This is a genomic window from Pseudomonas sp. BN607 (assembly GCF_029871175.1).
Taxonomy (GTDB): Bacteria; Pseudomonadota; Gammaproteobacteria; order Pseudomonadales; family Pseudomonadaceae; genus Aquipseudomonas.
This window is the reverse complement of record NZ_SSOE01000063.1, coordinates 189,427-238,756: the sequence shown is the minus strand read 5'-3', so window position 1 is coordinate 238,756 and position 49,330 is coordinate 189,427. Positions and strand designations below refer to the sequence as shown.

Genomic DNA, 49,330 nt, shown 5'->3' with positions numbered 1-49,330 from the left:
TTGAAAGCGCTGTCAACCATCATCTCAACCGCTGGCGATCATTAGATCGTAGCCCTTACAGCACCTTCCGAATCGCCTAACTCATTGAATCTCAAGGAGTTTGTCGTTCCGTTGTCGCTGGAAGTGGGGCGCATTATAAGGGGATTCGAAAGGCCGTCAACCTTTAATTTCATTTATTTGAAATATTCCAGGGGGAAGACCGTATCAAGGCTACCAGGTGGTCGCCACAACACATTCAGCGCCTGTGAGACCGAGCGCCGCCCGCGCGGCGCTCGATCTTACAGACGCCAGAGAAACAAAGGCGGGCACCCTCTACAGCCATTGCTATCTCAAGACAGGACCTTGGCAGCCCCACCCCAGTCTCAAACCGCCCTACCCTGCTTCCTGGCAGCCCTGGGAAGAGCCCGCGTTACAGCAGGTATCCGCAATACCATCAACACAACCCCAATAGACGCATAGATCGCCCATTCCCGAAGGTCCGAACGCACGATCCACAGGAAATGCAGCAAGCCCAACCCAAGCACTGCATACACCAGCCTGTGCAGCTTCTTCCACCGCGCACCCAGCCGCCGTTGGCTGTAACGGTTCGAGGTGACCGCCAACACCAGCAAACCCAGGAACCCCAGCGCCCCCACAATAATGTAGGGGCGCTTGCGCAGCTCCACCGCCAACTGCCCCCAATCCAACCCTAGAATGAAAAACAGATAAGCCAGAATGTGCAGCACTATATAGGCGAACACCCATAACCCCAGCTGCCGGCGAACCACGATCCAGCCAGACCAACCCGTCAGCTTCTGCAGCGGCGTCATGCTCAAGGTCACCAACAGGAAGGTAAGCGCCCCAAGCCCAAGGCGATCCATCACGATCTTCCCGGGATCAGGCCCCAGCAAGTTCATCGCCGCTTCATATAGCCACCACACCGGGAACAGGCAGCCGACAATGAAGATGGCCAGGCGAAACCAGGGATAACGCATCAATAGTTCTTCCGCAGATCAAGCCCCGTATACAGCGACGCCACTTCATCGGCGTAGCCATTGAACATCTGTGTTTCCCGCACATTCGGACTGAACAACCCGCTTGGCAAGCGCCGCTCGCGCGCCTGGCTCCAGCGTGGGTGGTCGACGGTCGGGTTCACGTTGGCATAGAAGCCATACTCATCCGGCGCCAGGCCTTCCCAGGTAGTACCAGGCTGCTCGGCCACCAGACTGATGCGCACGATCGACTTGATGCTCTTGAAGCCGTACTTCCATGGCACCACCAAGCGCAGCGGCGCGCCATTCTGATTAGGCAGTTCCCGGCCATACATACCCACAGCAAGAATAGCCAACGGATGCATCGCCTCATCCAGACGCAGCCCTTCTCTATAAGGCCAATCGATCAGAGCAAACCCAGAGCGTTGCCCTGGCATATGTTCGGGGTCTTTCAAGGTTTCGAAACGCACATATCGCGCCTTGGCAGTCGGCTCGACCTGCTTGAGCACGTGTGCCAAGGGAAACCCTAGCCACGGAATGACCATCGACCACGCTTCGACGCAACGCAACCGATAGATACGCTCTTCAAGCTGATAAGGTTTGACGAAGTCTTCAAGCGCATAGCGCCCAGGCTTGCCTACTTCACCGTCCACAACAATCGACCACGGCTCGGTTTTCAGGCTGTCGCCATTGGCAGCCGGGTCGCCCTTGTCGGGCCCAAACTCATAGAAGTTGTTGTAATGAGTGGCATCCTTGAACGGCGTGATCGCCTCGCCCTTCACTGTTACTGCCTGCCACTGGGTGGCTGCCAGCTTTTCGCTGAACCAGCCAGGCGCCTTGCCAGCCTCGACATCGGCATAACGGCTGGCTTCGGCCGCACGCCCGACACCGGGCAAAGCGCCCAGAGCCAGACCGGCGAACGAACCACCCAGCAGAGTACGACGGGAAAGATAGACGCCTTCGGGGGTGATCTCCGATGCCTTGCACTCGGAGGATCTGGGAAGCTTGATGAGCATGGGCGGCTCCACAGCACTGGATAACGGATGTACCAGTATGACTATGGAGCCGGAAGGTTATTCCAGCGTTAAGCGATTTTCACGCTTTGCGCCGGCGCGCCTTGAGCAGGAACTGGATCGGCCCCGATGCGGCGTAGGCAAGGAAGATCAGCAACAGGATGCGCGGCGGGTCGCTGAACACCACGGCAAACACCAGCACCACGGCCAGGATCGCCACGAACGGCACGCGGCCTTTCAGGTCCAGCTCCTTGAAGCTGTTGTACTTGATGTTGCTGACCATCAGCATGCCAGCAGCAGCTACCAGCAGCGCGACCAGGAACGACAGCTTGGAACCCTGGATACCGTAGTCGCTGAACGCCCAGACGGTACCTGCCACCACACCCGCGGCAGCCGGGCTGGCCAGGCCGATGAAGTAGCGCTTGTCGGCGGTGCCGACCTGGGTATTGAAGCGTGCCAGGCGCAAGGCCGCACCGGCTACATAGATGAAGGCGACCATCCAGCCGACCTTGCCCATGTCGCCCAGCGCCCAGCCGAAGGCCAGCAAGGCCGGGGCCACGCCGAAGGCGACCATGTCCGACAGCGAGTCGTACTCGGCACCGAACGCGCTCTGGGTGTTCGTCATACGCGCGACGCGGCCGTCCAGGCCATCGAGCACCATGGCCACAAAGATGGCGATCGCGGCAAAGGCGAAGTACTTGCTCGCCTCGCGCGGGTCACCGGCACTCAGGGCGCTCTGCGCGCTCATGGAGCTGATGATGGAATAAAAGCCGGCAAACAGGTTGGCGGTGGTAAACAGGTTGGGCAGCAGGTAAATGCCGCGATGGCGCACCTTGCGGCCTTCAGCGTCATGCCCTTCTTCAACGTGCTCATCAATAGGTAGCAGGCTTTCGGCGTCGGAGGGCTTGTTCGGCTCTTCGGGACGTTCGCTCATGGAGGGTACCTTGCAACAGGATGGAAAATGTTCGACACGGGCCCGCGAAACAGGTTCTAACGGCAGGCCACTGGTCTGCTTTATACCAGAAGCTGGCTGCCAGAACGAAAAAACGCGGCCGAAGCCGCGTTTTTCATGTTGCGATACTACTTAGTTCTTGGCTTTGTCGACGATCTTGTTCGCCGAGATCCAAGGCATCATCGAGCGCAGTTGCTCACCGATGATCTCGATGCCGTGCGAAGCGTTGTTACGACGCTTGGCGGTCATCGATGGGTAGTTGGTAGCACCTTCGGAGATGAACATCTTCGCGTACTCGCCGTCCTGGATGCGCTTCAGAGCGTTGCGCATGGCCTTGCGGGATTCTTCGTTGATGACTTCCGGACCGGTGACGTACTCACCGTACTCGGCGTTGTTGGAGATCGAGTAGTTCATGTTGGCGATACCGCCTTCGTACATGAGGTCAACGATCAGCTTCAGCTCGTGCAGGCACTCGAAGTAGGCCATTTCCGGCGCGTAGCCAGCTTCAACCAGGGTCTCGAAACCGGCTTTGACCAGCTCGACGGTACCGCCGCACAGAACGGCCTGCTCACCGAACAGGTCGGTTTCGGTCTCGTCCTTGAAGGTAGTTTCGATGATGCCGGTACGGCCGCCACCCACGCCAGCAGCGTAGGACAGCGCAACGTTCTTGGCGTTGCCCGAAGCGTCCTGGTAGATGGCGATCAGGTCAGGGATGCCGCCGCCTTTGACGAACTCGGAGCGAACGGTGTGGCCCGGGGCTTTCGGCGCGATCATGATCACGTCGAGGTCGGCACGCGGAACAACCTGGTTGTAGTGGATCGAGAAGCCGTGGGAGAAGGCCAGGGTAGCGCCCTTCTTGATGTTCGGCTCGATTTCGTTCTTGTACAGCGCGCCCTGGAACTCGTCCGGGGTCAGGATCATCACCAGGTCAGCCGCAGCGACAGCGGTAGCAACATCGGCAACTTTCAGGCCGTGGGCTTCAGCCTTGGCAACGGTAGCCGAACCTTTACGCAGACCGACGGTAACGTCTACACCGGAGTCTTTCAGGTTGCACGCTTGAGCGTGGCCCTGGGAGCCGTAACCGATGATGGCGACTTTCTTGCCCTGGATGATGGAAAGGTCGCAGTCTTTATCGTAGAAAACTTTCATGAAAATACCCCTGGTTATATCTCGGCCCCCTGCGGAGCCATCGCTAATTTTTGAATTTAGATGCTGAGCACTTTGTCGCCACGGGCAATGCCGGTAACGCCGCTGCGCACGGTTTCGAGAATCGATGCAGTGCCGATCGCCTGGATGAAGCTGTCCAGTTTGTCGCTGGTGCCGCTCAGCTGTACGGTGTACACGCTGGCGGTAACATCGACGATCTGGCCACGGAAGATATCCGTGGTGCGCTTGATCTCGGCGCGCTGGGCACCGGTGGCCTTGACCTTGACCAGCATCAGTTCACGCTCGATGTGAGCGCTTTCCGACAGGTCGACAAGCTTGACCACTTCGACCAGCTTGTTCAGGTTCTTGGTGATCTGTTCGATCACTTCATCATGGCCAACGGTGGTCAGCGTCAGACGCGACAGGGTCGGGTCTTCGGTCGGCGCCACAGTCAGGCTTTCAATGTTGTAGTTGCGCTGGGAGAACAGGCCGACCACACGGGACAGAGCACCGGGTTCGTTTTCCAGCAGCAGGGAAATGATATGCCGCATATCAGGTACGCTCCGTCTTGCTCAGCCACATGTCACGCATCGAGCCATCCTTGATCTGCATCGGATAGACGTGCTCACTGCGGTCAACCGCGATGTCGATGAATACCAAGCGGTCTTTCATCGCAAACGCTTCTTCCAGCTTCGGCTTGAGGTCCTTCAGGCTGGTGATGCGGATACCCACATGGCCATAGGCCTCCGCCAGCTTGATGAAGTCAGGCAACGACTCGACGTACGAGTGCGAGTGACGACCGTTGTAGGCCATGTCCTGCCACTGGCGGACCATACCCAACACACCGTTGTTGAGGTTGACGATTTTCACCGGCAGGCCGTACTGCATGCAGGTGGACAGCTCCTGGATGTTCATCTGGATGCTGCCTTCGCCAGTCACACAGGCCACGTCCTGGTCCGGGAAGTTGAGCTTGACGCCCATCGCCGCCGGGAAGCCGAAGCCCATGGTGCCCAGGCCACCGGAGTTGATCCAGCGGTTCGGCTTGTTGAAGCGGTAGTACTGCGCCGCGAACATCTGGTGCTGGCCGACGTCGGAGGTGACGAAGGCGTCGCCATTGGTCACTTCGCACAGGGTCTCGATGACTTTCTGCGGTTTGATGACGTTGCCGTCGCCCTTGTCGTAAGGGAACAGTTCGCCATTGCCGCGCCATTCGTCGATCTGCTTCCACCAGGCATCCAGCGCCGCCTTGTCAGGCTGCTCGCCGATTTCCTTGAGAATGCCGAGCATTTCGCTGAGCACGCTGTCGACCGGGCCGACGATCGGCACGTCGGCCTTGATCATCTTGGAGATCGACGCGGGGTCGATGTCGACGTGGATGATCTTGGCGTTCGGGCAGAACTTGGCCGGGCCGTTGACCACACGGTCGTCAAAGCGCGCACCGACGGCGAAGATCACGTCGGCATTGTGCATGGCCATGTTGGCGGTGTAGCTGCCATGCATGCCGAGCATGCCAACGAACTGGCGATCGGTACCCGGGAAGCAACCCAGCCCCATCAGGGTGTTGGTGACGGGCAGGTTCAGCGACTTGGCGATTTCGGTCAGGGCTTCGGAGCCACCGCCGAGGATCACGCCACCACCGGCATAAACGATCGGGCGCTTGGCAGCCAGAAGCATCTCGGCAGCTTTGCGGATCTGGCCGGAGTGGCCACGGACCGCTGGGCTGTAGGAGCGCAGCTTGACCTTTTTCGGGTAGACGTATTCGAACTTCTCAGCCGGGTTGGTCATGTCTTTTGGAATGTCGACCACGACTGGACCTGGGCGACCGGATTGCGCCAGGTAGAAAGCTTTTTTCAGAACTTCAGGGATCTCGGTGGGGTTCTTGATCATGAAGCTGTGCTTCACGATCGGCCGCGAGATACCGATCATGTCGGTTTCCTGGAAGGCATCGGTACCTACCATGGTGCTAGGCACCTGGCCGGACAGGATGACCATCGGAATCGAGTCCATGTAGGCAGTGGCAATGCCGGTAATGGCATTGGTCGCGCCTGGGCCGGAGGTTACCAGCACCACACCGGCCTTGCCGGTGGCGCGGGCGTAGCCGTCCGCCATATGGGTTGCCGCCTGCTCGTGACGAACCAGGATGTGTTCCACTTCCGGTTCTTTGAACAGGGCGTCGTAAACATGCAGGAGAGCACCACCAGGGTACCCGTAGATGTGCTTAACGCCTTCGTCACGCAAGAAGCGGACGACCATCTCAGCGCCAGATAAAAGCTCCACGTTGTTCACCTCTAAAACGCCAGAATACCGCCCTCACTAGGCGGGTCTTAATAGGTTTACTGCCAAGCAGAGCATGAGCGAACGTCAGCACTGACTGAGCAAGTATTGGGAGCACCCCTGAGTGTTGCGGGGTTTTCCCACCCAGCGCGAGGTAACGCGTTGCGGGGTGTAACAGGTCGGCGCGGGTGTGCGCCTCATGATCTGCCTAGCGGGTCTGCTTCTGGCAGTCCCTCTAAAGCGGAAGTTGGATTCTTGTGATTCGGCGCCAACAAGTCAAGAAAAATTATTGCCAATTTTTCCCCAAGATGAATTCCCGCCACCACTAAAAATCGCTTCAGCAGCAGAATTAATAAGATTTCCATAAAAAAGGGCCACAATCTGCGGCCCTTGAAGGAAAAACTGAAGAAATCAGGCGGAAGGAGCGATCAATTGGTCAAAAGCTGCCAACAGGCGGCGTAGCTCACGACTTTGCTCCGGCCGGTCGGCAAACACCGTTTCAGCCATGACCAGGATGCTGGAGGCGTTGGGCAGCGGCTGACCGAGTTCGATGATGATCTTCATGCGCTGCAGGAAGATCCATTGCAGCCATTGCTCGAACCGCAGGGTATCAACGGCGAACGGAATGGTACTGGCCAGCGCTTCGTCGCTTGGCGGCTCGGCATCCCACCAGCCTTGCACCTGCAACTCACGCTCGATCAGCAGCAGGTGGTCGGCAATATCAAGAATACGTTGCTCGATCATCACGAATTGACCCGCGCCTTTTGGCGGGCCAGTGCGGCGCCAGCGCTGTCACCCTGCTTTTCGCGGGCCTGGGCGATGGTATTCCACAGCTCGGCCTGCAGGCTCGGGCGACCGTTGGCATACGTCAGCGCACGGCGCGCCAGCTGCTCGGCCTGCGGCGCATCCCCTTGCGACAGGCGCACCTGGGCCAGGCGGTACAGCACCTGCGGTTCGCGCGGAGCGATACGCTGGGCACGCTCCAGGCTGGAAGCGGCACCGTTGAAGTCACCGCTGCCCTGCTGGGTTTGCGCGGTGGTCAGCAGTGCCAGCACCGGGCCGTCGAGTTGCTCATCAGCCGACAGCCCCCCGGCAGCAGTGCCACTGCGCGGAATACCGGTTGGCGCGCTGCTGCTTGGCGAAGAGCCATTCATCGCGGCGATGTCGAACGGTTCATCGGAAACGGGGTTCGGGTCGGTGGTCATCGGCGCCGAAGTTGCCGGGCCCGGGGTAATCGGGCCTGGAGTGATCGGCGACGTACTGATCGGTGCCGCGCCATTGGCTGCCGGGAAGGTCTGGATGCCTGCAGCGCCAGCGCCCTGCGGAATCATCACGGTGACACCGGAATCTTCTGGCAGGGACTGCGCCTGGGCGGTGCCGTTATTCATGCCGGCGACTGGGGCACGGGCCTGGACACGCTCGCTATTGGACACGCGGGTGCTCGAATCGACCACCGGAATATTGCCGCGCGGGACGCTGGAGCACCCCTGGAGCACAGCCAGCGCCGTCACGGCAGGAAACAGCCACTTGTTCACTTCACACCTCATCAATGCAGCCTGTGCTTAATTCATCCAGCCCTTGACCCAGTCCATGACCGATTCGGCTGGATTCTGCTCGCCGCCACAGGTGGCGCCGGCGGGCGGTTCACTGCCGCGAATATACGGCATCTGCACCGCTCCCGGACAGCTACCGTCAGACCCATGGCCACTGTAGGGGTCGATCCAGGCCTGCACCACGTTGTCCGGCTGCGGCATGTCCAGCGGCAGCGGGTCGGCTTTCTTCATGAAGCTGGTCCACACCTGCAAGGCACCGGTGGCACCGGTAAACGGCGTCTTGCCGTTATCGTCACGGCCCATCCACACCACCGCCAGCAGGTCCTGGCTGAAGCCGGAGAACCAGCTGTCGCGGGAGTCGTTACTGGTGCCGGTCTTACCCGCCAAGGTCAGCGAGCGCGGCAAAGTGTTGTACACCGAGCGCCCGGTACCCTCGCGCATCACCCGCTGCATGGCGTTCTGCACCAGGTAGATGGCGCCCGGGTCGAAGGTTTGCTGGATCTGGAACGGGTAGCGCTTGAGCGGCTCACCTTCGGCAGTCAGGACACTGCGAATACCGCGCATTGGCGTATTGAAGCCGCCATTGGCGATGGTCTGGTACATGGTCGCGACCTGCATCGGCGACATGCCGCCGGCACCCAGCAGCATGGCCGGGAAGGCTGGCCAGTCGACATTCACCCCCAGCCGGCCGATGGTCTTGATGACGTTAGGCACGCCCACTTCCAGGCCGATCTTGGCGGTCGACAGGTTGTAGGAGTTGGCCAGCCCTTGGTACAGGTAGATGGTGCCATGCGGGCGGCGGTCATAGTTTTGCGGGCGCCACACCTGGCCATCGCCACCTTTGACCGAGAACGGCTCATCCTGCACCCAGCTGGTCAGGGTGTACTTGCTCGGCTGCTCCAGCGCGGTCAAATACACGGCCGGCTTGACCAGCGAGCCAATCGGCCGCGACGCGTCGATGGCCCGGTTGAAGCCTGCAAAGCCCGCCTGGCGGCTACCGATCAGCGCCTGAACCTCGCCGGTTTCCGGGTTGGTCACGACCATTGCCGATTCCACCTCGTCAGCGCCCTTGCGACCTGCCAGGCGCTTGAAGGTCTCGCTCATCGAGGTTTCGGCCTTCATCTGCAGGATCGGGTCGAAGCTGGTGAAGATGCGCAGGCCTTCTTCGGTCAAGTCTTCATCGCGGTAGTCCTGGCGCAGCTGACGCTTGACCAGGTCGAGGAAGGCCGGGAACGAACTGTCGGCCAGGCTGCCGCGCTTGGTCACGCCCAGCGGCATCTTCTTCGCCGCATCGACTTCGGCCTGGCTGGCCACACCCTGCTCGGCCACCAGGTCGAGTACCAGGTTGCGGCGCGCCAGGGCGCGATCAGGGTAACGCCGAGGGTTGTAGTAGGACGGGCCTTTGACCATGCCCACCAGCAGGGCGATCTGGTGCAGTTTCAGCTCCGATAGTGGCTGGCTGAAGAAGAACTGGCTGGCCAGGCCGAAACCGTGCACGGCACGCTGGCCGTCCTGACCGACGAACACCTCGTTGAGGTAGGCCTCAAGGATTTCGCGCTTGTCGTAATGCAGCTCGAGCAGCATCGCCATCATGGCCTCGGTCAGCTTGCGGCTGAGGCTGCGCTCGCTGCTGAGGTAGAAGTTCTTCACCAACTGCTGGGTGAGGGTACTGCCGCCCTGGCGCATCGAGCCCGATGAGGTGTTGACCCACATGGCGCGGGCGATGGACTTGGGCGACACGCCGTGGTGGCTGTAGAAGTCACGGTCTTCCGTGGCCACCAGGGTTTCGAGCAGGTACTTGGGCACCTGGTCGATCTTGATCAGAATGCGGTCTTCAAGGTTTTTCGGGTAAATGCCGCCGATCATCAGCGGCTCCAGGCGCACCACGTCGAGCGCCTTGCCGTTGGCCCCGGAAAGGCCGGCCACGTAATCGCCAGAGAACCGCACTCGCACGAACTGCGCCGGTTCCATGCCCTCGTAGAACTGGAAGCCACGGGTATTGAGGTCGACGGTATTGCCGTTGATCGATGCAGCACCCGGGCCGTTGGCCGCGCTTTCGCGGCGGTAACCGAGCGCATCGAGTTCGGTGAGGAAGTCGTTCTTGCTCAGCTTCTGGCCGGTGAACAGCTCCAGCGGCCGGGCATACACCTTGGCGGGGATGGTCCAGCGCTTGCCGGAGAACTTCTCCTGCACGACAGCATCGAGGTAAACCGCGAAGCCGGCAACGATCACCAAGCCTACCAGGCTGAGCTTCAAAGCCCAGCCCAGCCAGGCGCGGGAGCGGCCGGTCGGGCGTTTCTGAGGAGTACGGGAATTTCGGGTTCGGGTCATGGCGGCGGATTATACGCACTTTATAAAGGCTGGGCAGACGGCCCGGCGGTAGGCAGGGACGGCACCATTGACCATAATGGCGCATTCGAATTCCCTGCCCCCGGAAGGATTTGCCGTGAGCCAAGCTCTTATCACTGCGTTGCAGAACCCAGCCCTGTACCCCCACCCCGTGGATGGGTTCCAGCTCATCGAGACGCATATCTCCTGGGTCCTGCTCACTGGCGAGTACGCCTACAAGATCAAGAAACCGATGAACTTCGGCTTCCTCGACTTCACCGAACTGGGCCAGCGCCAGCATTTCTGTAACGAAGAGTTGCGCCTGAACCAGCGCCTGACCGAAGGCCTGTACCTGGACGTATTGCCGATCACCGGTAGCGCCGACACGCCGCAGCTGGGTGGCGAAGGCGAAGCCATCGAATATGCATTGAAGATGCGCCAGTTCCCGCAGGGGCAGATGCTCAGCACCCTGCAGGCCAATGGCGAGTTGAATGCCACGCACATCGACCAGATGGCCCGGCAGATCGCCGAGTTCCACCTGCAAACCCCCAAGGTATCTGCCGAGCAGCCCTATGGCTCGCCTGAAAGCGTCATGGCCCCGGTCGAGCAGAACTTCGAGCAGATCCGCCCATTCCTCAGCGACAAGGCCGACCTGCTGCAACTGGACAACCTGCAGGCTTGGGCGCGAAGCAGTTTCGAGCGGCTGCAAGGCCTGTTCGCCTCGCGCAAGGCCAATGGCTTCACCCGCGAGTGCCACGGCGACATCCACCTGGGCAACGCTACCCTGATCAACGGCCAGGTGGTGATCTTCGACTGCATCGAGTTCAACGAACCGTTCCGCATGACCGATGTCTGGGCCGACACCGGCTTCCTTGCCATGGACCTGGAGGATCGAGGCCTCAAGTGCCTGGCACGCCGTTTCATCAGCCAGTACCTCGAGCTGACCGGCGATTATGAAGGCCTGGAAGTGCTCAACTTCTACAAAGCCTACCGGGCCCTGGTACGGGCCAAGGTCGCGCTCTTCAGCATGCCGGCCAATGCCGATGGCGTGCAACGTGCCACCACCCTGCGCACCTACCGCAATTACGCCAATCTGGCGGAGAGCTACAGCGCCATACCGTCGCGCCTGCTGGCCATCACCCACGGCGTTTCGGCGGTGGGCAAAAGCCACGTGGCCATGCGCATGGTCGAGGCCCTGGGTGCGGTGCGCGTGCGTTCGGACGTTGAGCGCAAGCGCCTGTTCGGCGAACAGCAGCAAGCCGACGCTGGCCACTTGAGCACTGGCATCTACGACCAGGACGCCAGCGCCGCTACCTACCAGCGCCTGCACGAAATAGCCGCAACCGTGCTGCAGGCTGGCTTCCCGGTGGTACTGGATGCCACCTACCTCAAGCGGGAGCAGCGCCAGGCCGCAGCAGACGTCGCCAGCCAGACTGGAGTGCCATTCCTGATTCTCGACTGCCACGCGCCGGATGCAGTGATCGCCAGTTGGCTGGAGCAGCGCCAGGCCGAGAACAGCGACCCGTCGGACGCTACCCTGGACGTGGTCAAGGCCCAACAGGCCAGCCGCGAGGCGCTGGATGCACAGGAGCTGGTGCAGAGCACCCCGGTCGACACCCAGACTGCTGGCAGCATGGACCAGGTGATCGAGCAGATTCGCCAGCGTTTGCCAGGCCTGTAAGTTCATCGTTTCCCTGCAGTGGCCGCTTCGCGGATAAACCCGCTCCCACAGGTACTACGCCAACCTTGAGGCTTGTAGACCAGTTTGTGAGAGCGGGCTCACCCGCGAAGGGGTCGGCACAGTGAGCGGCAGCTCATCGCCCCGATGGCAAAAGGCCGCGCATTTCATATCCCCCGCTACACTCCTCTCTGACCTGCTCGCGATTTATCTCCCCATGACCCGTTCAGCCATCGCAAGGAGGCTCGATGAACGATGAATTGCAGCATCTGAAGAACCTTGGCAAGACCTCTGCGCAGTGGCTGCATGCAGCCGGCATCCACAGCGCATCGGATTTGCGTCGCCTGGGCGCGGTGGGTGCATACCAGGCCGTGAAGACACGAGGGTTTCGCGCATCGAAGGTGCTGTTGTATGCCATTGAGGGCGCCCTGCTGGACATGCACTGGAACGATTTGCCACTCGAACGCAAAGAAGCACTCAACCAACAGCTGGATGCAAAAAGCCCTGCACAAAAAAATCCAAAATAATCGAGAAAAGGGGATTGACGGCTAAATGAGAATTGTTATGATTATCACAACTGGTCGCGAGACTGGTTGGATAACCTAAGAGCCCCTGGTTCGGACTCTCAGATTATCTCCTCATCAGGCTAATCACGGTTATTGACCCGGCAATTTGCCGGGTCTTTTTTTGCCTGGCGTTCGGTACGTCTTATCGCTTCAGTTGAGCGCAGTAATCCTGCTCCGGCATCGCCGCGGTGTACCACACGTAGTCGGCTTGCCCTGCTTCAACCCGTTCACCCACTTCAGCCAGCAACAGCACCTTGCTCTCACCCTGCGCGCCCAGATCACTCAGGTGCAACGGCACCCCCAGGTCCTTGCGCACGTGGTAGGCCCCGGCAAACAGCAACGCCGGTAGCGGCGCCGCCAACAAGCGCTCGGCCATGCGTCGGTCCCGCTGCTGTTGCACGGCCAGCATCGCTGGTAACTGGCTTTCTGGCAGCATCCCGCAATGCCCGGCGCGCACCTGCTCCAGCAGAATCGCTTTCACGTTCGCAGCATTGGACTTTTCGCCCGGCAACGGCGCCGGTTGCCGATAAGCCTGGCGCATCTCGCCTGGCGAAAGGTTGGCGGCCAGCAGGGGTACCTGCTGGTGCAGGGCTTCACGCACGATCGGCCCGTACAACTGCCAATCCCAACCCTCCTGCCAGGCCAGTGCTTTGGGCACGTCTGCCGGCAAAGGCTGCCCCGCAAGCTTTTCCACCAGCGGCTGTTGTTCAGGTTGCAGCATCTCAAGCAACAGGCTGCCTTGGGTACGCTGGCTATTCAGGGCGCGCAGCAACCACAGTTGCAGCGCGTGATGGTCGGGGTTGTCGTGCTTTTCGCCGACCAGCACTCGCGGGACGACAGCCAGGCGCTGCACCAATTGATCAGGGCTGATTACCTGCCCATTAGCGAGATCGACAATATGCCCCAGTTCGGCATCGGTGCGCCCTTCACTACTCTGCCAGGCAGGCAGCGGGGGCAGGCTGGCCTGGCAGCCGCCCAGCGCCAGCAGCAGGCACAGCGAAAAACCGGACAGCAGCGGGTGTCGCATTGGCATTTCCTCCATTGATGACCTGCACGGTTCCCAGCGGGCGCGCCAGCCTCAACGGGTGATGATCAGCGGATGACCCCGCTCCGGGTGCGCCTGCACCAGCACATCGATCCCGTAAACCGCCTTCAGCGCCGCCGGTGTCAACACGTGTTCAGGCGCGGCAAACACATGGCAGCGCCCCTGTTCCAGCAACAGGATACGGTCACAGTAGCGCGCCGCCAGGTTCAGGTCATGCAGGATCACCAGCACCGCAGCACCACGGTCGGCAAAGCGGCGCACCGCCTCCAGGGTGGTGTGCTGGTGCAGCGGGTCGAGCATCGAGGTGGGCTCGTCTAGCAGCAACGTCGAGCCCTCCTCTCCCGGCCACAACTGCGCCAGCACACGGGCCAGGTGGACCCGCTGTCGCTCGCCGCCGGACAATGCCAGGTAACTGCGTTCCAGCAGATGCCAGGCATCCGCCGCCTGCAAGGCCGCTTCGACAATTTCCGAATCGCGTCGCTGCCCGGTGCCATGAGGCATGCGCCCCATGGCTACCACTTCCTCGACCCTGAACGCAAAGCCCAGGCTGGACACCTGGGGCAGCACCGCCAGGCGCCTGGCCCGTTCCTGCCCTGCCCAGTCAAGCAGCGGGCGGCCTTGCAATGTCACCTGCCCACGATCGGGCGCCAACTCACCGCAAAGCACGCCCAGCAGGCTGCTCTTGCCGGCCCCGTTGGGGCCAAGCACACCCACAACCTGCCCTGGGTGCAACGCGAGGTGAATGTCATGCAATACCTCATTGCTTCCCCGCCGCAGGTGCAGACCCTCGACTTGCAACATCAACTGCGCCCTCGCATCAGCAGGAACAGAAAGAACGGCGCACCGATAAAGGCGGTGACGATCCCGATCGGCAGTTCGGCCGGTGCCAGCAGCAACCGCGCCGCCAGGTCGGCAAACAACATCAGTACGCCCCCGGCCATTAGCGAGGCTGGCAGTACCACGCGGTGATCCGGCCCGGCCAGCAGGCGCACCAGGTGTGGCACTACCAGGCCAATGAAGCCAATCAGCCCGGCAGCCGCCACAGCGGCGCCAACGCCCAGCGCCGTGCAGAACACCAGCTCACGCTTGAGCCGCTCCACATCGACCCCCAGGTGACGCGCTTCGGACTCCCCCAGCAGCAAGGCATTCAGCGCCTTGGCCCGGCGCGGCAGCCACACTGCAACGCCCGCCGCTACCAGCAACAATGGCCATAGCCGTTCATAACTGGCACCGTTGAGGCTGCCCAGGTTCCAGAAGGTAAGCGTGCGCAGGGTGGCGTCGTCGGCCAGGTAGGAGAACAACCCCACGGCCGCGCCGCCCAGCGCGGTCATCGCTACGCCAGCCAGCAGCATGGTGGCGACGTTGGTCTGCCCATCACGACGCCCAAGGCGGTAGACCAGCGCAGTTACACCCAGCCCGCCGACGAACGCGCAGAACGACAGCAGGTAGGGTGCGAAAACTTCCGGCATGCCGCCAAACCAGGCACCGCCGACAATAGCGACCGCGGCCCCCATCGCCGCACCAGCGGCCACCCCGACCAGACCGGGGTCGGCCAGTGGGTTGCGGAACAATCCCTGCATGGCCACCCCGGACAGCGCCAGCACCGCGCCCACCGCCAGCCCCAGCAAGGTACGCGGCAGGCGGATCTGGCCAAGAATCATCTCGGCCTGTTGCAGCCCGTCGGCGGCGATGGGCAAGCCCAACAGCCGCAAGCCCGCGCGCAGGGTATCGAACAGCGGCAAACTGACCGGCCCTAACGCCAGTGACAGCCACACCGCCAACAGGCATAGCAGGCTCAGGCAAATGAACAACGTTCGTGGCTGTACCCGCTGTTTCATTGTGCGAAGCTGGCCTTGGCTGCCGGGTAGAACGCAACTGCCAGCGATCGCAAGGTCGCCGGCAGGCGTGGGCCGAGCCCACCGACCAGCAATGTCGGGTCGAGTGACACCAGGCGTTTTTCCCGCACGGCACGCGAAGCGGCCAGCGCCGGGTTTTCTTTCAGCAGCGCCTGCAAAGCCTGCTCATCAGCCAACGCTCGGTCGGAGAACACGATCACATCCGGGTCCAGCGCCGCCAATGCTTCGTTGGAAAAATGCTTGTAGCCCTGATGCTCTGCCAGGTTGCGCCCACCTGCCTGGCCCAGCAGCCAGTCACCCGCGGTGCCCTGCCCGGCGATCAGCGGCTTGGCCCCGGCATGCCCGACCAACAGCAACACCCCCGGCGCCTTGTGCCCGGCCTGGGCCTGCTTGGCCTTGGCCTGCACGGCTTCAATCTGCTGGTGGTAACCGGCCGCCAAAGACGAAGCCTGTTCTTGTGCGCCAAGCAACTGCCCCAGGTGCTTGAGGTTCTCATCCACCGCCGCCAACTCGGCCTTGCTGGAGAACAATTCCACCCGCACGCCCGCCTTGCGGATTTGCGCCAGTACCGGTGGCGGGCCCATTTCATCTGTGCCCACCAGCACATCCGGGCGCAGGCTGAGAATGCCTTCGGCCGACAGTTGGCGCTGGTAACCCACGCTGGGCAGTGACTTCAATGAGGCCGGGTGCTGGCTGGTGGTGTCCACGCCAACCAGGCGTGCTTCACCGCCCAGCGCGGCGATCCACTCGCTCAGTGCGCCACCGGCACTGACCCAGCGTTGCGGCAGCTCGGCCGCCAGGGCCTGGGTAGAGAGCACAAGGCTTGCACACAGGGCGAGCAAAGCGGCGGGACGGCGCATCATCGGGTTCCTTCTGAAGGCGGGCCGCGCGCCTTGTGGCGGGCGGCGGAACTGCGCACCATAGGCAGCTGGGCACAGCGAATGCGGGCAATTTGATAATTATTCGCATTGACGCGTCAAGCCATCATCTGTTTCACGAGTCGTCCTTGCCATGCACTTCCTCTGTACTTCACACAGCCTGGCCGAAGGCCACAGCCGCGCCTTCAGCGTAGACGGCCTCGAACTGTTCGGCGTGCGCCGCCAGGGCCAGGTGTACCTGTACCGCAACCGCTGCCCGCACAAGGGTATCCCGTTGAACTGGGCAGAAGATGCGTTTCTCGATGACAGCGCCAGCCTCATCCACTGCGCCCACCACGGCGCGTTGTTCCTGATCGAAAGCGGCGAATGCGTGGCCGGCCCCTGCGAGGGCGAGCAACTTCAGGCCATTGGCTGCCACGAGGACAGCCACGGCATCTGGTTCAAGGGTTGAGCAGCACGGGCAGGCGGCGGTCGATGACGATGCCCTCGGCGTCCAGGCGCGTGCCATAGGCCAGCACCTCCACGCCATCGGCCACTGCGGCGCGCAACGCCTGGGCATAGGCCGCGTCGATTTCTGCCGCCGGGCGCACGGCGTCGACGCCGGTCAGGTTCACGCAATACAGCTGCACGGCCCGCACACCCTGCCGGGCCAACGACGCCAACTCGCGCAGGTGCTTGGCGCCGCGCTGGGTCACCGCATCGGGGAACGCTGCGACAGTGCTGTCGGGGTAACCCAGGGTGACGCTCTTGACCTCGACATAGGCCGGCGCGCCATCGAACTCCAGGCGGAAGTCGATGCGGCTGCCCTCCTCGCCATAGGCCACTTCACGCTTGAGCGCGGTAAACCCGGCCAGCTCGGCGATAGTGCCAGCGCGCAAGGCCTCTTCGACCAAGGCATTGGCCCGACCGGTATTCACGCACGCCAGCCGGCCCTGCGGGGTTTCGCTGATTTCCCAGGTGCCCGGCAGCTTACGCTTGGGGTCGTTGGTGCGGCTGAACCATACCTGCCCGCCTTCACGCATGCAGTTGAGCATGGAGCCGGTATTCGGGCAGTGGATGGTCATCAGCTCGCCGCTGGCCAGTTCGATATCAGCGAGAAAACGTTTGTAGCGGCGCAGCAGGCGGCCTTGCTCAAGATCGGGAGAAAAACGCATCAGCCTTGCCAACTCCGCAGGCCCCGGGCAATTCGCTGTACCGCTTCTTCCAGGCGCGGCAGGCTCTGGGTGTAGGCAAAGCGCACATGATGCCCGGCCAGGTGGCGCCCGAAGTCCAGGCCTGGGGTGAAGGCCAGGTGCTCGGTCTCGAGGAAGTGCCGGCAGAAGGCGAACGCATCACCACCAAAGGCGCTGATGTCGGCGTACAGGTAAAACGCACCCTGTGGCTCGACGGCAATGCCAAAGCCCAGTTGGCGCAGGGCAGGCAACAGGTAGTCGCGGCGGCGGGCAAACTCGGCGCGGCGTTGCTCCAAAATGGCCAGGGTTTCCGGCTGGAAACACGCCAGCGCGGCATGTTGGGCCATGCTCGGTGCACTGATGTACAGGTTCTGGGCCAGCTTTTCCAGGTCGGACACTGCACCCGGGGGGGCCACCAGCCAACCCAGCCGCCAACCGGTCATGCCGAAATACTTGGAAAAACTATTCAGGACAAACGCCGAGTCATCGACTTCCAGCACGCTCGGCGCATCCATGCCATAGGTCAGGCCATGGTAAATCTCGTCCACTACCAAGTGGCCATGGCGCTCATGGGTGGCCTTGGCAAGGCTGGCCAGCGCGTCACGGCCCAGTACGGTGCCGGTCGGGTTGGCAGGCGAAGCGACCAGGGCACCGACGGTATCCTGGTCCCAGTGGCGCTCGACCAGGTCGGCGGTCAGCTGGTAATTCACCTCCGGGCCCACCGGCACCAGCTGCGCCCCGCCCTCGACCAGGCGCAGGAAGTGGCGATTGCACGGGTAACCCGGGTCGGCCAGCAGCCAGTGCTTGCCCGGGTCGACCAGCAGGCTGCTGGCCAGCAGCAACGCGCCAGAGCCACCCGGGGTAATCAGAATGCGCTCCGGGTCGATGCCCAGGCCATAGCGCTGCTCATAAAAGCCCGCGATCGCCTCGCGCAGGGCCGGCAGGCCTCGTGCTGCGGTGTAGCGCGTGTGCCCGGCGGCCAGCGCGGCCTGGCCGGCGGCGACGATCGGCGCGGCCGTAGTGAAGTCCGGCTCGCCGATTTCCAGGTGGATCACGTCGTGCCCGGCCGCCTGCAGCTCATTGGCCCGGGCCAGCAGCGCCATGACGTGGAAGGGTTCGATGGCGCGGCTGCGCGCACTGTAAGGGTGGGCCATGACCTTCTCTCAATTGGGTCTAAACTGGAGATTCTACCTCTGCACGCCAACGAACGTACGGCTCGCGCCGATGTCAACAAGCAGGATCGGGCGGGGTAGCGCACCCCCGATCTATCTGGTAAGTTCGGCGGCTCGCAGTCGCAGGGCCGGCGGTCGCCGGGGATGGAGCATCCTGCGCATTGGATCAGATGAGTGAGAGGCGGTCTATTCATGTCCACCGTAGAAAAGCAAAAAACCGGTCAAACCATGTACGGTGTCGAGCCCTATAAAGAGACCAAGGGCGAAGAGTACATGGGCGAGCCCATGAAGAAGCACTTCACCAAGCTTCTCAATGCCTGGAAAGGCGAGCTCATGCAAAGTGTGGATCGCACTGTAGACCACATGAAGGATGAAGCTGCGAACTTCCCTGACCCGGCCGACCGTGCCAGCCAGGAAGAAGAATTTGCTCTGGAGCTGCGCAACCGTGACCGCGAGCGCAAGCTGATCAAGAAAATCGACAAGACCCTGCAGAAGATCCAGGACGAAGATTACGGCTGGTGCGAATCGTGCGGTATCGAAATCGGCCTGCGCCGCCTCGAAGCCCGCCCAACCGCCGACCTGTGCTTCGACTGCAAGGAAATCGCCGAGAAAAAGGAAAAAACGGTCGGCAAAGGCTGATCTTTCTTCCACCTGAACGGGGCGCATCATGCGCCCCGTTTCATTTATATGCCCAGCCAGACCATGACCCACTCCAGCTACATCGGGCGTTTCGCCCCCACCCCCAGCGGTTTCCTGCACTTTGGCTCGCTGGTGGCCGCCCTCGCCTCCTGGCTCGATGCCCGCGCCGTCAATGGCCGCTGGCTGCTGCGCATGGAAGACACCGACCCACCCCGTGAAATGCCCGGTGCCCGGGATGCGATCCTGCAGACGCTCGAGCGCTACGGCCTGGAGTGGGATGGCGAGGTTGTGTTCCAGAGCCAGCGCCACGATGCCTATGCCGCAGTAGTCGACCGCCTGTTCAACATGGGCCTGGCCTACGCCTGCACCTGCTCGCGCAAGCAGCTGGAGGGTTACAACGGCATCTACCCAGGCTTGTGCCGTAACGCCGGGCATGCCCGTGAAGGCGCGGCGATCCGCTTGCGGGTGCCGGAGCTTATCTATCGTTTTACCGATCGGGTGCAGGGGGAATATCAGCAACACCTGGGCCGTGAGGTGGGCGATTTCGTCATCCAGCGGCGCGACGGGCTCTATGCCTACCAGTTGGCGGTAGTACTGGACGATGCGTGGCAGGGTGTTACCGACATCGTGCGCGGCGCCGACCTGCTCGACAACACCCCGCGCCAGCTATACCTGCAGGAGCTGCTGGGCTTTTCGCAACCACGCTACCTGCATATACCGCTGATCGTGCAGCCGGATGGGCACAAGCTGGGCAAATCGTACCGCTCGCCGCCACTGCAGGCGGAGCATGCTACACCGCTGCTGTTGCGGGCATTGCGGGCGCTGGGGCAGGAGACAGACCCGGAACTTCTGTTGGCTACGCCAGCTGAGGTACTGGCAGTCGCGCGCACACAATGGCGGCCGGACGCGATCGCACAGCGGACCACAGTGCCAGAGGCTGATTTGCGCTGAACCTTTACCGGCCGCTTCGCGGGCGCGCCCGCTCCCACAGGAACCACGCCACCTTGAAGACCTGTGGTCTACCTGTGGGTGTGGGCATGCCCGTGAAAGCGCGGCCACAGGCAAAGGCCCCCTAAAAACAAAAGCCCATTAAATTCAAACCCTTGGCGAACGCTGTGGATTCCCGCTAGCATCCCCCCTGCCATTTGCGCCAATAATAAGTTCAAGCCCGCAGCGCCCAACCATCGAGGCCAGCATGTACATCTATCGTTTGGTCCTGCTTTTGGTCGTGGGGATCTACCTGTTCTCCCCGGCCATCATGGACTGGTGGATCGAACCGACCGGAGCCTGGTACCGCCCCTACCTGCTCTGGCTGATCCTGATCGTCGTCACCTTTATCCTGCAGAGCCAACGAGATGCCGATGAGCTTTAGCCTGACCCAGATGATCCTGATCAGCGCCGGGTACCTCATGGTGCTGTTCGGCGTGGCCTGGATCAGCGAGCGTGGGCTGATCCCGCGCGCAATCATTCGCCACCCACTTACCTACACCCTGTCGCTGGGTGTGTATGCCAGTGCCTGGGCTTTCTATGGTTCGGTGGGCCTGGCCTACCAGTACGGCTACGGCTTCCTCGCCTGTTACCTGGGGGTGTCCGGCGCGTTCCTGCTGGCACCGGTGCTGCTGTACCCGATCCTGAAGATTACCCGCACCTACCAGCTTTCATCACTGGCCGACCTGCTGGCGTTCCGTTTTCGCAGCACCTGGGCCGGGGCTTTGACCACCATCATCATGCTGATCGGCGTGCTGCCGCTGCTCGCCCTGCAGATTCAGGCGGTGGCCGACTCGATCAGCATCCTCACCGGTGAGCCAGTCAAGGCCCGGGTGGCATTTGCCTTCTGTACACTGATCATCCTGTTCACCATTTTCTTCGGCTCGCGGCACATCGCCACGCGCGAAAAGCATGAAGGCCTGGTATTCGCCATCGCCTTCGAGTCGGTGATCAAGCTGCTGGCACTGGGTGGCATCGGCCTGTATGCGCTGTACGGCGTGTTCGGCGGCCCACACGAGCTGGAAGTCTGGTTGCTGCAGAACCAGACCGCCCTGGCAGCCCTGCACACCCCGCTGCAGGAAGGCCCATGGCGCACCCTGCTGCTGGTGTTCTTCGCCTCGGCCATCGTCATGCCGCACATGTACCACATGGCCTTCACCGAAAACCTCAACCCGCGCTCGCTGGTCAGCGCCAGCTGGGGCCTGCCGCTGTTCCTGCTGCTGATGAGCCTGGCGGTACCGCTGGTGCTGTGGGCCGGCCTGCGCCTGGGCGCCAGCACCAACCCCGAGTACTTCACCTTGGGCCTGGGCATTGCCGCGAACAACCAGGCTCTGGCGCTGCTGGCTTATATCGGCGGCCTGTCCGCCGCCAGCGGGTTGATCATCGTCACCACCCTGGCCCTGTCGGGCATGGCCCTCAACCACTTGGTACTGCCGCTGTACCAACCGCCGGCCGAGGGCAATATCTACCGATGGCTGAAATGGACCCGTCGTGCGCTGATCGTCGCCATCATTACCGCCGGTTTCATGTTCTACCTGACTCAGAACAACCACCAGAGCCTGGCCAATCTGGGTATCGTTGCCTTTGTCGCCACATTGCAGTTCCTGCCAGGGGTACTGTCGGTGCTGTACTGGCCAACCGCCAACCGCCGCGGCTTCATCGCCGGGCTGCTGGCCGGCACCCTGGTGTGGATGGTAACCATGCTGCTGCCGCTGCTGGGCAACCTGCAGGGTTTCTACATCCCGCTGCTGGACATGATCTATGTGCTGGACGATACCAGCTGGCACATGGCGGCCATTGCTTCGCTGGCGGCCAACGTGCTGCTGTTCACCCTCATCTCGCTGTTCACCAACGCCAGCAGCGAAGAGGTCAGCGCCGCCGAAGCCTGCGCGGTGGACAACGTGCGCCGCCCGCAGCGCCGTGAGCTGCACGCTGCCTCTCCGCAGGAATTCGCTACCCAGCTGGCCAAGCCGTTGGGTGCCAAGGCTGCGCAAAAAGAAGTGGAGCAGGCCCTGCGTGACCTGTACCTGCCGTTCGACGAGCGCCGCCCTTATGCCCTGCGCCGTCTGCGCGACCGAATCGAGGCCAACCTGTCGGGCCTGATGGGGCCAAGCGTGGCCCAGGACATGGTCGAAACCTTCCTGCCGTACAAGTCCGGTAACGAAAACTACGTGACCGAGGACATCCACTTCATCGAAAGCCGCCTGGAAGACTATCACTCGCGCCTGACCGGCCTGGCTGCCGAGCTGGATGCCTTGCGCCGTTACCATCGGCAGACCCTGCAAGAGTTGCCCATGGGTGTCTGCTCACTGGCCAAGGACCAGGAAATCCTCATGTGGAACAAGGCCATGGAAGAGCTCACCGGCATTGCCGCCAAGCACGTGGTCGGCTCACGCCTGGTGACCATCGGCGAACCCTGGCGCGGCCTGCTGCAAGGCTTCATCAATGTGCCCGACGAGCACCTGCACAAGCAGCGCCTGGCCCTGGACGGCCAACCGCGCTGGCTGAACCTGCACAAAGCGGCCATCGACGAGCCGCTGGCCCCGGGTAACAGTGGCTTGGTGCTACTGGTGGAAGACCTCACCGAAACCCAGGCGCTGGAAGACAAACTGGTGCATTCCGAGCGCCTGGCCAGCATTGGCCGCCTGGCTGCGGGCGTGGCCCACGAGATCGGCAACCCCATCACCGGCATCGCCTGCCTGGCGCAGAACCTGCGCGAAGAACGCGAAGGCGATGGCGAGATCACCGAGTTGTCCAGCCAGATCCTCGAACAGACCAAGCGCGTGTCGCGAATCGTCCAGTCGCTGATGAGCTTCGCCCATGCCGGCGGTAGCGTCCAGAACAGCGAAGAACCCGTGTGCCTGGCCGAAGTGGCACAGGACGCCATCGGCCTGCTGGCATTGAACCGGCGCAATTTCGAAGTACAGTTCTTCAACCTCTGCGACCCGGACCACTGGGCCGAAGGGGACCCGCAGCGCCTGGCCCAGGTGCTGATCAACCTGCTTTCCAATGCCCGCGATGCCTCGCCGCCCGGCAGTGCCGTGCGTGTGCGCAGCGAAGCCAGCGAGCACACCGTCGACCTCATCGTCGAGGACGAGGGCAGCGGGATCCCGAAGAACATCATGGACCGCCTGTTCGAACCGTTCTTCACCACCAAGGACCCGGGCGAAGGAACCGGACTGGGGCTCGCTCTGGTCTATTCCATCGTGGAAGAGCATTATGGGCAAATCACCATCGACAGCCCGGCCGATATCGAACGGCAACGTGGCACCCGGATCCGCGTGACCCTGCCCCGGCATGTCGTAGCGACGTCCCCTGAAATTCGAGACCGTCGAGAGAATTGAATCAATGCCGCATATTCTGATCGTCGAAGACGAAACCATCATCCGCTCGGCCTTGCGTCGTCTGCTTGAGCGGAACCAGTACCAGGTCAGCGAAGCCGGCTCGGTGCAGGAAGCCCAGGAACGCTTCAGCATTGCCACCTTCGACCTGATCGTCAGTGACCTGCGCTTGCCAGGCGCGCCTGGCACCGAGCTGATCAAGCTTGGCCAAGGTACCCCGGTGCTGATCATGACCAGCTACGCCAGCCTGCGCTCGGCGGTGGACTCGATGAAAATGGGCGCGGTGGACTACATCGCCAAGCCCTTCGACCACGACGAGATGCTGCAGGCCGTGGCACGCATCCTGCGCGACCGCCAGAACGCTCCGGCCGCTGCACCGGCTGCCGAGCCACGCGTCAGCAATGGCAAGGCTGCCCCGGCCGAAAAAGGTAGCGCCACAGCGGCCAATGGCGAAATCGGCATCATTGGCTCGTGCCCACCCATGCAGGACATGTACAGCAAGATACGCAAGGTCGCACCTACCGACTCCAACGTGCTCATCCAGGGCGAGTCGGGCACCGGTAAAGAGCTGGTGGCCCGCGCCCTGCACAACCTGTCCCGACGGGCCAAGGCACCGATGATCTCGGTAAACTGTGCGGCCATTCCCGAAACACTGATCGAGTCGGAACTGTTCGGCCACGAAAAAGGTGCGTTTACCGGCGCCAGCGCGGGCCGCGCCGGCCTGGTGGAGGCTGCCGACGGCGGTACGCTGTTCCTCGACGAAATCGGCGAATTGCCGCTCGAGGCCCAGGCCCGCCTGCTGCGTGTCCTGCAGGAAGGCGAGATTCGCCGGGTAGGTTCGGTGCAGTCGCAGAAGGTCGATGTGCGCCTGATCGCAGCGACCCACCGCGACCTGAAAAACCTTGCCAAGGCTGGGCAGTTCCGTGAGGACTTGTACTACCGCCTGCACGTGATCGCCCTGAAGCTGCCGGCCCTGCGCGAGCGCGGCAGCGACGTCAACGAGATTGCCAGTGCCTTCCTCGCCCGCCAGCGCGCACGCATCGGCCGTGACGACCTGCACTTCTCAGCCGAGGCCGAGCAGGCCATTCGTCACTACAGCTGGCCAGGTAACGTGCGTGAGCTGGAAAACGCCGTGGAACGAGCGGTGATTCTTAGCGAGAGCGCAGAAATTTCCGCCGACCTGCTGGGTATCGACATCGAGCTGAGCGACCTGGAAGAGGATGACATCCTCGACAATGCCTTGGTCGCAGCGAGTTCTGGCGGCAACAATGCCAGCCACGAGCCGACCGAAGACCTGTCGCTGGAGGACTACTTCCAGCATTTCGTGCTCGAGCATCAGGACCACATGACCGAGACCGAACTGGCACGCAAGCTCGGCGTCAGCCGCAAGTGCCTGTGGGAACGCCGTCAGCGCTTGGGCATTCCACGGCGCAAGAGCAACGCCACCAGTGAGTAATTGAGTTCGGCACAGCATTGTTGTCGCCTTCGAGATCGAGCGCCGCCCGCGCGGCGCTTCGCGGGGCAAGCCCGCTCCCACATCTGTTTCGGGCCAATATCTCCTGCCACCATTGGCGCGCGGCCCCTTGCTGCACGACGCGATATTGAATGGAGCAACAGAGGGGCGAGCCCCGATGCCTCAGGATTGATTGGCCCGAAACAAATGTGGGAGCGGGCTTGCCCCGCGAAGCGCCGCGCGGGCGGCGCTCGATCTCTCAGGCGCTGAATGCTTGACGGAGAACTCCCCAGGTAACACCTCAGCCCCCCCAAAAATCTGTTACCCAACCTTTCCGCCGTAACAGTTCCCGAGGCGTACGGTAACGAAATCCCGCCATTTTGGACCTGCCGGAAACCGCCAAATTCTCTCAAGCCCTTGATTTTAAAGGGTTTCAAAAAGTTGGCACGGCACCTGCTATATGCTTAGTACAAAAACAATAACAAGCACTGAATCTAAAATAAGAACAAGACGAAACGGCTCACGCACAATAAAAACAAGACGGCGGAGGCGCAGCTAACTGATTCTTTTGGAGAGGATGCGTGTTTGGGGCTTGCCCCACGACCAGGCAGAGAACAACAAAAACTGCACTAAAAAGCAGCGCCTGAACTGGTTGGATCGACAGATCAACGTGACATCAGCGGCCAAAGCAATCCGTTTGCTCTTTACCCCCGGTTTGGGGGTCGTCCACAAGCTTTGAGATTTGTGGGCAGGGCACTCAACAAAAACAAGAAGCCCAGCAAAAAAATAATAAGAGCACGCAACGACACTTCTTGGGGAGCTTAGGCTCCCCTTGTCGTTTCTGTCTTCCTGGCAGGCATCCTGCTACCCGCCTACACCATTCCCTGAGTAAATGCTAGAATCCCCGCCCATCATGCGGCCATTCTCCTATTCTTGGCCGAACATTCCTTCAAACAGTGCATCCCATGCTGAAGAAGCTGTTCCAGTCGTTCCGCCCGCCCGTACCGGGCCAGCACCACAGGCGCACCACGCCTGAGGTGATCAACAAGAGCCAGCACTCGCTGCAGCGCCACCAGTTCAGCCGCCATGCGGTGAACATTGTCGAGCGCCTGCAAAGTGCCGGTTACCAGGCTTACCTGGTCGGTGGCTGTGTCCGCGACCTGATGCTCGGCATTACGCCGAAGGACTTCGACGTCGCCACCAGCGCCACCCCCGAACAGGTCCGAGCCGAATTCCGTAACGCGCGCATCATTGGTCGCCGCTTCAAGCTGGTCCACGTGCATTTTGGCCGTGACATCATCGAAGTCGCCACTTTCCGCGCCCACCACTCGGACGAAGACCAAGGTGACAGCCACCGTTCGTCGCATAACGCCAGTGGTCGTATCCTGCGTGACAACGTGTACGGCACCCTTGAAGAAGACGCGCAACGCCGCGACTTCACCATCAATGCCCTGTACTACGACCCGGTCAGCGAGCGCATCCTCGACTACGCCAACGGCGTGCACGATGTACGCAACCGCCTGCTGCGGCTGATCGGCGACCCTACCCACCGCTACCAGGAAGACCCGGTGCGCATGCTGCGCGCGGTGCGTTTCGCCGCCAAGCTGGACTTCGGTATCGAGAAGCACACATTCAAGCCGATCCGCGAACTGGCGCCATTGCTGCGCGAAATCCCGCCAGCGCGCCTGTTCGAAGAATGCCTCAAGCTGTTCCTGTCCGGCCAAGGCGCCATCGCCTTCGAAATGCTCGTCGACCTGGAGCTGTTCGAACCCTTGTTCCCGGCCAGTGCGCACGCCCTGGAAGAGCGCCCAACCTACACCCACACGCTGATCAGCCAGGCACTGAACAACACCGACCTGCGGGTGAAGCAGGGCAAACCGGTGACGCCAGCCTTCCTGTTCGCTGCACTGCTGTGGCCTGCCCTGCCGGCGCGTGTACTGCACTTGCAGAACCAGGGCGTGCCGCCGATTCCGGCCATGAATGGCGCAGCCCACGACCTGATCGCCGAGCAATGCGCGCGCATCGCCATTCCCAAGCGCTTCACCCTGCCGATCCGCGAGATCTGGGACATGCAGGAGCGCCTGCCTCGCCGCAGTGGCAAGCGCGCCGACATGCTGCTGGACAACCCGCGCTTCCGCGCCGGTTACGACTTCCTGCTGCTGCGTGAAAGTGCCGGGGAAGAAACCGACGACCTGGGCCAGTGGTGGACCGATTACCAGGATGCCAACGACAGCGAGCGTCGCGAGATGATTCGTGAACTGGGCAGCCGGGACGAAGGTAGCGCAGCCGGCCCGCGCAAACGCAAGCGCAGCGGCAGCAAACGCAAGCGCAGTGGTGACGAGGCGTTCGAGTGAAGACGCGCGCCTACCTAGGCCTGGGCAGCAACCTGGACGCACCTGCCGAACAGCTGCGCAGCGCCTTGCAGGCGCTCGACCAGGTTGAAGCCACACGCCTGGTGGCAGCCTCGGCCTTGTATACCAGCGATTCGCTGTTACCCGGCCAGCCGCGTTACACCAACGCCGTCGCTGCCGTGGACACCGCCCTGGCGCCACTGGCCCTGCTCGATGCGCTGCAGGCCATCGAAAACGACCAGGGCCGCGTGCGCAAAGAGCGCTGGGGGCCACGTACGCTGGACCTGGATATCCTGCTGTTCGGCGACCAGGTGCTCGACGAGCCACGCCTGAAAGTGCCCCATTACCACATGCATGCTCGCCCTTTCGTACTGTACCCGCTGGCCGAACTGGTGCCGGGGGACTTCCGCCTGGCCGATGGGCGCGCCCTCGCGCAACTGCTCGAGGAATGCCCATTCGTCGGCCTGGAACGCCTGTGAACCGGGCGTTCCAGGCGGCTACACACTCCCGGTAACGCCCGTAACACCCTGATCGTAACAATGCGGTAACAGGGTGATTGACTTCCCCCACCTCGCTCACGACTATAGGCGTCCCGTGTGGCACCAAAGTGCCGCATACCCGTATTTAGGCCCGGACGGACCTGTGCCCGAACATCACGCGCGATGATGTGCCGCTCCGGAAGATGACTACACACGTTGAATGCAGTCGTTTTTTACAGCGCCTGAACGAGGAATTTCCGACATGCCTGAAGTAACCCTCACCACCCTCAATGGCCTCAAGGCCAAGGGTGAAAAGATCACCATGCTGACCTGCTACGATGCGACTTTCGCCAAGGCGGCGAGCCAGGCCGGCGTTGAAGTGTTGCTGGTGGGCGACTCGCTGGGGATGGTCCTGCAAGGCCACGACAGCACACTGCCGGTCACCACTGCGGACATGGCCTACCACACCGCCAGCGTCAAGCGTGGCAACGATGGCGCGCTGATCCTCGCCGACCTGCCGTTCATGGCCCATGCCACCCCGGAACAAGCCTTTGCCAACAGCGCCACGCTGATGCAGGCCGGCGCCCACATGATCAAGATCGAAGGCGCGGCCTGGCTGGGCGAAACCATCCGCCTGCTGGCCGAGCGTGGCGTGCCGGTGTGCGCACACATGGGCTTGACCCCGCAAACCGTCAACGTGCTGGGCGGCTACAAGGTGCAGGGCCGCCAGGAAGCCCAGGCCCGCCAGATGCGCGCTGACGCCATTGCCTTGGAGCAGGCCGGTGCGGCCATGCTGCTGCTTGAATGCGTTCCCAGCGAACTGGCGGCAGAAATCACCAATGCCGTGGGCATCCCGGTAATCGGCATTGGCGCCGGCAGCGCCACTGATGGCCAGGTTCTGGTGCTTCACGACATGCTTGGCCTGTCGCTGAGCGGCCGGGTCCCCAAGTTCGTGAAGAACTTCATGCAAGGCCAGCCAGATATCCACAGCGCCCTCGTCGCTTACGTCGAGGCCGTCAAGCAAGTCAGCTTCCCAGGCAGCGAACACGGGTTCAGTGCATGAATACAGTCAAGACCGTTCGCGAACTGCGCGCGGCAGTAGCCCGCGCACGCGGTGAAGGCAAGCGCATCGGCTTCGTACCGACCATGGGCAACCTGCACAGCGGCCACGCCGCGCTGGTGACCAAGGCGGCGCAACGTGCCGACTTCGTGGTCGCCAGTATCTTCGTCAACCCGCTGCAGTTCGGTGCCAACGAAGACCTCGACAAGTACCCGCGTACCCTTGCCGCCGACCAGGAACGCCTGCTGCAGGCCGGCTGCAACCTGCTGTTCGCGCCCACCGTGGAAGAGATGTACCCCGACGGCATGACCGTACAGACCCGGGTCAGCGTGCCCGGGCTTTCCGAAGGCTTGTGCGGCGCCAGCCGGCCCGGGCATTTCGAGGGCGTGGCCACGGTGGTCAGCAAGCTGTTCAACATGGTCCAGCCGGACCTTGCCGTGTTCGGCGAGAAAGACTTCCAGCAGTTGGCGGTTATCCGCGCCATGGTGCGCGACCTGAACATGCCGATCCAGATCATTGGCGAACCGACCGTACGGGCAGAGGATGGCCTGGCGCTGTCGTCGCGCAATGGTTACCTCACGCCGGAGCAACGTGCGACTGCGCCGGTGCTGTACCGCACATTGCAGCACATTGCAGCGGCCATCAGCCGTGGCCAACGGGATTTTGCTGCACTGGTCGCTGAGGGGCAGGCGCAGCTGAGTGCTGCGGGTTTGCGCCCGGATTATCTGGAAGTGCGCCATGCTGTGAGCCTGCGCCCGGCCATGATCGATGATCGAGACCTGGTGGTGATTGCGGCGGCTTACCTGGGTAACACACGGTTGATCGATAACCTTTACCTGCATGTGGAAGAAAAAACCGCGTAACGGCCTGGGCTGCCTGGCAGCCCATTCGCGGGACGAGCCCGCTCCTACAGGGGCTCCAAAATCACCCTGCCATACCCATTCCCAGCGCGTGGCCTTTGCCTATAATGATGCCAGCCTGAACCCGGCAACGACTGCCGTGTCCAAGGCCTCACCACGCACCAAGGGAATCCCGCGCAATGGCGTATTACCGTACACCCCACGATGTGACGGCGCTGCCCGCCTGGCAGGCGCTTCAGCAACACCGCGACGCCATGCAGAGTTTCAGCATGCGCGAAGCCTTCGCCGCCGATGCCAAACGCTTCGACCAGTTTTCCCTTAGCGCCTGCGGCCTGTTCCTCGACTACTCGAAAAACCTGATCACCGAGCAAAGCCGCGACCTGCTGGTCAAACTGGCCGACGAGGTGGGCCTGCAGGACGCCATCAAGGCGATGTTCGGCGGCGAAATCGTCAATGCCTCCGAAGGCCGCCCAGTGCTGCACACCGCGCTGCGCCGGCCCGTGGGCGACAAGCTCAGTGTCAATGGCACGAACATCATGCCGGAAGTGCACAAGGTTCTTAACCAGATCACCGAGCTGGTTGGCCGTATCCACGATGGGCTGTGGCGCGGCTACAGCGAAAAGCCGATCACCGACGTGGTCAACATTGGCATCGGCGGCTCCTTCCTTGGCCCTGAGCTGGTCTCCGAGGCGCTGTTGCCCTATGCCCAGCGCGGTGTCCGCTGCCATTACCTGGCAAACATCGACGGCAGTGAATTCCATGAGCTGTCGGCCAGCCTGCGTGCCGAAACCACCCTGTTCATCGTCTCGTCGAAGTCGTTCAACACCCTCGAGACGCTGAAAAATGCCATGGCCGCTCGCACCTGGTACCTGGCCCAGGGCGGGTCGGAAGCCGAGCTGTACCGCCACTTCATCGCCGTTTCCAGCAATAAGGCCGCCGCCGTAGCCTTCGGGATCCGCGAAGAGAACATCTTCCCGATGTGGGACTGGGTGGGCGGGCGTTATTCGCTGTGGTCGGCCATCGGCCTGCCAATCGCCCTGGCCATCGGCATGGCCAACTTCAAGGAACTGCTGTCCGGTGCCTACACCATGGACCAGCACTTCCAGACCGCGCCATTCGACAAGAACATGCCGGTACTGCTGGCCCTGCTGGGCGTGTGGTACGGCAATTTCTGGAATGCCAGCAGCCACGCGATCCTGCCGTACGACCATTACCTGCGCAACATCACCAAGCACCTGCAGCAGCTGGACATGGAGTCCAACGGCAAGAGCGTGCTGCAGGACGGCACCCCGGTGAAGACCGACACTGGCCCGGTGATCTGGGGCGGCGTCGGCTGTAACGGCCAGCACGCTTACCATCAGTTGCTGCACCAAGGCACCCAGCTGATTCCGGCCGACTTCATCGTACCGGTCGTGAGCTTCAACCCGGTGGCCGACCATCATCAATGGCTGTACGCCAACTGCCTGTCGCAGAGCCAGGCGCTGATGCTCGGCAAAACCCGCGACGAAGCCGAAACCGAATTGCGTGGCAAAGGCCTGAGCGAAGCGGACATCGAAAAGCTGGCCCCGCACAAGGTGATCCCGGGTAACCGCCCGAGCAACACCTTGGTGGTCGAGCGTATCAGCCCGCGTCGTCTCGGCGCGCTGGTGGCGATGTACGAGCACAAGGTGTTCGTGCAGAGCGTGATCTGGGGTATCAATGCCTTCGATCAGTGGGGCGTGGAGCTGGGCAAGGAGTTGGGCAAGGGCGTATACCAGCGCCTGGTCGGCAGCCTGGACGACAGCGCCGAAGACGGCTCTACCCAAGGCCTGATCAACTATTTCCGCGGCCGTCACCGCGGTTGATTCGAGACCTTCGCTAGCCTCTTCGCGGGTTTGCCCGCCCCCGCAGGCACAACACAGCCGTCCACGGCTGTGCGGTACCTGTGGGAGTGGGCAAGCCGGCGAAGTGGCCTGCACAGGTTGAACACCGCTCCCAGCTACACTGTCCTATCGAATAGCCGTTGCAGTCCCTCGCCCCTTACAAGAGCAGGACCACCGCCATGTTCGATATCCGCAATTACCCCCAGGCCCTGGCCGTCAGCCAGTCCGCCGCCCTCACCCCCGAAGACTACCGCCGCCTCTACCGCCAGTCGGTCGAAGACCCAGACACCTTCTGGGCCGAACAGGCCAAGCGCCTGGACTGGATCAAACCCTGGTCAAGCGTGCAGCAATGCGACCTGCGTACCGGCAAGGCCCGCTGGTTCGACGGTGCTCAACTCAACGTCAGCTTCAACTGCATCGACCGCCACCTGGCCAAGCGCGGCGAGCAGACCGCCCTGCTTTGGGAAGGCGACGAGCCGGGCGACTCCAAGGCCATCAGCTATCGCGAACTGCATCGCCAGGTTTGCCGCCTGGCCAACGCGCTGAAAGCACGCGGGGTAAACAAAGGCGACCGGGTGTGCATCTATATGCCGATGATCCCTGAGGCGGCCTTTGCCATGCTCGCCTGCACCCGCATCGGCGCCATCCACTCGGTCGTGTTCGGCGGCTTCTCGCCCGATGCCCTGCGCGACCGCATCCTCGATGCCGACTGCCGCACGGTGATCACAGCCGATGAAGGGGTGCGCGGTGGCAAGCGCATCCCGCTGAAACAGAATGTCGACAAGGCACTGGCCAGTTGCCCTGCAGTCAGCAGCGTGTTCGTGGCGCGTCGCACGGGGGGCGATGTCGCCTGGACCGAAGGCCGCGACCTCTGGTACCACGAGGCAACGGAAAAGGCAGGCGATACTTGCGCCCCCGAGCCGATGGATGCCGAAGACCCGCTGTTCATCCTCTACACCTCTGGCAGCACCGGCAAACCCAAGGGGGTACTGCACACCACTGGGGGTTACCTGCTGCAGGCGACCATGACCTTCAAGGTCGTGTTCGACTACCGTGACGGCGAGGTGTTCTGGTGCACCGCCGACGTTGGCTGGGTCACCGGCCACAGCTACATCGTCTATGGCCCGCTGGCCAATGGTGCGATTTCGCTGATGTTCGAGGGCGTGCCCAACTACCCGGACACTTCGCGCTTCTGGCAGGTGGTGGACAAGCACCAGGTGAATATCTTCTACACCGCCCCGACTGCGCTGCGTGCGCTAATGCGCGAGGGCTCGGCGCCACTGCAGAGTACCTCGCGCAAAAGCCTGCGCCTGCTGGGCAGCGTCGGCGAGCCGATCAACCCCGAAGCCTGGGAGTGGTACTTCGAGGAGGTAGGGCAAAAGCGCTGCCCCATCGTCGATACCTGGTGGCAGACCGAAACCGGCGGCATCATGCTCACGCCACTGCCGGGCACGCTGTCACTAAAACCCGGCTGCGCCACCCAGCCCATGTTCGGCGTGCAACCGGTGCTGCTGGACGAAAAAGGCCAACCGATCGAAGGCCCCGGCGCCGGCCTGCTGGCGATCAAGGCCAGCTGGCCCGGACAAATCCGCAGTGTCTACGGCGACCACCAGCGTATGGTCGACACCTACTTCAAGCCCTTGCCCGGCTACTACTTCACCGGTGACGGTGCCCGCCGCGATGCCGATGGCGACTACTGGATCACCGGGCGCATCGACGATGTGATCAACGTTTCCGGGCACCGCATCGGCACCGCCGAAGTGGAAAGCGCGCTGGTACTGCATGACAGCGTGGCCGAGGCAGCGGTGGTCGGCTACCCCCACGACCTCAAGGGCCAGGGCGTCTACGCCTTCGTCACGACCATGAATGGCGTGTCGCCGGATGACGCACTGAAGGCCGAGCTGCTGGCCCTGGTCAGCAAGGAAATCGGCAGCTTCGCCAAGCCCGAGCTGATTCAGTGGGCACCCGCGCTACCCAAGACGCGCTCAGGCAAGATCATGCGGCGTATACTGCGCAAAATCGCCTGCAATGAGCTGGACAACCTGGGCGATACATCGACCCTGGCCGACCCCAGCGTGGTGCAAGGCCTGATCGACAAACGCCTCAATCAGTAACCGGCGGCCACAGTTCCTGGCCGCCCTGCCCCGCAGGTCGCCATGGAAGCCCTTCGCCGCCGCATCGAAACCCAGGTCATGAGCCTCACCGGGCTGGCCCTCGGCCAGCTCGACCTCGAATCGCCCAAAGGTGACCCTGGCCTGTTCGGCCCACACAGCATCAGCTGGCAGGTACACGGCGACTTCCCGAGCATGCTCGTGGGCGGGATCAGTGCGCTGATGTTGCAGTTGTTGCATCCGCTGGCCCTCGCCGGGGTGTGGGACCATTCCAATTTTCGTGAAGACCTGCTGGGCCGCCTGCGCCGTACCAGCCAGTTCATCTCCGGTACTACCTTCGGCGCCACAGGCGATGCTGAATGGTTGATCGACAAGGTCCGCACCATCCACCTGCAGGTGACCGGTACCGCTGCGGATGGCCGACCGTATGCGGCCAGCGACCCGGATTTGCTGACCTGGGTGCATGTGGCGGAGGTCAGCAGTTTTCTCGCCGCCCATCTGCGCTACCGCAACCCACACCTGTCGCCCGCAGAACAGGATGCCTACTACGACGAAATCGCCCTGATTGCCGAGCGCCTCGGTGCACGTGACGTGCCGCGTTCACGCCAGCAGGTGGAAGATTACCTGCAACGCCTGCGCCCGCAGCTGCACTGCGACGCACGCAGCCATGAGGTGATGCAGATCCTGCTAGCGGCCCCCGCCCCCAGCCGGCTGGCACAACCAGTGGGCAAACTGATGCTGCACGCGGGTATCGACCTGCTGCCAGGCTGGGCCCAATCCATGCTCGGCCTGCAGCACGGGCCCTTGCAGCAACGCCTGATCCGCCTTGGCCTGAAACGTACTGCACCGGTGCTGCGCTGGGCCATGCGTGACGGCTCGGCGCACCGTGCCAGGCGGCGCATGGGCATTGACTGAGGGCAAATGGTCCGCCCAGCGGAACTGATTTAACGTGCCATACTCCAAGCACTCCTGCCAAGACAGACGAAGCGACACATGTACAAAGGATTGACTCGCGCCGCTGGCGCAATCGTGGCACTGGTAGCGCTCTACAGCCTGCTCGGCTTTCTCATTGTTCCCGGTGTCGCGCTGCGCATCGCCAACCAGCAGTTGGCCCAGTACGCCACTGTACCGGCCCACCTTGAACGCATCGAGCTCAACCCCTTCAGCCTGGAGCTCACGTTGTGGGGCCTGCAGATTGGCGAGCCAGGCAAGGAGCAGGTCGGCTTCGAGCGGCTATACGCCAACCTCTCGCTCGATAGCCTGTGGACCCGCGCCCTGCACCTGGAAGCAGTCGAACTCGACAAGCCGCGCAATGAAGTGCTGTTCGCCAAGGACGGCAGCCTCAACCTGACCGGGTTGTTCAAGCTGCCGCCCAGCGAGGCCAAAACTGAAGAGCCTCCCAGCGATCCGTTTCCTCTGCGCATTGGCAGCATCAAGCTCAAGGAAGGTTTCCTGCACTTTCAGGACATGCGCCCGAGCGAGCCGATCGAGTTCCTCTACGACAACATGAATCTGGAGCTGAAAAACCTCAGCACCTTGCCTGATGACAACGCCGACATGACCTTGGTGGCCAACGGCCCGAACGGCGGGCGCATCGACTGGAACGGGACCCTGAGCCTGTCACCGATCGCCTCCGAGGGTACGCTGAAGGTCACCGACGCCAAGATGAAACTGTTCTGGCCCTATGTGCGCGATGCCGTACCGCTGGTGCTGGAAGACGGGGTTGTCAGCCTGGATACCCACTACAAGCTCAACCTCGCCAAACAGACCGAGCTGCTACTGGACAACACCTCGGTGCGCATCGCGCCATTCGCCATCAAGGCACCGGACGGCCGACCACTGGCACGCCTGGCCAAGCTTGAAGTGAGCGAGACTTCGGTCGACCTGGTGAAGCAGCTGGTTACCGTGGGCAAGGTCCGTAGCGAAAAACTGGAAACCTGGGCCGCGCTAGAGAAAGACGGCCAACTCGACTGGCAAAAACTGTTCGCCGGCCAGCCGGCCAAGGCTACACCCAAGGAAAAGGCCGAGCCGGCCGCCGCTGAGCCTACGCCCGAGGAGAAAGCGGCCAAGGCGCCAGGCAAGCCGTGGCAGGTGCTGCTCAAGGACGTGCAGCTGCGCAACTACCTGGTGCACCTGGCTGACCGTACGCAGAAAGAGCCGGTAGCCTTGGACGTAGGCCCGCTCAACGCCGATCTGCAGGGCTTCGACAGCCTCAACCAGACACCCTTCAACCTCAAGCTGGATACCGGCGTCGGTAAGCAAGGCAAGCTGCAGGCGGCCGGCCAGGTCAACCTGGCGCCGGTGTGGGCCAAGCTCGATGTAAGCACCCGCGATATCGACCTGCGCGTGGCCCAGGCCTACATCAGCCCGTTCATCCTGCTGGAACTGCGCAGCGGCATGCTCTCGACCGACCTCAAGGTCGACCTGAAGAACACCACGCCGCTGGCCTTCAATGTAACCGGCAAGGCGCAGGTCAGCCAGTTGCATACCCTCGACACCATCAAGAGCCGCGACTTCGTCAAATGGCAGCAGGTGAATGTCGACGGCTTGTCCTACGTGCACGGCGACGCACTGTCGATCGACAAGGTGACGCTGCTGCAACCCTATGCGCGCTTCATCATCAACGAAGACCGCACCACCAACGTGAATGATCTGCTGATCCCGCAACCGGCCGACGCCCCCGCCAGCAGCCAGCCCAAGCCGACCACCGCCAGCAACAGCAAACCGCTCGGCATTCGCATCGGCCAGATCGACATCAACGATGGCTCGGCCAACTTTGCCGACCTGTCGCTTACCCCCAACTTCGCCACGGCCATCCAGCAACTCAACGGGCAGATCGGCACCATCGACAACCGCAAGCCGACGCCGGCCAAGGTCGACGTCAAGGGCAAGGTAGACCGCTACGCACCGGTTACCATCAAGGGCGCCCTCAACCCGTTCAACCCATTGGCCAGCCTGGACATCGCCACCAGCTTCAAGCGCGTCGAGCTGACTACCTTGACGCCCTACTCCGGCAAGTTCGCGGGCTACCGCATCCGCAAGGGGCGGCTCAACCTCGACCTGCACTACCTGATCACCAACGGCCAGCTCAAGGCAGAGAACAAGGTGGTGGTGGAGCAGTTGCAACTGGGTGAGAAAGTTGACAGCCCAGATGCGGTCGACCTGCCGATCCGCTTGGCGGTGGCATTGCTCAAGGATACCGAGGGCAAGATCTCGATCGAGCTGCCGGTGTCTGGCGACCTGAACAACCCGCAGTTCAGCGTGATGCCGATCGTCTGGCAGACCCTGCGCAACCTGGTGCTGCGCGCTGCGCAAGCGCCGTTCAAGTTCATTGGCGGGCTGATAACTGGCGGGGGTTCGGAAGACCTCGGCAACGTCGCGTTCGCACCCGGTTCCAGCGAACTCAGCGGTGATGCCCAGTCGTCGCTGGACAAGCTGGCATCGGCACTGAAAGAGCGCCCAGAACTTCGCCTGGAAATCGAGGGTACCAGCGCCCAGGCCAGCGATGGTCCGCTGATCGCCCAACAGCGCCTCGAGCGCGAGTACCAGGCCACCTGGTACAAGATCCTGCAGCGTCGTGGCGACAAGGTGCCAGCCAATGCCTCGATGCTGGTGGTTGACGACAGTGACAAACCGGCGATGCTCGAAGGCATCTATCGCACCCGCCTGAAGCAGCAGCCGCCTGCCGAATGGGAACAGCTGGGCCGCGACGAGCGCGCTGCCAAGCTGCGCGAGGCCGTGATCAAATCGTGGGCCGAGAGTACCGCCTTGCTGCGTACCTTGGGGCAGGAGCGGGCCAGCAGCATCAAGGACTACCTGGTCGACAAGGGCAAGCTGGAAGACGACCGGGTGTACTTCATCGATACCAGCCTGGGGCAGCCTGAGAGCGATGGCCGGGTGGTGACACCGATGCACCTCGATGCCGAGTAATCCCTGTTCACAGGCCCGGCCTCTTCGCGGGTAAACCCGCTCCCACAGGTACTGCGATCTCTGGGAGCGGGTTTACCCGCGAGGAAGCCAGCTCGGCTTCAAACCAAACGCTGCCCCGACACCGCCGGGTGGTACAACGGCTGCACCTTGTTCCCGGCCGGGTCCAGCAGGTGGAAGCTACGTGCGCCGTCACCATGGTTGAACGGCCGGTCGAGCAAGGTCACGCGACGGGCCTTGAAGTAGGCATACCAGGCCTCCAGTTCCTCCACACTGTCGACAATGAAGCCGTAGTGATCCAGGGTCTGCAACCCGTTGGCCGCCCCTGCCCCACGCCCCAATGACAGGTTGTCGTTACCACAGGTGAGGTACACCAGGTCCTCATTGGCGCGGCTCAGCACTTCCATGCCCAGCACATCGACGTAGAAACGCTCACATTCCTCAAGGTTGGGCACCAGCAGGGCGATATGGCGCAGGCCGTTCAGGCGGCCAGGGCGGGCGGGTAATTCAGACATTGGCGCGGCTCCATTTTTGTATACAATTCACATTTGAATTTAAAACAAAAGGAGCGATTTGTGTACAGTCTGTTCATCAGAACCCGAGTCAAACCCGGATCCGCTGAAGCTTTCCTGACCGCCATCAAGGCCAATGCCGCAGCCTCCGTTGCCACCGAACCTGGCTGTCTGGTGTTCGATGTGTCACAGGACAGGGCCGACCCGCATGTGATCTACCTCTACGAGATCTACCGTGATGAAGCGGCGTATGACGCCCATACTCAGACCGCGCACTTTCGCGACAGCCGGCCTCTGGTGGAACCACTGATCATCGAGCAAGAGTGCTTCGAAAGCGATGTGATTGCGCGCAACCCAATGTACTAGTCATAACGAAAAGCCCCGGCAGAGGCCGGGGCTGGTGAAATGGTGGCCAAATCCTTTTGGCCGACGGGACAATCCTTATTCGGACTTCAGGCCATCAGCCGACACGGCCTGTACGCCTTTGATCTTTTTGGCGATGGCAACAGCCATCTCTTTCTGCGCATCGGTCACAGCCACGTCAGACGACAGCGACACAACGCCTTTGTTGGTTTCAACCTTGATGTCGCTGCCAGGCACCCCTTTCTCGGTCATCAGGTCAGCCTTTACCTTGGTGGTGATCCAGGTATCGGAGGTTGCTTCCTTGGCTTTGGTCACCTCACCGGCCGCCAGCGTCATTGGGGCCTGGGTGGACTGTTGGGCAAATGCCGCGTTAGCCATGGTCAGGGTCAGAGCGGTAGCAGTAGCGGCAGCAATGGCGAACTTCTTCATGTGGGTCACTCCTGTTTTTCGAAAGGTCTGCGCCGAAGGTCCTGGCGTCAGGTATGAAGGTAGTTGCACGCGCTGTGCCACTTTTACCGCTTCGCTTAAGCCCTTATAAATCAACAAGTTAGCAAACAGCCAGCACTGCAGGGGTCGTGCAATTTGCAATCTGCACGGTAAACCTGCATGCAAGATGCAAGTCCGCAAAAGGTTCCCGCAAGGCATTAAAAAAGGGCCCCGAAGGGCCCTTTCCTGTAGCGTCGCAGTCGCTTAGACGCCCGAGGCCTTGGCCGCGGCAACGTCCTTGATCGACAGCTTGATACGGCCGCGGTTGTCCACGTCCAGTACCAGTACTTCGACTTCCTGGCCTTCTTTCAGGATGTCGGTGACTTTCTCGACGCGAGCATCGCTCAGCATGGAGATGTGCACCAGGCCGTCCTTACCAGGCAGGATGTTGACGAAGGCACCGAAGTCAACGATGCGCTCAACCTTGCCGACGTAGATCTTGCCGATCTCGGCCTCGGCGGTGATGCCCAGGATGCGCTGCTTGGCAGCTTCTGCCGCTTCCTTGGTTTCGCCGAAGATCTTGATCGAGCCATCGTCTTCGATGTCGATCGAAGCCTTGGTCTCTTCGCAAATGGCGCGAATGGTGGCGCCGCCTTTACCGATGACGTCACGGATCTTGTCGGTGTCGATCTTCATCGCGATCATGGTCGGGGCGTTGGCCGACAGTTCGGTACGCGACTGGCCAATGATCTGGTTCATCTGGCCGAGGATGTTCAGGCGCGCTTCCAGGGCCTGGCCCAGGGCGATTTCCATGATCTCTTCGGTGATGCCGTTGATCTTGATGTCCATCTGCAGCGCGGTGACACCTTTGGCGGTACCGGCTACCTTGAAGTCCATGTCGCCCAGGTGGTCTTCGTCACCCAGGATGTCGGTCAGGACCGCGAACTTGTCGCCTTCCTTGACCAGGCCCATGGCGATACCGGCCACTGGCGCCTTCATCGGTACACCGGCGTCCATCAGGGCCAGGGAAGCACCGCAGACCGAAGCCATGGAGCTGGAACCGTTGGATTCGGTGATTTCCGAAACCACACGAATGGTGTACGGGAACACGTCGGCAGCAGGCAGCATGGCCTGGACCGAACGGCGGGCCAGACGGCCGTGGCCGATTTCGCGACGACCAGCACCGCCCATGCGGCCACACTCACCTACCGAGAACGGTGGGAAGTTGTAGTGCAGCATGAAGGGGTCTTTTTTCTCGCCTTCGAGGGTGTCCAGCAGCTGGGCGTCACGGGCAGTACCCAGGGTCGCTACGACCAGGGCCTGGGTTTCGCCACGGGTGAACAGTGCCGAACCGTGGGTTTTCGGCAGCACGCCGACTTCGATGTTCAGCGGGCGCACGGTCTTGGTGTCGCGGCCATCGATCCGAGGCTTGCCGTTGACGATGTTTTCGCGAACGGTGCGGTATTCGATTTCGCCGAAGATGTCTTTTACTTCACCAGCCGAAGGCTGACCTTCTTCACCAGAGAACTTGGCAACCGCCTGGTCGCGCAGCTCGCCCAGGCGCGCATAGCGATCGGCCTTGACAGTGATGGTGTAACCCTGCGAAACCGCTTCGCCGAACTCGGCGCGGATGGCATTGAACAGCTCGGTGTTGGCAACGGCAGGTTTCCAGTCCCAGGTCGGCTTGCCAGCTTCGGCAGCCAGCTCTTTGACAGCCTGGATAACAGCCTGGAATTCGTCGTGGGCGAACAGTACGGCACCCAGCATCTGGTCTTCGGTCAGCTCTTGAGCTTCCGATTCAACCATCAGCACGGCGTCAGAGGTACCGGCTACGACCATGTCCAGGCTCGAGGCAGCCAGTTGCTCGTAGGTCGGGTTCAGCAGGTAGCCGGTGCTTTCGTGGAAGGCAACGCGAGCAGCGCCGATCGGGCCTTCGAACGGAATGCCGGAGATGGCCAGGGCAGCCGAGGTACCGATCATCGCAGCGATGTCCGGGTCGGTCTTCTTGCTGGTGGAAACCACGGTGCAGACGACCTGCACTTCGTTCATGAAGCCTTCCGGGAACAGCGGACGGATCGGACGGTCGATCAGGCGCGAGGTCAGCGTCTCTTTCTCGGAAGGACGGCCTTCACGCTTGAAGAAGCCACCTGGGATCTTGCCAGCGGCGTAGGTCTTTTCCTGGTAGTGAACCGACAGCGGGAAGAAACCCTTGCCTGGATCAGCCTGCTTGGCGCCTACCACGGTCACCAGCACGGTGACGTCGTTGTCGACGGTAACCAGCACGGCGCCGGTTGCCTGACGGGCAATACGGCCCGTTTCGAGAGTAACGGTCGATTGACCGAACTGGAAAGTCTTGATTACCGGGTTCACGGTTTCCTACCTTTTTCAGTGGCTCTTGGGGGAACTGGTTTCTTGCGAATTCTTGGGCAGAACGGGGAATCGGCCCCATTGACCGTCCAGATACAACACGAGGTTGGGAGCCTGGCAGCTGTGCGGTAAACCGCTCAGCTCAACCAGGCTGCCAACCTCGGAGATACGCGTGACGTGCCCGACGACAATGCTGCGAAACAGCATAGCCGAAGCTTGCGACACGCCATGCACACCACTGACCAGGCCGCTATTAGCGACGCAGGCCCAGGCGACCGATCAGGGCGCTGTAACGAGTGGTGTCTTTGCCCTTCAGGTAGTCCAGCAGCTTACGACGCTGGTTGACCATACGAATCAGGCCACGACGGGAGTGGTGGTCTTTATCGTTGGCCTTGAAGTGGCCTTGCAGCTTGTTGATGTTGGCGGTCAGCAGAGCAACCTGCACTTCCGGGCTACCGGTATCACCGGCGGCTTGCTGATATTCGGCAACGATCTGAGCTTTTTCTTCAACGCTGAGGGCCATTTGGCTTCTCCTGATAACGGATCCCGCATGCGGGGTCCAATAGGCCAGGGACTAATCCCTGTATTAATAAAAAAGGTGTGACCGTGCCTACTGACAGCCACCCTTGATGCCGTGGGGCTCGGCAACTGCCTTACCCCCCGGTTTCGGTCATTCCGACCGAATCAGCCGACGCGGCGCAATGCGCCCGTCTTCGCTCACTTCACCGATACCGATGAAGCGCGCATTATGATCCTGTACCCGAACCATGCCAAATTGTGGCGCGTCCGGCGCGCGCACTGCCTGACCATGCAGCCAGTAGAACGCACTGTGTTCGGACAGGCTGACCATTGGCCAGTCCTGCAGGCCGCTGTCCGAGGGCATCAGGAAGCGATCGAGCGCTTCGTTGCCGCCTTCGGCGTGGGCCTGTTCGAGTTCCTCGAGAGTAACCGTCTGTGCCAGCGCAAAGGGCCCGGCCTGGGTCCTGCGCAGCTCGGCGACATAGGCGCCGCAACCAAGGGCCTCGCCAATATCCTCCACCAGGGTGCGGATATAGGTGCCTTTGCTGCAGCCTACGCTCAGCCGTGCACGGGTGCCTTCGCACTCGAGCAACTCCAGCCGGCCAATAGTAACAGAACGCGCCTCGCGCTCCACTACCTCTCCTGCACGTGCCAACTTGTACAGCGGCTGGCCGTCACGCTTGAGCGCCGAGTACATCGGCGGTATCTGGCTGATCGGGCCGCGAAAACGTGGCAGCAGCGCCTCGATGTCGGCGCGACCAACGGTCACTTCGCGGGTCTGCAGAACCTCACCTTCGGCGTCGCCGGTGTTGGTAGTCTGCCCCATCTGCATGACGGTTTCGTAGCCCTTGTCGGAATCGAGCAGGTACTGCGAAAACTTGGTCGCTTCGCCAAAGCACAGTGGCAGCACGCCGGTTGCCAGCGGGTCGAGGCTACCGGTGTGGCCGGCCTTTTCCGCGTTGAGCAGCCAGCGCACTTTCTGCAGGGCGGCATTCGAGGTGAAGCCCAGCGGCTTGTCGAGCAGGATGATGCCGCTGACGTTGCGGCGGATACGTTTGACCTGGGCCACCGCTTACTCCTTGGTGTCCGGCTCGTCGGCTTCCTTGTGCAGGCGGTCTTCGGCCACTGCACGCTCGATCAGCGCCGACAGGTGCACACCGCGGCTGACGCTTTCATCGAAGTGGAAGTGCAGTTGCGGCACGCTGCGCAGTTGCATCGAGCGCCCCAGGTGCAAACGCAGGAAGCTGGCAGCGCTGTTCAGTGCCTTCAGCGACTGCTGCACGGCGTCCGGGGTTTCCTCGCCCATGACGGTGATGAACACCTTGGCATGGCCCAAGTCACGGCTGACGTCCACGGCGGTGATGGTCACCAGGCCGACACGCGGGTCCTTGACTTCGCGACGGATCAGCTCGGCCAGCTCGCGCTGCATCTGATCGCCAATACGTTGGGTACGGCTATATTCTTTTGCCATTCTTGCTACCTGTAACTTAAAGCGGCAAACGCCCGGACAGACCTGAGCCTGACCGGGCGCTACCTGAAGAGGTACCGCAAGCCGCCCTGTAGCGCGCGCTTGCGGTTCGCTCGCCCTTAAAGGGTACGAGCCACCTGGACTTTCTCGAAGACTTCGATCTTGTCGCCGACCTTGACGTCGTTGTAGCTCTTGACGCCAATACCGCACTCCATGCCCGAACGAACTTCGGAAGCGTCGTCCTTGAAGCGACGCAGCGATTCCAGCTCGCCTTCGAAGATCACCACGTCGTCGCGCAGTACGCGGATCGGACGGTTGCGGTACACGGTACCCTCGATGACCATACAGCCAGCGATGGCGCCGAACTTCGGCGAACGGAACACGTCACGCACTTCGGCGACACCCAGGATGTTCTCGCGAACATCGCTGCCGAGCATACCGGTCAGGGCCTTCTTGACGTCTTCGATGATGTCGTAGATTACGTTGTAGTAACGCATATCCAGACCTTCCTGCTCGACGATCTTGCGCGCGCCGGCATCGGCACGCACGTTGAAGCCGAACAGTACTGCATTCGAAGCCAGTGCCAGGTTGGCGTCGCTCTCGGTGATACCACCGACGCCACCACCAATCACGCGCACCTGCACTTCGTCGTTGCCCAGGCCGCCGAGCGAGCCCTGCAGCGCTTCCAGAGAACCACGCACATCGGTCTTGAGAACGATGTTGAGGGTTTTCTTCTCTTCCTGACCCATGGTCTCGAAGATGTTTTCCAGCTTGCCGGCGTGAGCACGGGCCAGCTTGACCTCGCGGTACTTGCCTTGACGGAACAGGGCAACTTCACGGGCTTTCTTCTCGTCAGCCACCACCGACAGCTCGTCACCGGCTTCCGGGGTACCGTCCAGGCCAAGGATCTCGACCGGGATCGACGGGCCAGCTTCCTTCACAGGCTTGCCGTTCTCGTCGAGCATGGCACGTACGCGGCCATAGTTGGAGCCGCACAGGACCATGTCGCCCTGACGCAGGGTACCGTCCTGAACCAGGATGGTCGCTACCGGACCGCGGCCCTTGTCCAGGCGCGATTCGACAACCACACCACGCCCTGGAGCAGTCGGGGTAGCGGTCAATTCGAGGATCTCGGCCTGCAGCAAGACGGCTTCGAGCAGCTCGTCGACACCGGTACCCATCTTGGCCGAAACCTTGACGAACGGCGTGTCACCACCCCAGTCCTCAGAGGTAACGCCTTCGACAGCCAGCTCGTTACGGATACGATCGAGGTCAGCACCTGGCTTGTCGATCTTGTTCACTGCAACAACCAGCGGGACGCCAGCTGCCTTGGCATGCTGAACGGCTTCGCGGGTTTGTGGCATCACGCCGTCGTCCGCCGCCACCACCAGGATGACGATGTCGGTCGCCTTGGCACCACGGGCACGCATCTGGGTGAAAGCAGCGTGGCCCGGGGTGTCGAGGAAGGTGACCATACCGCGGTCGGTTTCCACGTGGTAGGCACCGATGTGCTGGGTAATACCACCGGCTTCGCCAGCGGCAACCTTGGCACGACGGATGTAGTCGAGCAGCGAGGTCTTGCCATGGTCAACGTGACCCATGACGGTAACCACCGGCGCACGCGACTCGGCCTGGCCTTCGAACTTCAGCGATTCGGCCAGGGAGTCTTCCAGGGCAGTGTCGCTGACCAGGGTGACCTTGTGGCCCAGTTCTTCGGCGATCAGCTGAGCAGTTTCCTGGTCGAGCACCTGGTTGATGGTGACCGGAGTGCCCATCTTGAACATGAACTTGACCACTTCAGCGGCCTTGACCGACATCTGTTGGGCCAGTTCCGAGACGGTGATGGTCTCGCCGATGGTCACGTCACGGATGACGGGGCCAGTCGGGTTCTGGAAGCCATGCTGGTTACGCTTCTTCAGCTTGCTCTTGCCACCACGACCACGACGAGCGCCATCGCTCTCTTCGTCGGTGGTACGCGGAGCGGCACGTGGAGTCGGCGCCTTTTCCTTCTCCTTGACCTTGACCTTGATCGACACACGAGGCGCCTCGCCACGACGACGGTCGTCATCACGGGTACGGCTTTCGTTGCGACGGGTCTCGTCTTTCTTGCGCTCGGCAGCGCGAGCTGCGGCGTCTTCGGAAGCCGGGGCGTCGGCGACAACCGGGGCCGGGGCAGCGGCAGGAGCCGGCTCTGGCTTGGCGGCAGGCGCTGGGGCGGCTGCAGCGGTGTCGGCGGCGTGACGGCGAGCCTGCTCTTCGTTGCGCTGGCGAACTTCGGCCTCGACCTTGTCGCGAGCGGCATTTTCAGCCGCACGGCGCTCATCCAGCTCACGCTTCTGCTCAGCCTGGATTTCTTCCGGGCTACGCTGCACGAAAACTTTCTTCTTGCGTACTTCTACGCTAATGCTCTTGCTACCGGCGACACGCAGGGTGCTGGTGGTTTTGCGCTGCAAGGTAATCTTGCGCGGCTCTTCCGCCTTGCTCTTGTGGCTGCTTTTCAAATGAGTCAGCAGGGTCTGCTTCTCATTGTCGGTCACTACCTGACCGGCGTCGGTGTGCGGCAGACCTGCCTCACGCATCTGCTGCAGCAGGCGCTCTACCGGTGCCTCGACCTCTTGGGCCAGTTCTTTCACCGTGACTTGCGTCATGCACTTCTCTCCTCAGGCCGCGCCTAATTACTCGAACCAGTGGGCTCGGGCGGCCATGATCAACTTGCCGGCACGCTCTTCGTCGATGCCGTCGATGTCGAGCAGATCGTCGATCGACTGCTCGGCCAGGTCTTCGCGGTTAACCACGCCGCGCACCGCCAGTTCAGCCGCCAGGTCCTTGTCCATGCCCTCAAGGGAGAGCAGGTCTTCGGCCGGGTGGGCGTCTGCCAGTTTTTCTTCGGTAGCGATGGCCTTGGTCAACAAACGGTCCTTGGCTCGAGCGCGGAGCTCATTGACGATATCTTCGTCAAAGCCATCGATGTTGAGCATTTCTTCCAACGGTACGTAGGCAATTTCTTCGAGGCTGGTAAAGCCTTCGTCGACCAGCACTTGGGCCAGCTCCTCGTCGACTTCCAGTTCATCGATGAAATTGCGCAGGATGTCACCGGTTTCGGCCTGTTGCTTGGCCTGGATGTCCTTCTCGGTCATCACGTTCAGGGTCCAACCGGTCAGTTGACTGGCAAGACGAACGTTCTGACCGCCACGGCCAATGGCCTGGGCCAGGTTGTCCTCGGCGACGGCGATGTCCATGGCATGGGCATCTTCATCAACGATGATCGCCGCGACTTCAGCCGGCGACATGGCGTTGATGACAAACTGCGCCGGGTTATCGTCCCACAGGACGATATCCACACGCTCACCACCCAGCTCCCCGGATACGGCCTGGACGCGCGAACCACGCATGCCGATGCAGGCGCCTTGCGGGTCGATGCGCTTGTCCTTGGAGCGGACGGCGATCTTGGCTCGCGAACCCGGATCACGGGAAGCAGCCATGACTTCGATCAGCCCTTCGGCAATTTCCGGCACTTCAATGCGGAAAAGCTCGATCAGCATCTGCGGCGCGGTGCGCGACAGGATCAGCTGAGGGCCACGGTTTTCAGTGCGAATTTCCTTGAGCAGCGCACGCAGGCGCACGCCGACACGGAAGGTTTCGCGCGGAATGATGTCTTCGCGGGCCAGCAAGGCCTCGGCGTTGTTGCCCAGGTCAACGATGACGTTGTCGCGGGTAACCTTTTTCACGGTACCAGAAATGATCTCGCCAACGCGCTCGCGGTAAGCATCGACCACCTGGGCGCGCTCGGCCTCACGGACCTTCTGCACGATGACCTGCTTGGCGGTCTGGGCGGCGATACGACCGAACTCGATGGACTCGATCTTCTCTTCGATCACGTCACCAACCTTGGCTTCAGGGTGGGTGTCCTTGATCTTGTCCAGCCAGGTCTCGATCGCTGGATCATCAAGATCCGCTTCATCGACCACGGTCCAGCGACGGAAGGTCTCGTAGCTACCGGTGTGGCGGTTGATTTCCACACGCAGATCGACTTCGTCTTCAAAACGTTTTTTGGTTGCAGTGGCCAGGGCCACTTCCAGCGCTTCGAAAATGACGCCGGGCGGTACACCTTTTTCGTTGGATACCGATTCAACAACCAGCAGTACTTCTTTGCTCATCGTACGCCTCGCCTTGCGCAAGCCATTGGGCCCGGATAGTCCGCCGGGCCCGGCACGTCTCAGTCAAAACTGGGAATAATATTGGCCTTGTCGATCGAGTCGATCGGCAACAGGAACTCCTGGTTGTCCACCTGGACCACCACATCCTGCTCCTCCACACCGCGGAGAAGGCCCTGGAAGTTACGACGACCCTCGAAGGGTGAGCGCAGCTTGATCTTCACTTGTTCGCCGGCATGCGAGGCAAACTGTTCCAGAGTGAACAGTGGGCGATCCATGCCTGGAGAAGACACCTCGAGGGTGTACTCACTGCTGATTGGATCTTCCACATCGAGAATGGCGCTGGCCTGACGGCTGACCGCTTCGCAGTCATCCACCAGAATGCCGTCTTCCTTGTCGATGTAGATGCGCAGTACCGAATGCTTACCCTGGGAAACGAACTCGATCCCCCAGCACTGATAGCCCAGACCCTCGACAACCGGGGCCAACAAGGCCTGCAACTGTTCTAGCTTGCTCGACACCTGAACCCCCTCGTGCATGCTGTGCAAATAAAAAATGGGCAAAGCGCCCATCCCTGAAAGCGCCGTTGGACAACGACGCCGAAAACTGTTCGGTTAGCAAAAAGCCCCTGAAAAGGGGCTCCGCTGAAGCTGGTTGCGGGGGCTGGATTTGAACCAACGACCTTCGGGTTATGAGCCCGACGAGCTACCAAGCTGCTCCACCCCGCGACAAAGCTGGGGCGAAAGTATAAGACCGAACCCTGTTGAGGGTCAAATCCAAACCTTCACCTGCAAGAAAGCCCGCTAAAGCGGGCTCTCAAGCTTCAATTGGTACCGAGAAGGGGACTCGAACCCCTACACCCTATGGGCACAACCACCTCAAGGTTGCGTGTCTACCAATTCCACCACCTCGGCAATGTTACTACTTGAAACCCGTTACTTCTGCTCTTGCGCTGGAGGAGGTACATCACCAGTGGTATTGGTGGTTTCGCTCTTCTGCTGTTGGAGCACCGGTACATCATCATTAACTGCCGGTTTTTGCGGCTCTTTCACTTCTAGCACTGCTGGATCTGGAAGACCTGCTTGGCTAAGCTGGTGAGCTTGTTGCTTCGCGAAGTATCCTAACCCAAGTGCTGTCAAAAAGAAAGTGGCAGCGAGTATTGCAGTTAATTTACTTAGAAACGTTGCAGAGCCTTGGCTCCCGAACACGGTATTAGAGGCACCCGCGCCGAAAGATGCACCTGCTTCCGCACCTTTACCCTGTTGCAACAGAACCAGCACTACAAGCGACAGCGCTGCCAACAGATGAAAAACAACGATGACTGTTTCCAGCATTTGTTCAGTTTCCTGCGGCGCGACAAATTGCACCGAATTCGTCTGCGTTCAGGGAAGCCCCACCAATGAGACCCCCATCGATATCCGGCATGCCGAACAGTTCGGCCGCATTGGCCGCCTTCACGCTGCCGCCGTAGAGCAGCTGCACCTTCGCAGCTACTTCAGCATCTTCTGCCGCCAGCTGGCTTCGGATGGCGGCATGCACATCCTGAGCCTGCTGTGGCGTGGCCGTAAGGCCGGTGCCGATGGCCCATACAGGCTCATAGGCAATTACTGCATTGGCAAAAGCCTTAACACCGAATGCTTCGATGATACTGCTTAGTTGACGCCCGACAACTTCGAGCGTCTTGCCAGCCTCGCGCTCTTCAAGGGTTTCCCCGATACAAAGCACTGGCTTCAAACCTTTGGCCTGGGCCGCTGCAAACTTGCGATTCAGCACTTCATCGGTTTCGCCAATGATCTGGCGACGCTCCGAATGGCCAATCAACACCAACTTGCAACCTGCTTCAACCA

General features: G+C 61.7%; 43 protein-coding genes and 2 tRNA genes (1 of these 45 cut by a window edge). 17 read left to right on the top strand and 28 right to left on the bottom strand.

What is annotated here, in order from left to right:
• Positions 1–362: 362 nt before the first annotated feature.
• The 9 genes from msrQ to mrcB form a co-directional block, all read right to left on the bottom strand.
• Entirely contained in the window at positions 363–974 is a 612-nt protein-coding gene (gene msrQ, locus E8E68_RS20940) for a protein-methionine-sulfoxide reductase heme-binding subunit MsrQ (RefSeq protein WP_280344349.1), read from the bottom strand.
• The gene (gene msrP, locus E8E68_RS20935) at positions 974–1,987 is read right to left on the bottom strand and encodes a protein-methionine-sulfoxide reductase catalytic subunit MsrP (RefSeq protein ID WP_280344346.1); all 1,014 of its coding nucleotides are present in this window, start codon (positions 1,985–1,987) and stop codon (positions 974–976) included. Before msrP ends, msrQ begins: the two co-directional genes overlap by 1 nt.
• Positions 1,988–2,066: 79 nt before the next feature.
• Positions 2,067–2,918, bottom strand: a complete 852-nt coding sequence (gene pssA, locus E8E68_RS20930; protein WP_201199954.1) for a CDP-diacylglycerol--serine O-phosphatidyltransferase — start codon at positions 2,916–2,918, stop codon at positions 2,067–2,069.
• A gap of 150 nt (positions 2,919–3,068) precedes the next feature.
• Complete coding sequence (ilvC, locus tag E8E68_RS20925) at positions 3,069–4,085, bottom strand: ketol-acid reductoisomerase (protein WP_056795202.1); 1,017 nt, start codon at positions 4,083–4,085, stop codon at positions 3,069–3,071.
• 56 nt (positions 4,086–4,141) lie between these two features.
• Positions 4,142–4,633 carry an acetolactate synthase small subunit gene (gene ilvN / locus E8E68_RS20920; RefSeq protein ID WP_003250040.1) on the bottom strand — a complete coding sequence of 164 codons (492 nt, stop codon included), beginning with the start codon at positions 4,631–4,633 and terminating at the stop codon, positions 4,142–4,144.
• Between the two features lies 1 nt (position 4,634).
• Positions 4,635–6,359: an acetolactate synthase 3 large subunit gene (locus tag E8E68_RS20915; RefSeq protein WP_110746234.1), complete on the bottom strand. Its 1,725-nt coding sequence runs from the start codon at positions 6,357–6,359 to the stop codon at positions 4,635–4,637.
• Positions 6,360–6,767: 408 nt separating this feature from the next.
• Positions 6,768–7,100 (bottom strand): YqcC family protein, encoded by a 333-nt coding sequence (locus E8E68_RS20910; protein ID WP_110746225.1) that lies wholly within the window; start codon positions 7,098–7,100, stop codon positions 6,768–6,770.
• The gene (locus tag E8E68_RS20905; protein ID WP_110746223.1) at positions 7,100–7,903 is read right to left on the bottom strand and encodes a tetratricopeptide repeat protein; all 804 of its coding nucleotides are present in this window, start codon (positions 7,901–7,903) and stop codon (positions 7,100–7,102) included. Before E8E68_RS20905 ends, E8E68_RS20910 begins: the two co-directional genes overlap by 1 nt.
• 15 nt (positions 7,904–7,918) lie before the next feature.
• Entirely contained in the window at positions 7,919–10,240 is a 2,322-nt protein-coding gene (gene mrcB / locus E8E68_RS20900) for a penicillin-binding protein 1B (protein WP_266031306.1), read from the bottom strand.
• A gap of 115 nt (positions 10,241–10,355) precedes the next feature.
• Between mrcB and E8E68_RS20895 the strand changes: the two genes are divergently transcribed.
• A complete protein-coding gene (locus E8E68_RS20895; RefSeq protein ID WP_110746219.1) occupies positions 10,356–11,918 on the top strand; it encodes a bifunctional aminoglycoside phosphotransferase/ATP-binding protein in 1,563 nt (520 codons plus the stop codon).
• Positions 11,919–12,163: 245 nt separating this feature from the next.
• A complete protein-coding gene (locus E8E68_RS20890; protein ID WP_110746216.1) occupies positions 12,164–12,442 on the top strand; it encodes a TfoX/Sxy family protein in 279 nt (92 codons plus the stop codon).
• A 181-nt stretch (positions 12,443–12,623) separates the two neighbouring features.
• On the opposite strand, the gene E8E68_RS20885 is transcribed toward E8E68_RS20890, so the two are convergent.
• Genes E8E68_RS20885 through E8E68_RS20870 form a run of 4 tightly spaced genes read right to left on the bottom strand, consistent with a single transcriptional unit; the run spans position 12,624 to position 16,245 of the window.
• Entirely contained in the window at positions 12,624–13,508 is an 885-nt protein-coding gene (locus E8E68_RS20885; protein ID WP_266031303.1) for a ChaN family lipoprotein, read from the bottom strand.
• 51 nt (positions 13,509–13,559) lie between these two features.
• The gene (locus E8E68_RS20880) at positions 13,560–14,327 is read right to left on the bottom strand and encodes a heme ABC transporter ATP-binding protein (RefSeq protein WP_266031301.1); all 768 of its coding nucleotides are present in this window, start codon (positions 14,325–14,327) and stop codon (positions 13,560–13,562) included.
• Complete coding sequence (locus E8E68_RS20875) at positions 14,327–15,310, bottom strand: iron ABC transporter permease (protein WP_266031318.1); 984 nt, start codon at positions 15,308–15,310, stop codon at positions 14,327–14,329. The genes E8E68_RS20880 and E8E68_RS20875 overlap by 1 nt, the downstream gene beginning before the upstream one ends.
• A gap of 50 nt (positions 15,311–15,360) precedes the next feature.
• On the bottom strand, positions 15,361–16,245 hold the full coding sequence (locus tag E8E68_RS20870) for an ABC transporter substrate-binding protein (protein ID WP_266031300.1): 885 nt from the start codon (positions 16,243–16,245) through the stop codon (positions 15,361–15,363).
• 148 nt (positions 16,246–16,393) lie between these two features.
• On the opposite strand from E8E68_RS20870, the gene E8E68_RS20865 reads away from it, so the two are divergent.
• Positions 16,394–16,711: a Rieske (2Fe-2S) protein gene (locus tag E8E68_RS20865; RefSeq protein ID WP_110746203.1), complete on the top strand. Its 318-nt coding sequence runs from the start codon at positions 16,394–16,396 to the stop codon at positions 16,709–16,711.
• Here the strand turns inward: E8E68_RS20865 and sfsA are convergent.
• On the bottom strand, positions 16,701–17,414 hold the full coding sequence (gene sfsA / locus E8E68_RS20860) for a DNA/RNA nuclease SfsA (RefSeq protein WP_280344328.1): 714 nt from the start codon (positions 17,412–17,414) through the stop codon (positions 16,701–16,703). The genes E8E68_RS20865 and sfsA overlap by 11 nt on opposite strands.
• Positions 17,414–18,586 (bottom strand): pyridoxal phosphate-dependent aminotransferase, encoded by a 1,173-nt coding sequence (locus tag E8E68_RS20855; protein ID WP_280344326.1) that lies wholly within the window; start codon positions 18,584–18,586, stop codon positions 17,414–17,416. Before E8E68_RS20855 ends, sfsA begins: the two co-directional genes overlap by 1 nt.
• Before the next feature lie 210 nt (positions 18,587–18,796).
• Here E8E68_RS20855 and dksA point away from each other — a divergent pair, with 210 nt between their 5' ends.
• From dksA to E8E68_RS20790, 13 genes are all read left to right on the top strand, one after another.
• Entirely contained in the window at positions 18,797–19,243 is a 447-nt protein-coding gene (gene dksA / locus E8E68_RS20850; RefSeq protein ID WP_016501618.1) for an RNA polymerase-binding protein DksA, read from the top strand.
• A 63-nt stretch (positions 19,244–19,306) separates the two neighbouring features.
• Positions 19,307–20,194, top strand: coding sequence for a tRNA glutamyl-Q(34) synthetase GluQRS (gluQRS, locus tag E8E68_RS20845; RefSeq protein ID WP_280344355.1), 888 nt, complete (start codon positions 19,307–19,309; stop codon positions 20,192–20,194).
• A gap of 244 nt (positions 20,195–20,438) precedes the next feature.
• Entirely contained in the window at positions 20,439–20,615 is a 177-nt protein-coding gene (locus tag E8E68_RS20840; RefSeq protein ID WP_003250005.1) for a hypothetical protein, read from the top strand.
• On the top strand, positions 20,599–23,574 hold the full coding sequence (locus tag E8E68_RS20835) for a sensor histidine kinase (protein ID WP_177410769.1): 2,976 nt from the start codon (positions 20,599–20,601) through the stop codon (positions 23,572–23,574). Before E8E68_RS20840 ends, E8E68_RS20835 begins: the two co-directional genes overlap by 17 nt.
• Before the next feature lie 4 nt (positions 23,575–23,578).
• Complete coding sequence (locus E8E68_RS20830; protein ID WP_266031292.1) at positions 23,579–25,027, top strand: sigma-54 dependent transcriptional regulator; 1,449 nt, start codon at positions 23,579–23,581, stop codon at positions 25,025–25,027.
• A gap of 962 nt (positions 25,028–25,989) precedes the next feature.
• Positions 25,990–27,378 carry a polynucleotide adenylyltransferase PcnB gene (locus E8E68_RS20825; RefSeq protein WP_266031290.1) on the top strand — a complete coding sequence of 463 codons (1,389 nt, stop codon included), beginning with the start codon at positions 25,990–25,992 and terminating at the stop codon, positions 27,376–27,378.
• Positions 27,375–27,854, top strand: a complete 480-nt coding sequence (folK, locus tag E8E68_RS20820; protein WP_266031288.1) for a 2-amino-4-hydroxy-6-hydroxymethyldihydropteridine diphosphokinase — start codon at positions 27,375–27,377, stop codon at positions 27,852–27,854. The genes E8E68_RS20825 and folK overlap by 4 nt, the downstream gene beginning before the upstream one ends.
• A 262-nt stretch (positions 27,855–28,116) precedes the next feature.
• Entirely contained in the window at positions 28,117–28,917 is an 801-nt protein-coding gene (panB, locus tag E8E68_RS20815; protein WP_266031286.1) for a 3-methyl-2-oxobutanoate hydroxymethyltransferase, read from the top strand.
• Entirely contained in the window at positions 28,914–29,777 is an 864-nt protein-coding gene (gene panC / locus E8E68_RS20810; RefSeq protein WP_266031284.1) for a pantoate--beta-alanine ligase, read from the top strand. The genes panB and panC overlap by 4 nt, the downstream gene beginning before the upstream one ends.
• A 176-nt stretch (positions 29,778–29,953) precedes the next feature.
• Positions 29,954–31,618, top strand: coding sequence for a glucose-6-phosphate isomerase (pgi, locus tag E8E68_RS20805; protein WP_280344319.1), 1,665 nt, complete (start codon positions 29,954–29,956; stop codon positions 31,616–31,618).
• Positions 31,619–31,815: 197 nt separating this feature from the next.
• Positions 31,816–33,750, top strand: a complete 1,935-nt coding sequence (acs, locus tag E8E68_RS20800; RefSeq protein ID WP_280344316.1) for an acetate--CoA ligase — start codon at positions 31,816–31,818, stop codon at positions 33,748–33,750.
• A gap of 42 nt (positions 33,751–33,792) precedes the next feature.
• Positions 33,793–34,662 (top strand): oxygenase MpaB family protein, encoded by an 870-nt coding sequence (locus E8E68_RS20795; protein WP_266031278.1) that lies wholly within the window; start codon positions 33,793–33,795, stop codon positions 34,660–34,662.
• A gap of 78 nt (positions 34,663–34,740) precedes the next feature.
• Complete coding sequence (locus E8E68_RS20790) at positions 34,741–37,677, top strand: DUF748 domain-containing protein (protein ID WP_280344313.1); 2,937 nt, start codon at positions 34,741–34,743, stop codon at positions 37,675–37,677.
• Positions 37,678–37,775: 98 nt separating this feature from the next.
• Here the strand turns inward: E8E68_RS20790 and E8E68_RS20785 are convergent, their stop codons facing one another.
• The gene (locus E8E68_RS20785) at positions 37,776–38,189 is read right to left on the bottom strand and encodes a VOC family protein (protein ID WP_280344311.1); all 414 of its coding nucleotides are present in this window, start codon (positions 38,187–38,189) and stop codon (positions 37,776–37,778) included.
• Positions 38,190–38,249: 60 nt separating this feature from the next.
• On the opposite strand from E8E68_RS20785, the gene E8E68_RS20780 reads away from it, so the two are divergent.
• Positions 38,250–38,552, top strand: a complete 303-nt coding sequence (locus E8E68_RS20780) for a putative quinol monooxygenase (RefSeq protein ID WP_280344308.1) — start codon at positions 38,250–38,252, stop codon at positions 38,550–38,552.
• 75 nt (positions 38,553–38,627) lie between these two features.
• On the opposite strand, the gene E8E68_RS20775 is transcribed toward E8E68_RS20780, so the two are convergent.
• From E8E68_RS20775 to tpiA, 12 genes are all read right to left on the bottom strand, one after another.
• A complete protein-coding gene (locus E8E68_RS20775) occupies positions 38,628–38,978 on the bottom strand; it encodes a BON domain-containing protein (RefSeq protein ID WP_012274238.1) in 351 nt (116 codons plus the stop codon).
• Between the two features lie 261 nt (positions 38,979–39,239).
• Positions 39,240–41,345, bottom strand: coding sequence for a polyribonucleotide nucleotidyltransferase (gene pnp / locus E8E68_RS20770; protein ID WP_110746170.1), 2,106 nt, complete (start codon positions 41,343–41,345; stop codon positions 39,240–39,242).
• A gap of 250 nt (positions 41,346–41,595) precedes the next feature.
• Positions 41,596–41,865: a 30S ribosomal protein S15 gene (gene rpsO, locus E8E68_RS20765; protein WP_003249971.1), complete on the bottom strand. Its 270-nt coding sequence runs from the start codon at positions 41,863–41,865 to the stop codon at positions 41,596–41,598.
• A 147-nt stretch (positions 41,866–42,012) separates the two neighbouring features.
• Positions 42,013–42,930, bottom strand: a complete 918-nt coding sequence (gene truB, locus E8E68_RS20760; protein WP_110746168.1) for a tRNA pseudouridine(55) synthase TruB — start codon at positions 42,928–42,930, stop codon at positions 42,013–42,015.
• Positions 42,931–42,933: 3 nt separating this feature from the next.
• Positions 42,934–43,332, bottom strand: a complete 399-nt coding sequence (rbfA, locus tag E8E68_RS20755) for a 30S ribosome-binding factor RbfA (protein ID WP_051101213.1) — start codon at positions 43,330–43,332, stop codon at positions 42,934–42,936.
• A 116-nt stretch (positions 43,333–43,448) separates the two neighbouring features.
• Positions 43,449–45,977: a translation initiation factor IF-2 gene (infB, locus tag E8E68_RS20750; RefSeq protein ID WP_266031269.1), complete on the bottom strand. Its 2,529-nt coding sequence runs from the start codon at positions 45,975–45,977 to the stop codon at positions 43,449–43,451.
• Positions 45,978–46,004: 27 nt separating this feature from the next.
• The gene (gene nusA / locus E8E68_RS20745; protein WP_009685349.1) at positions 46,005–47,486 is read right to left on the bottom strand and encodes a transcription termination factor NusA; all 1,482 of its coding nucleotides are present in this window, start codon (positions 47,484–47,486) and stop codon (positions 46,005–46,007) included.
• A gap of 59 nt (positions 47,487–47,545) precedes the next feature.
• Positions 47,546–48,004: a ribosome maturation factor RimP gene (gene rimP, locus E8E68_RS20740; protein WP_060509592.1), complete on the bottom strand. Its 459-nt coding sequence runs from the start codon at positions 48,002–48,004 to the stop codon at positions 47,546–47,548.
• 130 nt (positions 48,005–48,134) lie between these two features.
• Positions 48,135–48,211, bottom strand: a tRNA-Met gene (locus E8E68_RS20735).
• Between the two features lie 100 nt (positions 48,212–48,311).
• Positions 48,312–48,397, bottom strand: a tRNA-Leu gene (locus E8E68_RS20730).
• 21 nt (positions 48,398–48,418) lie between these two features.
• The gene (gene secG / locus E8E68_RS20725; protein ID WP_110746164.1) at positions 48,419–48,817 is read right to left on the bottom strand and encodes a preprotein translocase subunit SecG; all 399 of its coding nucleotides are present in this window, start codon (positions 48,815–48,817) and stop codon (positions 48,419–48,421) included.
• A gap of 4 nt (positions 48,818–48,821) precedes the next feature.
• Positions 48,822–49,330, bottom strand: partial view of a triose-phosphate isomerase gene (gene tpiA / locus E8E68_RS20720; protein ID WP_266031266.1) — the 3' portion only. Its footprint extends 247 nt past the window's final position; the window shows 509 of its 756 coding nt (coding positions 248–756); the start codon falls outside the window, past its right edge; its stop codon occupies positions 48,822–48,824.

Bases quoted from the DNA above. Each gene is read 5' to 3' on its own strand.
- msrQ (WP_280344349.1), bottom strand. From the start codon at position 974: ATGCGTTATCCCTGGTTTCGCCTGGCCATCTTCATTGTCGGCTGCCTG.
- msrP (WP_280344346.1), bottom strand. From the start codon at position 1,987: ATGCTCATCAAGCTTCCCAGATCCTCCGAGTGCAAGGCATCGGAGATC.
- pssA (WP_201199954.1), bottom strand. From the start codon at position 2,918: ATGAGCGAACGTCCCGAAGAGCCGAACAAGCCCTCCGACGCCGAAAGC.
- ilvC (WP_056795202.1), bottom strand. From the start codon at position 4,085: ATGAAAGTTTTCTACGATAAAGACTGCGACCTTTCCATCATCCAGGGC.
- ilvN (WP_003250040.1), bottom strand. From the start codon at position 4,633: ATGCGGCATATCATTTCCCTGCTGCTGGAAAACGAACCCGGTGCTCTG.
- E8E68_RS20910 (WP_110746225.1), bottom strand. From the start codon at position 7,100: ATGATCGAGCAACGTATTCTTGATATTGCCGACCACCTGCTGCTGATC.
- E8E68_RS20905 (WP_110746223.1), bottom strand. From the start codon at position 7,903: ATGAGGTGTGAAGTGAACAAGTGGCTGTTTCCTGCCGTGACGGCGCTG.
- mrcB (WP_266031306.1), bottom strand. From the start codon at position 10,240: ATGACCCGAACCCGAAATTCCCGTACTCCTCAGAAACGCCCGACCGGC.
- E8E68_RS20890 (WP_110746216.1), top strand. From the start codon at position 12,164: ATGAACGATGAATTGCAGCATCTGAAGAACCTTGGCAAGACCTCTGCG.
- E8E68_RS20885 (WP_266031303.1), bottom strand. From the start codon at position 13,508: ATGCGACACCCGCTGCTGTCCGGTTTTTCGCTGTGCCTGCTGCTGGCG.
- E8E68_RS20880 (WP_266031301.1), bottom strand. From the start codon at position 14,327: ATGTTGCAAGTCGAGGGTCTGCACCTGCGGCGGGGAAGCAATGAGGTA.
- E8E68_RS20870 (WP_266031300.1), bottom strand. From the start codon at position 16,245: ATGATGCGCCGTCCCGCCGCTTTGCTCGCCCTGTGTGCAAGCCTTGTG.
- E8E68_RS20865 (WP_110746203.1), top strand. From the start codon at position 16,394: ATGCACTTCCTCTGTACTTCACACAGCCTGGCCGAAGGCCACAGCCGC.
- sfsA (WP_280344328.1), bottom strand. From the start codon at position 17,414: ATGCGTTTTTCTCCCGATCTTGAGCAAGGCCGCCTGCTGCGCCGCTAC.
- E8E68_RS20855 (WP_280344326.1), bottom strand. From the start codon at position 18,586: ATGGCCCACCCTTACAGTGCGCGCAGCCGCGCCATCGAACCCTTCCAC.
- dksA (WP_016501618.1), top strand. From the start codon at position 18,797: ATGTCCACCGTAGAAAAGCAAAAAACCGGTCAAACCATGTACGGTGTC.
- gluQRS (WP_280344355.1), top strand. From the start codon at position 19,307: ATGACCCACTCCAGCTACATCGGGCGTTTCGCCCCCACCCCCAGCGGT.
- E8E68_RS20840 (WP_003250005.1), top strand. From the start codon at position 20,439: ATGTACATCTATCGTTTGGTCCTGCTTTTGGTCGTGGGGATCTACCTG.
- E8E68_RS20835 (WP_177410769.1), top strand. From the start codon at position 20,599: ATGCCGATGAGCTTTAGCCTGACCCAGATGATCCTGATCAGCGCCGGG.
- E8E68_RS20830 (WP_266031292.1), top strand. From the start codon at position 23,579: ATGCCGCATATTCTGATCGTCGAAGACGAAACCATCATCCGCTCGGCC.
- E8E68_RS20825 (WP_266031290.1), top strand. From the start codon at position 25,990: ATGCTGAAGAAGCTGTTCCAGTCGTTCCGCCCGCCCGTACCGGGCCAG.
- panB (WP_266031286.1), top strand. From the start codon at position 28,117: ATGCCTGAAGTAACCCTCACCACCCTCAATGGCCTCAAGGCCAAGGGT.
- panC (WP_266031284.1), top strand. From the start codon at position 28,914: ATGAATACAGTCAAGACCGTTCGCGAACTGCGCGCGGCAGTAGCCCGC.
- pgi (WP_280344319.1), top strand. From the start codon at position 29,954: ATGGCGTATTACCGTACACCCCACGATGTGACGGCGCTGCCCGCCTGG.
- acs (WP_280344316.1), top strand. From the start codon at position 31,816: ATGTTCGATATCCGCAATTACCCCCAGGCCCTGGCCGTCAGCCAGTCC.
- E8E68_RS20795 (WP_266031278.1), top strand. From the start codon at position 33,793: ATGGAAGCCCTTCGCCGCCGCATCGAAACCCAGGTCATGAGCCTCACC.
- E8E68_RS20790 (WP_280344313.1), top strand. From the start codon at position 34,741: ATGTACAAAGGATTGACTCGCGCCGCTGGCGCAATCGTGGCACTGGTA.
- E8E68_RS20785 (WP_280344311.1), bottom strand. From the start codon at position 38,189: ATGTCTGAATTACCCGCCCGCCCTGGCCGCCTGAACGGCCTGCGCCAT.
- E8E68_RS20775 (WP_012274238.1), bottom strand. From the start codon at position 38,978: ATGAAGAAGTTCGCCATTGCTGCCGCTACTGCTACCGCTCTGACCCTG.
- rpsO (WP_003249971.1), bottom strand. From the start codon at position 41,865: ATGGCCCTCAGCGTTGAAGAAAAAGCTCAGATCGTTGCCGAATATCAG.
- rbfA (WP_051101213.1), bottom strand. From the start codon at position 43,332: ATGGCAAAAGAATATAGCCGTACCCAACGTATTGGCGATCAGATGCAG.
- infB (WP_266031269.1), bottom strand. From the start codon at position 45,977: ATGACGCAAGTCACGGTGAAAGAACTGGCCCAAGAGGTCGAGGCACCG.
- nusA (WP_009685349.1), bottom strand. From the start codon at position 47,486: ATGAGCAAAGAAGTACTGCTGGTTGTTGAATCGGTATCCAACGAAAAA.
- secG (WP_110746164.1), bottom strand. From the start codon at position 48,817: ATGCTGGAAACAGTCATCGTTGTTTTTCATCTGTTGGCAGCGCTGTCG.